Source organism: Lentzea sp. NPDC058436, from assembly GCF_042721515.1.
Taxonomy (GTDB): domain Bacteria; phylum Actinomycetota; class Actinomycetes; order Mycobacteriales; family Pseudonocardiaceae; genus Lentzea.
On sequence record NZ_JBHXLF010000003.1, the window covers coordinates 507,356 to 562,891 of the forward strand.

At 69.1% G+C, this 55,536-nt stretch carries 56 protein-coding genes (2 of these 56 only partly in view); 26 read left to right on the top strand and 30 right to left on the bottom strand.

Annotated elements, in window-relative coordinates; genetic code table 11:
- On the bottom strand, positions 1 to 27 hold the start of the coding sequence (locus tag ACFWN2_RS16135) for a mycoredoxin (RefSeq protein WP_382428221.1). It extends 219 nt beyond the left edge of the window; the window shows 27 of its 246 coding nt (coding positions 1-27); it begins with the start codon at positions 25 to 27; its stop codon lies off the left edge, out of view.
- 295 nt (positions 28 to 322) lie between these two features.
- Between ACFWN2_RS16135 and ACFWN2_RS16140 the strand changes: the two genes are divergently transcribed.
- The 3 genes from ACFWN2_RS16140 (at position 323) to ACFWN2_RS16150 (ending at position 2,981) form a co-directional block, all read left to right on the top strand.
- The gene (locus ACFWN2_RS16140; RefSeq protein WP_382428223.1) at positions 323 to 946 is read left to right on the top strand and encodes a DUF4360 domain-containing protein; all 624 of its coding nucleotides are present in this window, start codon (positions 323 to 325) and stop codon (positions 944 to 946) included.
- A gap of 62 nt (positions 947 to 1,008) precedes the next feature.
- Complete coding sequence (locus ACFWN2_RS16145) at positions 1,009 to 1,653, top strand: DUF4360 domain-containing protein (protein ID WP_382428225.1); 645 nt, start codon at positions 1,009 to 1,011, stop codon at positions 1,651 to 1,653.
- On the top strand, positions 1,623 to 2,981 hold the full coding sequence (locus ACFWN2_RS16150; protein WP_382428227.1) for a hypothetical protein: 1,359 nt from the start codon (positions 1,623 to 1,625) through the stop codon (positions 2,979 to 2,981). The genes ACFWN2_RS16145 and ACFWN2_RS16150 overlap by 31 nt, the downstream gene beginning before the upstream one ends.
- On the opposite strand, the gene ilvA is transcribed toward ACFWN2_RS16150, so the two are convergent.
- On the bottom strand, positions 2,978 to 4,213 hold the full coding sequence (gene ilvA / locus ACFWN2_RS16155; RefSeq protein WP_382428229.1) for a threonine ammonia-lyase IlvA: 1,236 nt from the start codon (positions 4,211 to 4,213) through the stop codon (positions 2,978 to 2,980). The genes ACFWN2_RS16150 and ilvA overlap by 4 nt on opposite strands.
- Before the next feature lie 62 nt (positions 4,214 to 4,275).
- On the opposite strand from ilvA, the gene ACFWN2_RS16160 reads away from it, so the two are divergent.
- Together ACFWN2_RS16160 and ACFWN2_RS16165 are read left to right on the top strand one after the other, a co-directional pair.
- Positions 4,276 to 5,130, top strand: coding sequence for a lytic polysaccharide monooxygenase (locus ACFWN2_RS16160; RefSeq protein WP_382428231.1), 855 nt, complete (start codon positions 4,276 to 4,278; stop codon positions 5,128 to 5,130).
- A gap of 83 nt (positions 5,131 to 5,213) precedes the next feature.
- Positions 5,214 to 6,455, top strand: coding sequence for a ThuA domain-containing protein (locus tag ACFWN2_RS16165; RefSeq protein WP_382428233.1), 1,242 nt, complete (start codon positions 5,214 to 5,216; stop codon positions 6,453 to 6,455).
- On the opposite strand, the gene ACFWN2_RS16170 is transcribed toward ACFWN2_RS16165, so the two are convergent.
- The gene (locus ACFWN2_RS16170) at positions 6,442 to 6,840 is read right to left on the bottom strand and encodes a hypothetical protein (protein ID WP_382428235.1); all 399 of its coding nucleotides are present in this window, start codon (positions 6,838 to 6,840) and stop codon (positions 6,442 to 6,444) included. The two genes, ACFWN2_RS16165 and ACFWN2_RS16170, sit on opposite strands and share 14 nt — an antisense overlap.
- A gap of 146 nt (positions 6,841 to 6,986) precedes the next feature.
- Between ACFWN2_RS16170 and ACFWN2_RS16175 the strand changes: the two genes are divergently transcribed.
- From ACFWN2_RS16175 to ACFWN2_RS16195, 5 genes are all read left to right on the top strand, one after another.
- The gene (locus ACFWN2_RS16175; RefSeq protein ID WP_382428237.1) at positions 6,987 to 7,421 is read left to right on the top strand and encodes an XRE family transcriptional regulator; all 435 of its coding nucleotides are present in this window, start codon (positions 6,987 to 6,989) and stop codon (positions 7,419 to 7,421) included.
- A gap of 3 nt (positions 7,422 to 7,424) precedes the next feature.
- Positions 7,425 to 7,937: an ImmA/IrrE family metallo-endopeptidase gene (locus tag ACFWN2_RS16180; protein WP_089919210.1), complete on the top strand. Its 513-nt coding sequence runs from the start codon at positions 7,425 to 7,427 to the stop codon at positions 7,935 to 7,937.
- Entirely contained in the window at positions 7,938 to 9,047 is a 1,110-nt protein-coding gene (locus ACFWN2_RS16185) for an MAB_1171c family putative transporter (protein ID WP_382428239.1), read from the top strand.
- A 176-nt stretch (positions 9,048 to 9,223) separates the two neighbouring features.
- On the top strand, positions 9,224 to 10,288 hold the full coding sequence (locus ACFWN2_RS16190; RefSeq protein WP_382428241.1) for an ATP-dependent DNA ligase: 1,065 nt from the start codon (positions 9,224 to 9,226) through the stop codon (positions 10,286 to 10,288).
- A complete protein-coding gene (locus ACFWN2_RS16195; RefSeq protein WP_382428243.1) occupies positions 10,285 to 10,884 on the top strand; it encodes a YigZ family protein in 600 nt (199 codons plus the stop codon). Before ACFWN2_RS16190 ends, ACFWN2_RS16195 begins: the two co-directional genes overlap by 4 nt.
- Here ACFWN2_RS16195 and ACFWN2_RS16200 read toward each other — a convergent pair.
- Entirely contained in the window at positions 10,881 to 11,660 is a 780-nt protein-coding gene (locus tag ACFWN2_RS16200; RefSeq protein ID WP_382428244.1) for an alpha/beta hydrolase, read from the bottom strand. The two genes, ACFWN2_RS16195 and ACFWN2_RS16200, sit on opposite strands and share 4 nt — an antisense overlap.
- Positions 11,661 to 11,751: 91 nt before the next feature.
- On the opposite strand from ACFWN2_RS16200, the gene ACFWN2_RS16205 reads away from it, so the two are divergent.
- Positions 11,752 to 12,321, top strand: a complete 570-nt coding sequence (locus ACFWN2_RS16205) for a TetR/AcrR family transcriptional regulator (protein WP_382428246.1) — start codon at positions 11,752 to 11,754, stop codon at positions 12,319 to 12,321.
- Positions 12,322 to 12,348: 27 nt separating this feature from the next.
- Here ACFWN2_RS16205 and ACFWN2_RS16210 read toward each other — a convergent pair whose 3' ends face one another.
- The 3 genes from ACFWN2_RS16210 to ACFWN2_RS16220 all read right to left on the bottom strand — a co-directional run bounded on the left by ACFWN2_RS16210 (position 12,349) and on the right by ACFWN2_RS16220 (position 17,272).
- Positions 12,349 to 14,961, bottom strand: coding sequence for an exo 1,3/1,4-beta-D-glucan glucohydrolase (locus ACFWN2_RS16210; protein ID WP_382428248.1), 2,613 nt, complete (start codon positions 14,959 to 14,961; stop codon positions 12,349 to 12,351).
- Positions 14,962 to 15,525: 564 nt separating this feature from the next.
- Positions 15,526 to 16,185: a YdcF family protein gene (locus ACFWN2_RS16215; protein WP_382428250.1), complete on the bottom strand. Its 660-nt coding sequence runs from the start codon at positions 16,183 to 16,185 to the stop codon at positions 15,526 to 15,528.
- 13 nt (positions 16,186 to 16,198) lie between these two features.
- Positions 16,199 to 17,272 (bottom strand): hypothetical protein, encoded by a 1,074-nt coding sequence (locus ACFWN2_RS16220; protein WP_382428252.1) that lies wholly within the window; start codon positions 17,270 to 17,272, stop codon positions 16,199 to 16,201.
- 154 nt (positions 17,273 to 17,426) lie between these two features.
- On the opposite strand from ACFWN2_RS16220, the gene ACFWN2_RS16225 reads away from it, so the two are divergent.
- Together ACFWN2_RS16225 and ACFWN2_RS16230 are read left to right on the top strand one after the other, a co-directional pair.
- Positions 17,427 to 17,876, top strand: a complete 450-nt coding sequence (locus ACFWN2_RS16225; protein ID WP_382428254.1) for a glycine-rich domain-containing protein — start codon at positions 17,427 to 17,429, stop codon at positions 17,874 to 17,876.
- A 9-nt stretch (positions 17,877 to 17,885) separates the two neighbouring features.
- Positions 17,886 to 18,704, top strand: a complete 819-nt coding sequence (locus tag ACFWN2_RS16230; protein WP_382428256.1) for a hypothetical protein — start codon at positions 17,886 to 17,888, stop codon at positions 18,702 to 18,704.
- Between the two features lie 28 nt (positions 18,705 to 18,732).
- On the opposite strand, the gene ACFWN2_RS16235 is transcribed toward ACFWN2_RS16230, so the two are convergent.
- On the bottom strand, positions 18,733 to 20,379 hold the full coding sequence (locus ACFWN2_RS16235; protein ID WP_382428258.1) for a glutamate--tRNA ligase: 1,647 nt from the start codon (positions 20,377 to 20,379) through the stop codon (positions 18,733 to 18,735).
- A 100-nt stretch (positions 20,380 to 20,479) separates the two neighbouring features.
- Here ACFWN2_RS16235 and ACFWN2_RS16240 point away from each other — a divergent pair, with 100 nt between their 5' ends.
- A complete protein-coding gene (locus ACFWN2_RS16240; protein WP_382428260.1) occupies positions 20,480 to 21,100 on the top strand; it encodes an L-threonylcarbamoyladenylate synthase in 621 nt (206 codons plus the stop codon).
- Here ACFWN2_RS16240 and ACFWN2_RS16245 read toward each other — a convergent pair whose 3' ends face one another.
- Positions 21,101 to 22,924 (bottom strand): S8 family serine peptidase, encoded by a 1,824-nt coding sequence (locus tag ACFWN2_RS16245; protein WP_382428261.1) that lies wholly within the window; start codon positions 22,922 to 22,924, stop codon positions 21,101 to 21,103.
- Between the two features lie 240 nt (positions 22,925 to 23,164).
- Between ACFWN2_RS16245 and ACFWN2_RS16250 the strand changes: the two genes are divergently transcribed.
- Entirely contained in the window at positions 23,165 to 24,124 is a 960-nt protein-coding gene (locus ACFWN2_RS16250; protein WP_382428262.1) for a hypothetical protein, read from the top strand.
- A 328-nt stretch (positions 24,125 to 24,452) separates the two neighbouring features.
- On the opposite strand, the gene ACFWN2_RS16255 is transcribed toward ACFWN2_RS16250, so the two are convergent.
- Complete coding sequence (locus ACFWN2_RS16255) at positions 24,453 to 25,034, bottom strand: NUDIX domain-containing protein (protein WP_382428263.1); 582 nt, start codon at positions 25,032 to 25,034, stop codon at positions 24,453 to 24,455.
- A 121-nt stretch (positions 25,035 to 25,155) separates the two neighbouring features.
- On the opposite strand from ACFWN2_RS16255, the gene ACFWN2_RS16260 reads away from it, so the two are divergent.
- Positions 25,156 to 26,259 carry a helix-turn-helix domain-containing protein gene (locus ACFWN2_RS16260; protein ID WP_382428265.1) on the top strand — a complete coding sequence of 368 codons (1,104 nt, stop codon included), beginning with the start codon at positions 25,156 to 25,158 and terminating at the stop codon, positions 26,257 to 26,259.
- 58 nt (positions 26,260 to 26,317) lie between these two features.
- On the opposite strand, the gene ACFWN2_RS16265 is transcribed toward ACFWN2_RS16260, so the two are convergent.
- Together ACFWN2_RS16265 and ACFWN2_RS16270 are read right to left on the bottom strand one after the other, a co-directional pair.
- Positions 26,318 to 27,214, bottom strand: coding sequence for a ParB/RepB/Spo0J family partition protein (locus ACFWN2_RS16265; RefSeq protein ID WP_382428267.1), 897 nt, complete (start codon positions 27,212 to 27,214; stop codon positions 26,318 to 26,320).
- 76 nt (positions 27,215 to 27,290) lie between these two features.
- On the bottom strand, positions 27,291 to 27,683 hold the full coding sequence (locus ACFWN2_RS16270) for a CoA-binding protein (protein WP_382428269.1): 393 nt from the start codon (positions 27,681 to 27,683) through the stop codon (positions 27,291 to 27,293).
- Positions 27,684 to 27,802: 119 nt separating this feature from the next.
- On the opposite strand from ACFWN2_RS16270, the gene ACFWN2_RS16275 reads away from it, so the two are divergent.
- Positions 27,803 to 28,225 carry a YciI family protein gene (locus ACFWN2_RS16275; protein ID WP_382428271.1) on the top strand — a complete coding sequence of 141 codons (423 nt, stop codon included), beginning with the start codon at positions 27,803 to 27,805 and terminating at the stop codon, positions 28,223 to 28,225.
- A gap of 18 nt (positions 28,226 to 28,243) precedes the next feature.
- Here ACFWN2_RS16275 and ACFWN2_RS16280 read toward each other — a convergent pair whose 3' ends face one another.
- Positions 28,244 to 28,954 carry a LysR family transcriptional regulator substrate-binding protein gene (locus tag ACFWN2_RS16280; RefSeq protein ID WP_382428273.1) on the bottom strand — a complete coding sequence of 237 codons (711 nt, stop codon included), beginning with the start codon at positions 28,952 to 28,954 and terminating at the stop codon, positions 28,244 to 28,246.
- Positions 28,955 to 29,010: 56 nt separating this feature from the next.
- Here ACFWN2_RS16280 and ACFWN2_RS16285 point away from each other — a divergent pair, with 56 nt between their 5' ends.
- Positions 29,011 to 29,373 (top strand): DUF5997 family protein, encoded by a 363-nt coding sequence (locus ACFWN2_RS16285; protein WP_382428737.1) that lies wholly within the window; start codon positions 29,011 to 29,013, stop codon positions 29,371 to 29,373.
- Here ACFWN2_RS16285 and ACFWN2_RS16290 read toward each other — a convergent pair.
- Entirely contained in the window at positions 29,370 to 30,011 is a 642-nt protein-coding gene (locus ACFWN2_RS16290; RefSeq protein ID WP_382428275.1) for a maleylpyruvate isomerase N-terminal domain-containing protein, read from the bottom strand. The genes ACFWN2_RS16285 and ACFWN2_RS16290 overlap by 4 nt on opposite strands.
- 50 nt (positions 30,012 to 30,061) lie before the next feature.
- Here ACFWN2_RS16290 and ligD point away from each other — a divergent pair, with 50 nt between their 5' ends.
- Both ligD and ACFWN2_RS16300 read left to right on the top strand, forming a co-directional pair.
- Positions 30,062 to 31,006: a non-homologous end-joining DNA ligase gene (gene ligD, locus ACFWN2_RS16295; RefSeq protein WP_382428277.1), complete on the top strand. Its 945-nt coding sequence runs from the start codon at positions 30,062 to 30,064 to the stop codon at positions 31,004 to 31,006.
- Entirely contained in the window at positions 30,996 to 31,928 is a 933-nt protein-coding gene (locus ACFWN2_RS16300) for a DNA polymerase domain-containing protein (RefSeq protein WP_382428279.1), read from the top strand. Before ligD ends, ACFWN2_RS16300 begins: the two co-directional genes overlap by 11 nt.
- Here ACFWN2_RS16300 and ACFWN2_RS16305 read toward each other — a convergent pair.
- From ACFWN2_RS16305 to ACFWN2_RS16335, 7 genes are all read right to left on the bottom strand, one after another.
- Complete coding sequence (locus ACFWN2_RS16305) at positions 31,907 to 34,339, bottom strand: caspase family protein (RefSeq protein WP_382428281.1); 2,433 nt, start codon at positions 34,337 to 34,339, stop codon at positions 31,907 to 31,909. The two genes, ACFWN2_RS16300 and ACFWN2_RS16305, sit on opposite strands and share 22 nt — an antisense overlap.
- A gap of 42 nt (positions 34,340 to 34,381) precedes the next feature.
- The gene (locus ACFWN2_RS16310; RefSeq protein ID WP_382428283.1) at positions 34,382 to 35,260 is read right to left on the bottom strand and encodes a hypothetical protein; all 879 of its coding nucleotides are present in this window, start codon (positions 35,258 to 35,260) and stop codon (positions 34,382 to 34,384) included.
- Positions 35,261 to 35,329: 69 nt separating this feature from the next.
- The gene (locus tag ACFWN2_RS16315; RefSeq protein WP_382428285.1) at positions 35,330 to 37,027 is read right to left on the bottom strand and encodes an ABC transporter substrate-binding protein; all 1,698 of its coding nucleotides are present in this window, start codon (positions 37,025 to 37,027) and stop codon (positions 35,330 to 35,332) included.
- 80 nt (positions 37,028 to 37,107) lie between these two features.
- The gene (locus ACFWN2_RS16320; RefSeq protein WP_382428287.1) at positions 37,108 to 39,231 is read right to left on the bottom strand and encodes a dipeptide ABC transporter ATP-binding protein; all 2,124 of its coding nucleotides are present in this window, start codon (positions 39,229 to 39,231) and stop codon (positions 37,108 to 37,110) included.
- Positions 39,231 to 40,208: an ABC transporter permease gene (locus ACFWN2_RS16325; RefSeq protein ID WP_382428289.1), complete on the bottom strand. Its 978-nt coding sequence runs from the start codon at positions 40,206 to 40,208 to the stop codon at positions 39,231 to 39,233. Before ACFWN2_RS16325 ends, ACFWN2_RS16320 begins: the two co-directional genes overlap by 1 nt.
- A 16-nt stretch (positions 40,209 to 40,224) precedes the next feature.
- A complete protein-coding gene (locus ACFWN2_RS16330; RefSeq protein ID WP_382428290.1) occupies positions 40,225 to 41,202 on the bottom strand; it encodes an ABC transporter permease in 978 nt (325 codons plus the stop codon).
- A gap of 486 nt (positions 41,203 to 41,688) precedes the next feature.
- Complete coding sequence (locus ACFWN2_RS16335; protein ID WP_382428291.1) at positions 41,689 to 42,711, bottom strand: hypothetical protein; 1,023 nt, start codon at positions 42,709 to 42,711, stop codon at positions 41,689 to 41,691.
- 164 nt (positions 42,712 to 42,875) lie between these two features.
- Here ACFWN2_RS16335 and ACFWN2_RS16340 point away from each other — a divergent pair, with 164 nt between their 5' ends.
- Together ACFWN2_RS16340 and ACFWN2_RS16345 are read left to right on the top strand one after the other, a co-directional pair.
- On the top strand, positions 42,876 to 43,526 hold the full coding sequence (locus tag ACFWN2_RS16340; protein WP_382428292.1) for a response regulator transcription factor: 651 nt from the start codon (positions 42,876 to 42,878) through the stop codon (positions 43,524 to 43,526).
- Positions 43,523 to 44,791, top strand: coding sequence for an ATP-binding protein (locus ACFWN2_RS16345; RefSeq protein ID WP_382428293.1), 1,269 nt, complete (start codon positions 43,523 to 43,525; stop codon positions 44,789 to 44,791). The genes ACFWN2_RS16340 and ACFWN2_RS16345 overlap by 4 nt, the downstream gene beginning before the upstream one ends.
- On the opposite strand, the gene ACFWN2_RS16350 is transcribed toward ACFWN2_RS16345, so the two are convergent.
- Positions 44,748 to 45,224: an SgcJ/EcaC family oxidoreductase gene (locus ACFWN2_RS16350; RefSeq protein ID WP_382428294.1), complete on the bottom strand. Its 477-nt coding sequence runs from the start codon at positions 45,222 to 45,224 to the stop codon at positions 44,748 to 44,750. The two genes, ACFWN2_RS16345 and ACFWN2_RS16350, sit on opposite strands and share 44 nt — an antisense overlap.
- A gap of 121 nt (positions 45,225 to 45,345) precedes the next feature.
- Here ACFWN2_RS16350 and ACFWN2_RS16355 point away from each other — a divergent pair, with 121 nt between their 5' ends.
- Complete coding sequence (locus ACFWN2_RS16355) at positions 45,346 to 45,720, top strand: PH domain-containing protein (protein ID WP_382428295.1); 375 nt, start codon at positions 45,346 to 45,348, stop codon at positions 45,718 to 45,720.
- A 69-nt stretch (positions 45,721 to 45,789) separates the two neighbouring features.
- Here ACFWN2_RS16355 and ACFWN2_RS16360 read toward each other — a convergent pair whose 3' ends face one another.
- On the bottom strand, positions 45,790 to 46,233 hold the full coding sequence (locus ACFWN2_RS16360) for a DoxX family membrane protein (protein WP_382428296.1): 444 nt from the start codon (positions 46,231 to 46,233) through the stop codon (positions 45,790 to 45,792).
- A 108-nt stretch (positions 46,234 to 46,341) separates the two neighbouring features.
- Complete coding sequence (locus ACFWN2_RS16365; RefSeq protein ID WP_382428297.1) at positions 46,342 to 47,001, bottom strand: winged helix-turn-helix transcriptional regulator; 660 nt, start codon at positions 46,999 to 47,001, stop codon at positions 46,342 to 46,344.
- 94 nt (positions 47,002 to 47,095) lie between these two features.
- On the opposite strand from ACFWN2_RS16365, the gene ACFWN2_RS16370 reads away from it, so the two are divergent.
- The 3 genes from ACFWN2_RS16370 to ACFWN2_RS16380 all read left to right on the top strand — a co-directional run bounded on the left by ACFWN2_RS16370 (position 47,096) and on the right by ACFWN2_RS16380 (position 49,159).
- Positions 47,096 to 48,241 (top strand): acyl-CoA dehydrogenase family protein, encoded by a 1,146-nt coding sequence (locus tag ACFWN2_RS16370; RefSeq protein ID WP_382428298.1) that lies wholly within the window; start codon positions 47,096 to 47,098, stop codon positions 48,239 to 48,241.
- 68 nt (positions 48,242 to 48,309) lie between these two features.
- Positions 48,310 to 48,717 (top strand): VOC family protein, encoded by a 408-nt coding sequence (locus ACFWN2_RS16375; RefSeq protein WP_382428299.1) that lies wholly within the window; start codon positions 48,310 to 48,312, stop codon positions 48,715 to 48,717.
- 61 nt (positions 48,718 to 48,778) lie between these two features.
- On the top strand, positions 48,779 to 49,159 hold the full coding sequence (locus ACFWN2_RS16380; RefSeq protein ID WP_382428300.1) for a class I SAM-dependent methyltransferase: 381 nt from the start codon (positions 48,779 to 48,781) through the stop codon (positions 49,157 to 49,159).
- Here ACFWN2_RS16380 and ACFWN2_RS16385 read toward each other — a convergent pair.
- The 6 genes from ACFWN2_RS16385 to ACFWN2_RS16410 form a co-directional block, all read right to left on the bottom strand.
- Positions 49,156 to 50,868 (bottom strand): DUF2264 domain-containing protein, encoded by a 1,713-nt coding sequence (locus tag ACFWN2_RS16385; RefSeq protein WP_382428301.1) that lies wholly within the window; start codon positions 50,866 to 50,868, stop codon positions 49,156 to 49,158. The genes ACFWN2_RS16380 and ACFWN2_RS16385 overlap by 4 nt on opposite strands.
- A gap of 95 nt (positions 50,869 to 50,963) precedes the next feature.
- Positions 50,964 to 51,914, bottom strand: coding sequence for a hydroxyacid dehydrogenase (locus ACFWN2_RS16390; protein WP_382428302.1), 951 nt, complete (start codon positions 51,912 to 51,914; stop codon positions 50,964 to 50,966).
- Entirely contained in the window at positions 51,911 to 52,738 is an 828-nt protein-coding gene (locus ACFWN2_RS16395; RefSeq protein ID WP_382428303.1) for a carbohydrate ABC transporter permease, read from the bottom strand. Before ACFWN2_RS16395 ends, ACFWN2_RS16390 begins: the two co-directional genes overlap by 4 nt.
- Entirely contained in the window at positions 52,738 to 53,613 is an 876-nt protein-coding gene (locus ACFWN2_RS16400; RefSeq protein ID WP_382428304.1) for a carbohydrate ABC transporter permease, read from the bottom strand. The genes ACFWN2_RS16395 and ACFWN2_RS16400 overlap by 1 nt, the downstream gene beginning before the upstream one ends.
- Positions 53,610 to 54,908 carry an ABC transporter substrate-binding protein gene (locus ACFWN2_RS16405; RefSeq protein WP_382428305.1) on the bottom strand — a complete coding sequence of 433 codons (1,299 nt, stop codon included), beginning with the start codon at positions 54,906 to 54,908 and terminating at the stop codon, positions 53,610 to 53,612. The genes ACFWN2_RS16400 and ACFWN2_RS16405 overlap by 4 nt, the downstream gene beginning before the upstream one ends.
- A 33-nt stretch (positions 54,909 to 54,941) precedes the next feature.
- Positions 54,942 to 55,536: the 3' portion of a substrate-binding domain-containing protein gene (locus ACFWN2_RS16410; RefSeq protein WP_382428306.1), read on the bottom strand. The gene runs 434 nt beyond the window's last position; 595 of the gene's 1,029 nt are visible here — the last part of the coding sequence; the start codon falls outside the window, past its right edge — the gene reads right to left on this strand; it ends in the stop codon at positions 54,942 to 54,944.

Below are 55,536 nucleotides of genomic sequence, written 5' to 3' on the forward strand. Positions count from 1 at the left end.
GTAGACGGTCAGCTGGTCGGGAGCCATCAGGCGCACTCCTCGTCGGGGTCGGACGGTGTCACCGTGGTCAACACCCGGCGGGGTTCGCTTCTTCCCGCACCGGCGGGCCGCGATCGTCAGGCAAACGTCAGGTCAATTCTTCGCGCCGCGGGTGAACATGGTTCACGCGCGTCCGAAAATTCGGACGTGCAATTCGTCGTGGATTTCCGGCGACACCACCGACTATTTCAGTCACCCAATCGGCGGCCCGTCACCACGCAGGGTTTCCGATATCGTCTGAAATCCGCCGCCGCTACCGCAGTCATGATTGGAAAGGCTGACCATGCTGAAAACGGTGGCGGCTGCTGCCCTCGCGCTGTCCGCGGTACTCACCGCGCCTGCCGCCCACGCAGCACCCGATGTTCCCGATTTCGTGACGATCGACGTCGTCACCGTGAACGGTTCCGGCTGCCCCGCCGGCACCGCGGCCGTCGCCGCCGCGGACGACCGCACGGCGTTCACGGTCACGTACAGCCAGTACCTCGCGCAGGCCGGACAGGGCTCTGCCCCCACCGACTTCCGCAAGAACTGCCAGCTCAACATCAGAGTGAGCTACCCGCAGGGCTTCACGTTCGGCATCGCCCAGGCCGACTACCGCGGGTTCGCCAACCTCCAGCAGGGCGCCACCGGCACGGAGAAGGGCAACTACTACTTCCAGGGCATGTCGCAGGGCGCGAGCCGCTCCCACACGTTCACCGGCCCGAAGAGCGACAACTGGCAGGCGACCGACCGCGCCCAGGTCGCGGAAATCATCTACGCGCCCTGCGGAGAAGTCCGGCACCTGAACATCAACACCGAACTCCGCGTCAACGCGGGAACGGCGTCGAAGGCGAACAGCTTCATGACGATGGATTCCACGGACAGCAGCGTGAGCACGAAGTACCAGTTCTCCTGGAAGCGCTGCTGAGCAAGGCACCGATCACCGCCGCCCGTTCATTTCGTTGAACACCCCCGACGGAAAGGTGCCCCATGCTGAACACTCTGGCCGCGGCCGCGCTCGCGATGTCGACGATCGTCTTCCCACCCGGCGGCGCCCCCGGCGACACCCCGCCGCCGGACCACATCACCATCGACGTCGTGACCATCAACGGCTCCGGCTGCAGGGCGGGAACGGCCGCCGTGGCCGTCAGCCCGGACAACAAGGCGTTCACCGTCACCTACAGCGAGTTCATGGCACAGGTCGGCCCCCAGGCCCTGCCCACCGACTTCCGCAAGAACTGCCAGCTGAACCTGCGCGTGAACGTGCCGTCCGGCTTCACCTACGGCATCTCGTCCACCGACTACCGCGGCTTCGCGCACCTCGAACGCGGCGCCACGGCCCTGGAGAAGGCCAACTACTACTTCCAGGGCATGTCGCAGACCGAGTACAAGCAGCACAACTACAAGGGCCCGTTCAGCGACGACTGGCAGGCGACGGACACGACCGACGTGGCCGCCATCGTCTACCACCCGTGCGGTGAGAAGCGGAACTTCAACATCAACACGGAGCTGCGCGTCATGGCGGGCACGTCCGACAAGAAGCTCACGAGCTTCATCGCGATGGACTCGACCGACGGGTCCATCGAGACGACTTATCACTTTGCGTGGAAGGTCTGTCCTCCCCCGAGGCCGTAGTACCGCGCCAGGTGCCGGGCATCCCGCGAACCGGGGTGCCCGGCACGTCCTCCGGTGAGAAGATCGTCCCCGAGACGACGTCCGGGGGGACGATGGAGCTGCGCGCACTGTCCGGGGCGGACCAGGAACCGGCGTTCCACGCGGCCGTGGACGCGATCGCTGCCGTGGTGCCGAAGCCGCGCTACCAGCACGTCCCGGTGTTCCTCGACGACCTGCCGGACACCTCGGCGCGGGTGGACCTGATGCGGCTGGCCGTGCTCGTCGCGCTGGAACGGGCGGGCGGGACCGTCCACCCCGTGCCGGTGACGAACCAGTCCGGGTACCTGCCCGACCACGGGTGGCTGCTGTCGCGGGAGGAGTCGCCTCCCGCCCTCACGTTCCTCAACGACGAGACGATGCCCCGCGAGCGCACCGCGACCGTGGTCGGCGGCCAGGACGGGGCCGTCCGCGTCACGGTCGGCGAAGCGCGGTTCGCGTTCGACCCTCCGGCCGAACAGGAGTGCCGGCGACTGCTGGACGCCGGGGCACGCGGGGCGGCGCTGAGCTTCCCCGTCTTCCCCGCCGCCGGTCCGTTCCTGCTCGCGCGCGGGAACGCGCCGGACGAGATCGTGCTGTGGCGGCTCGGCCTGCCCACCGCCTGGTTCCGGCTGCCCGGCCCGGTGCTGGCCGGGACGTACGTGTCCCAGTCCCACCTGGACGCGCTGATCACGCTGGTCGAGGTCGACGGCGAGCTGCTCGTGCACGTCACCGGCGAGGGCGACACCAGCCTGGTCAAGCTGCGCACCCCGATCGACTTCGGCGTGGCCGGGCAGGACCTGTCGCCGCTCTACCTCCACGCGGTCGAGTTCTGGGACGTCGGCGTCTACTTCCGCCGCGACGGCGAGTGGTGGAACCTGCGCTGGTCGCCCGGCCACGTGCTGCTCGGACCGTCGAGTTCGAAACTCCACCAGCCCGACAGCTTTCCGTTCCACACCAAGCTCGACGGCGCCGGCATCGGGCTGCGCGGGACGGGCAGCGGTTACGGGTGGGACCGCGGTCCGGCGTGGGAGGTGACGGGCACGGACTGGGAGGACACGCTCATCCCCGTCCCGCCCGGCGAGGAGGTGCTGCACCTGACGAAGGCCGGTGGCGGGCCGGTGCTGCTGACCCGCGAAGGCTCCGTCGTCCGAGCTCGGACGCGGGACACCGCGCACACCGTCGTCGAGTTCGACGGCCCCGTGCTCCTGCACCACGGGTTGCCGTGGGTGGCGGTGCAACGGTCACCGCACCTGGTCGAGATCATCGACGTCGCGACCGGTGCGGTGCTGCACCGCCTCGACACCGCCTAGATCAGGAACCGGTACGCCGTGGACCCCGGCTCCACGGGCTGGATCCGCAGCGGCGACTCCTTCATCCGCCCCCACAGCAGGTCGTAGTCCTCCCGCCGCCCCAGCTCGATGCACACCAGCGCGGCGCCGGTCTCCCGGTTGTCCCGCTTCACGTACTCGAAGCGCACGATGTCGTCGTCCCTGCCCAGCACGTCGTCGAGGAACCGCCGCAGCGCGCCGGGCTCCTGCGGGAACTCCACCAGGAACCAGTGCTTCAGGCCGCGGTGGACCATCGACCGCTCGACGATCTCGGCGTAGCGCGACACGTCGTTGTTGCCGCCGGACAACAGGCAGACCACGGTCGAGTCCGGGGCGACGGAGATCTCCTCCAGCAGCGCCGCCGACGCCAGGGCGCCCGCGGGCTCCGCGATGATGCCGTCGATCTGGTACAGCTCCAGCATCTCCGTGCAGACCGCGCCCTCGGCGACGGTCAGCAGTTCGGCACCGGAGTCGCGCACCAGCGGGAACGTCACCTCGCCCGCGCGGCGGACCGCGGCGCCGTCGACGAACGAGTCGACCTCGGGCAGCGTCACCGGGCCACCCGCCTGCAACGCCGCGATCATGCTGGCCGCGCCCGCCGGCTCGACGCCGATGATGCGGGTGCGCGGGAAGCGCTCCTTGAACCACGTGCCGACGCCGGAGAGCAGGCCGCCGCCGCCCACGGGGACGACGACCACGTCGGGGGCGCCGCCGAGCTGCTGCACGATCTCCAGGCCGACGGTGCCCTGGCCCGCGACCGTGCGGGCGTCGTCGAAGGCGGGGACGAGGGTCGCGCCCGTCGCCTCCGCGTACTCCTTGGCGAGCGCGGCCGCGTCGTCGTACGTGTCGCCGTCGACGATCAGCTGCACCATGCCCTGGCCGAGGGCGGAGATGCGGTCGCGCTTCTGGCGCGGGGTGGTCCGCGGCACGTGCACGCGGCCCTCGATGCCCAGGCGGCGGCACGCGTAGGCGACGCCCTGGCCGTGGTTGCCCGCCGACGCGCAGACGGCGCCGCCGAACGCGAACTCGGTCTGGCAGAGCAGGTTGAACGCGCCCCGCAGCTTGTAGGAGCGGCCGACCTGGAGGTCCTCGCGCTTGAACCACACGCGGGCGCCGGTCCGCTCGGACAGCCGCTGGTTCACCTCGAGCGGCGTGGTGCGTGCGACTCCGCCGAGCCGGGCTGCGGCGGCGGACACCTCATCAGCGAAGGACATGTCAGTACATCTTCCGTGAACGACTCGGGTCTGGCACGCGTACCCCTAGAAGGAAGGGGGCGGTGCCCGTGTTTCGCCTGTTGGGCGTGCTGTCGCTGCTCATGGTGCTGTCCGCGGTTCCCGCGCACGCCCACGGAGCGCCGACCGACCCCGCGAGCAGGGCTTTCCTGTGTTCGCCAGGTCAACCCACAGCATCATCCTCGCCCTGCCGCGGCGCCATCGCGGCGGGGTTGCCGTCCAAGGAGTGGGACAACATCCGGCTGGCGAACGTGCGCGGCCAGGACACCACGAAGGTTCCGGACGGCAAGCTGTGCAGCGCGGGGCTCCCGAAGTACGCCGGGCTGGACGTGCCGTCGGCCGCCTGGCCGGTGACGAAGCTCAAGAGCACCGCGTTCACGTACAAGGCCACGATCCCGCACCAGGGCTCGTTCCGGTTCTACGTCACCCGCGACGGCTACGCGCCGGACCGGCCGCTGCGGTGGGCCGACCTCGACCAGTTCCTGAACGTGCCCTCTCCCCCGCTCGTCGGCGGCTCCTACGAGTTCAAGGTGCTGCTGCCGCAGAACCGGACCGGGCGTCATCTGATCTACACGGTCTGGCAGAACACGGACACGCCCGACACCTACTACTCGTGCACCGACGTCGAGATCGCGGCGGCCGTGAAGCCCGCACCGCAACCCGCGCCCGTCGCGGCGCCGCCGGTGAAGGCCGCGCCGCAGACCGCTCCACCGGCCACGGCGTCCTCCACCAAGCCGTCCGCGCCGAAGTCGAGCGTGCCACGACCGGTTCCTGTTGCGTCGAGCGCCGAACAACCTCCTTCCGCCGCAACGAGGTTCGGCATGGCGGCCGTGGTCGCGGCACTGGGCGGTCTCGTCGTGCTGGGCGGGTTCCTGTTGTGGCGCAGAAGAATTCTGTGAACGTACCGGTCCCCAACAGGTCTATACCATCTCTACGATGATCTTCGGGCGCGCAACCCCTGCTACACGAAGGTGTGTACCCGATGGCCCGAAAACTGTTGGCGTTACTGGCATTGCTCGCCGCCACCCTCGTCCCGGTTTCTCTCTCGGCATCCGTCACGGCACAAGCGGCGCCGTTCAAGGTGCTGGCGTTCTACAACGGCACCTGGGACGCGGCGCACATCGCGTTCGTCAAGGAGGCGAACCCCTGGCTCACCCGCGCGGGCCAGGAGAACGGCTTCACCTACGAGTCCACGACGGACTGGAACCGGCTCAACAACCTGACCCCGGCCCAGGCGCAGGTGGTGGTCTTCCTCGACGACGCGCCCACCGGGTCCGCCGCACGCGCGGGCTTCCAGCGCTACGTCGAGGCGGGCGGCGGGTTCTTCGGCTTCCACGTCAGCGCGTTCACGCAGAACGCGAACGAGTGGTCGTGGTACCACAACACGTTCCTGGCCAAGGGGAACTTCGTCAGCAACACGTGGGGCCCGACCACCGCGGTGCTGAAGGTCGAGACCCGCACCCACCCGTCGACGCTGCGCCTGCCGGAGAGGTTCACCTCGGCGGTCAGCGAGTGGTACAGCTGGGACCGCGACCTGCGGCAGAACTCGAACGTGCAGATCCTGGCGAGCGTCGACCCGTCGAGCTTCCCGCTCGGCACCGACCCGAACCAGCAGTGGCGCAGCGGCTACTACCCGATCATGTGGACGAACAAGAACTACAAGATGATCTACGCGAACTTCGGCCACAACGCCATGGACTACGCGGCGAACAAGCCGCTGTCGTCCACGTTCGCGAGCCAGACGCAGAACAACTTCCTCATCGACAGCCTGCTGTGGCTGGGCGGTGGCGGCACCCCGCCGCCGCAGGGTGAGTGGAAGACGGTCGTCAACCGCGGCAACGGCAAGTGCGTGGACGCCGCCGCGGCGGGCGTGAACAACGGCACCGTCATCCAGCAGTACGCGTGCAACGGCACCACGGCGCAGAACTTCCGCGCGGTGGCGACGACCGACGGCTACTCCCGCGTGGAGTACCGCAACGACCCGCTCAAGGTGCTGGACGTGAGCAACGTGTCCAACGCCGACAACGCCGGCATCCACCTGTGGGACTTCGGCGGCGGCACCAACCAGCAGTGGCGGGTCACGACCGGCGCCGACGGCTACTCGACGCTGACCGCGCGCCACTCCGGCAAGTGCCTCAGCGCCCCCGCCGGGAACGCCGACGGCGTGCAACTGGTCCAGGCGACGTGCAACGGCTCCGCGGCGCAGAGCTTCAGGATCGGCTAGCGGGACGTTCGTGAGCGGTTCCGGTCAGGCGGCCGGAACCGCTCACGACCACGCGCTCCCCCGGAACCGGTTCGGTCTCGGGCTGCGCGCCCAGGAACCCGTACATGTCGTTGAGCTGGTGCAGCGTCTGCACCGCGTCCCGCCACACCGGGCACGGCCACGCGCGGTGCTGCCCGTACCAGGTGCGGCACGACTTGCACCGGTGCCGCTCGTTCGGCTCGTGCATCCGCAGCAGACCCCGCCACCACGGCAGGGCGTCACGGAGCTGTTCGCGCAGTTCGAAGACCTCGTGGGGCGAGTCGGACCGCGCGAGCTGGTCCATGGTCTTGTAGACGACGTCGATCACCGACCGGTGAAACGAGTCCTGTCGTTCAGCAAGCGCCATGTCCGGATGTCCTCCGTGAAGTTGAGACAGGCACGGCGTGAGTCTATGTTGGCCAGTGGAGGGCTTTCAACTGGTGAAAATCCACGCACCCGCTCGGCCCTTTCCACGAGTGGAGACGCTCACCGCGCAACCGGGGGGATCAGGCGATGGGGGAACGCTCCCTGGCGGACAGGCTCAACCACCTCTTCGCCAGGTACACGTCCCGTTCCGGCCAGGAGTTCAGCAACGAACAGGTCGCCGCGGCGATCGCCGACACGGGCGTCACCATCTCCCAGAGCTACATCTGGCAGCTGCGCAAGGCCAAGAAGGACAACCCGACGTTCAAGCACCTGCAGGCCCTGGCAGGCTTCTTCGGTGTGCCCGTGAGCTACTTCTTCGACGACGAGGTCACCGACCGGGTCGACGAGCAGCTGAAGTCGTTGCAGGACGAGCAGTCGCGCCTCAACGAGATCGCCGCGGGCAGCGACGCGCAGCTGATGGCCATGCGCGCGGGGGAGCTGTCGCCGGACCGCCGCCGCCTGGTCATGGAACTGCTCGACGTGGTCTACCGACAGGAACAGGCCGAGCGCGGTGAAGGATGACTCGTGGCAGAACGAGATTTGCGCAAGCGGTGCCGCCGCCTGCTGAACGAGCTGGACATCCAGCCCCCGCTCGACGTCTCCGAACTCTGCCGCCGCGTCGGTGACCAGCGCGGCAAGCCCATCCGGCTGATCGCGCACCCGATCCCGGTGCCCGGCCCGTACGGCGTGTGGATCGCCACCGCCAAGGCCGACTACATCCTGTACCAGCAGGAGACGTCGAAGGCGCACCAGAACCACATCATCCTGCACGAGCTGGGCCACCTGCTGGCCGGTCACACCAGCGACGAGCAGGACGACGGCCTGCTCACGGGCCTGTACCCGGATCTCGAACCCGACGCGGTGCGGCGCGCCCTGCGGCGCACGTCCTACGACTCCGAGCACGAGCGCGAGGCCGAGACGGTCGCGACGATCATCCTCGAATGGGCGTCGGTGCTCGACAAGGTCGCGCCACGGGCCTCGGAGGGTCCCGCGCGCCGCATGTCCTCGTCTCTCGCCGACCGGCTGGGGTGGTTGTAGGTGGAGTACCTCAAGGAGACCCAGGGCATCGTCGCGTTCTCGGCGCTGGCGGTCGTGCTGTACCTGCTGGTCCGCAGGCCCCGCGACCCGCGCCTGCGGTCGGTGACGCTCCTGGTGGCGGGCTGGGCGGTCGGCTACCCGTTCGGGCGCGCGGCGTCGGCCGGGCGGTGGTTGTTCGGGCTCGACCCGATGGTCTGCCAGCTGATCCAGCACTCGATGCTGCAGGTCGGCGTGTACGGGCTGATCTGCTTCTTCATCTTCTCCGCGCTGGACGACGCGCGGGCGAAGCGGCAGGCGTTGCTCCAACTGGCGCCGTTGGTGCTGTGCATCAGCGTCATGACGTGGGCGGTGCTTGCGATCCCGGACGACCTTCGCGTGGCGGCGGCGCGCGTGCCGAACTCGCTCGGCGGCGGCCCGACCGGGATCCTCGCGATCACGGTGTTCTACGCGCTGGGCAACGGCTACCTGCTCTACGGCTTCGCGACGATGTTCGTGTGGGCCCGCCGCTACGCCCGCGAGGCCGAACCCCGCCTGCGCCGCGGCCTGCTGATCACCTCGACGGGCCTCGCGCTGCTGGTGCCCGCCGACGCGATCTTCGTGTCCTCGAACATCTCGCGCTACTTCGGCGAGCCGCTCCCCCGCTGGCTGCTGACCACCGCCGTGTGGTTCCTGCTGCCGGGCGTGCTGCTGGCCGTCATCGGCGTGATCTACCCGATCGCGGCGATGCGGTTCGCGGCGAGCGGCCTGTGGCTGCGGCACCTGCGCGCCTACCACCGGCTCGCCCCGCTGTGGACGTTGCTGCACCAGTCGTTCCCCGAGGACGCGCTGCACCGCGTGCCGTCCCGCCGTGACGCGCTCTCGTTGCGGGGCGTGCACCGGCGCTACTACCGGCGGGTGATCGAGTGCCGGGACGGGCTGGTGCGGATCAGCCCGTACGTCGCGGAGACGCCTGAGGAGCTGCCGCTGGCCGAACGGCTGCGGACCGGGCTGGAGACGCGCAGGTCGGGTGCGGTGACGATGCGGTTGCCGATCGCGCTGGCCATCCCCGAGGACGACGGGATGGACGCCGACGTGCGCGAACTCGAAAAGCTCGCGGTGTCCCTGCGCTGAGCTAGGCGGTGTCGGGCCGATCCGTCCGCGATAGCCGCGCCCGAGGGGATCTGTGACGGCACCGCCGCAACTTCCGAATACGCCCGGTATGAGGAAGCTGCGGCGGCACCGTCACAGATCCGCTCGGACGTGACTCTCATCGAACGGATCGGCCCGACACCGCCTATGGTCCATTCGTGGACCTGCCCGTGATGCCGCCGGTGAAGCCGATGCTCGCGAAGTCCGTCCCCTCGTTGCCGCGCGGGGACGGGCTGGCGTACGAGCCCAAGTGGGACGGCTTCCGCTGCATCGTGTTCCGCGACGGCGACGAGGTCGAGCTGGGGTCGCGCAACGACAAGCCGCTCACCCGGTACTTCCCCGAGGTCGTGGAACTGCTGAAGCAGGCGCTGCCGCCGCGGTGCGTCGTGGACGGTGAGATCGTGCTGGTCACGCCGGACGGTCTGAGCTTCGACACCCTGCAGCTCCGCCTGCACCCCGCCGCGTCGCGGGTCAGGAAGCTCTCCGTCGAGACGCCGGCGAGCTTCGTGGCGTTCGACCTGCTGGCGCTGGGCGACTCCGACGTCACCGGGCTGACGCTGGCCGAACGGCGGTCGATGCTGGAGAAGGCCGTCACCGAGGTGCCGGGCATCTACCTGACGCCGTCCACGACGGATCCCGAGGTCGCCCAGGACTGGTTCACGCGGTTCGAGGGCGCGGGCTTCGACGGCGTCGTGGTGAAGGCGCTGGACGGTGTCTACGAGCCCGACAAGCGCGTGATGTGGAAGGTGAAGCACGAGCGGACCGCCGACTGCGTGGTCGCGGGCTACCGGCTGCACAAGGACGGCGAGACCGTCGGGTCGCTGGTGCTCGGGCTCTACCAGGACGGCGAGCTGCACAACGTGGGCGTGGCCAGCAGCTTCACGGCGGCGCGGCGGCGGGAGCTGGTCGACGAGCTCGCGCCGTTGCTCAGTCCCGCCGAACACCCGTGGAGCGCGTGGGCGACGTACTCGGGTCCCGGCATGAACAGCCGGTGGAACCCTGAGAAGCAGCTTCAGATCGTGCTGCTGGAGCCTTCGAGGGTGGCCGAGGTGCGGTACGAGCACGTGCAGGGCGGGCGGTTCCGGCACACCGCGCGGCTGGTGCGGTTCCGTTCCGACAAAGAGCCCTCGGAGTGCACGTACGAGCAACTAGAAGAGGTGCCGCCCGCCGAGCTGGACGCCCTGTTCGGTGAAGCCGAGCGCAGGCGCACAATCGAACAGTGAAGGTGATCAAGCGGGACGGCACGCACGAGATCGAGATCCAGCGGTCGCGGTTCCTGTGCCACGTCGCCCGCGTCGCCTCCGACGCCGAGGCCTCCGAGTTCTTCGCGCGGATCCGCAAGGAGCACTGGCAGGCCTCGCACAACTGCACGGCGTTCCGGACAGCGGACACCCAGCGCTCCTCCGACGACGGCGAACCCGCCGGGACGGCCGGCGTGCCGATGCTGGAGGTTTTGACCAGGCGCGACCTGGTCGACACCGCCGTCGTCGTCACGCGCTACTACGGCGGGATCAAGCTGGGCGCCGGTGGACTGGTCCGCGCCTACGGACGGGCCGTGTCTGAGGCGATCGACGCTCTGGGCACTCTCTCGCGCGAACGGCATGAGAGCGTGCTTCTGGCCGTGGACCACGATCAGGCGGGAAAGCTGGAGAACGCGTTGCGCGCGGCCGGGCACCACGTCGCGGACACCGACTACGGTCATGACGTCACCTTCACCGTTCTCACGAAGGACCCGGAGGCGTTCGAGGTCTGGCTCGCCGCTCAGACGGGCGGCGCTGTCACCGCCATCAGGGGCGAGCCCGTGGACCTCGACAGCTAGAACTTCGTGGCCCAGTTCAGGGCGTAGTCGGCGACCTCTTCCCAGCCCTGCACGCCCAGGACGAAGTGCGGCCGGTTCGGGAACTCCTTGATCTCGGTGAGCGCGGGACCCTTGTAGCGGCGGGCGTTCTCGCGGTTCATCGACGCGGGCACGACGTTGTCGCCCTCGCTCGCGATGAACAGCAGCGGCGCGCGGTCCGGGTTCTTCAGGTCGACCTTGGTCGCGTTGTGCGTGGTGAAGTTCGCGGTCGCGGCCTGCCAGAGCGGGCGTCCGGGCGCGGTGATGGCGAACTGCTGCCGCAGCGCCTCGGCCTCGTCCTTCGGAAGCGTGTTGGTGAAGGCGAAGTGCCACTCCTCCGGCGAGAGCTCGACGTTGCTCTTCACGTTGGCCGGGTTCTTCAGCACCGGGAATGCGGCCTTGAGCGCCGAGAACGGCAGGCCCAGCGTGCCCTTGGCGGGCGCCGAGTGGATCGCGACACCGGCCTTGCCGAGGCCCCTGTCGAGGAGCTTCTGCGTGATCAGGCCGCCGAACGAGTGGCCCATGATGATCGCGTCCTCCGCGTGGTTGTCGCGGATGAACTTCTCGACGTGGTCGGTGATCTCGACGACGCCCAGGCCGTTCGCGACCTCCGGGTGCGCCCGCATCTCGGCGACCTCGCCGTAGCCGGGCCAGGTCGGCGTGAGCACCTCGTGGCCGGCCGCCTCGAACCGCTCGGCGACGTTCTTCCAGCTCGCGGGGGTCAGCCACAGTCCGTGAACCAGCACGATCTTCGACATTTCCGTCTCCCTCTGTCGTGGAGAACGCTCGTTCTCCGGCATGAGTGATAAGGTAGAGAACGAGCGTTCTCCAGCACAAGAGGTGAATCGAGTGACCGCCACCACACAGGGCGACAGTGAGGCCCGCGAGAGGGTTCTGGAAGCCGCCGACCGGCTCTTTTACGCGAAGAGCGCGCATGCGGTCGGCATGGACGAGCTGCGCACCGAGGCGGGCGTCTCGCTGAAGAGGCTCTACTCGCTCTTCGACGGCAAGGACGCGCTGGTCGAGGAGGTGCTGCGCCGGCGGGAGGAGGCCATCACCGCCGCGACCATGACGTACGTGCTGCGCGCGTCGACGCCGGAGGAGCAGATCCTCGCGGTCTTCGACTGGATGGCGGACTCGTCGGGGACGACCGACTTCCGCGGGTGCGCGTTCATCAACTCCTACGCGGAGCTGGGGCCGTCCTCGGAGCGCGTGACGGCGGTGGTGCGCCACCAGAAGTCCGGTGTGCGGGGCGCGATCGCGGCGATGGTCGCGGCGACCGGGCGGCCGGAGTGGGTGGCGGACTCGATCTTCCTGCTGTTCGAGGGGGCGATGACGAACACGGCGATCACGGTGTCGTCCGAACCCGCCCGGCAGGCACAGGTGGCGGCGCGCTTCCTGCTGGAGAAGACAGCCTGAAGCGCGCCGCGTTTTACCCGTTGATGCTTACGTGCAAGGGATTACGTCCGGATCCGCGCCCGCCTTGGGCACCCACCGGATGTTCGCGAACGAGGCCTGGAACGCGCCGTCGGTGTAGACGAGGAACGGCGTGTTGACGCTCTCCAGGTCCAGTCCCTTGTCGGAGAAGCAGGAGACGGGCACCTTGACCGTCGCCTTCTGCCCGACCGGGAGGTTGCGGAACGCCTGCGTGGCATCGATCTCGGCCATGCACGGGTACTGGCAGTGCGCGCTGATGACCGTGCGGTTGGCCGGGGCCTGGTGCACGATCACGTCGAACTGGATGGCCGCGTTGGCGTTGCCGTAGCCGCGGAGGTCGCTGACCGCCGGGCTCTGCAGGTACACCTGGGCGGGGCCGGTTCCGGTCCACGTGGTCTTGAGCGCGTCCTGCTGGACGTTGACGTCGGACTGCACGACGTTGATCTCGGCGTGCGAGGCCTGGCCGTCGGGGCCGATCACGGTGCCGCCCCAGTTCTCCGCCGACCCGATCATGCTCTGGTAGGGAGCGATGTCGGTGCGGTTGAAGACCTCCAGGTCGTCGGTCGCGGTGCCACCGCCACCACCGGAGCACAGGGCGCCGGGGCTGGTCTCGTCGAGCTTGCCGACGCGGCCGGTCTCCCAGTCGCGCAGGCCGTAGCCGAGCTTGAACAGCGGCTTCTTCGCGGCCTCACCGGGCAGCGCCGGGCAGGCCTCGCCGGGCCACGAGTAGGACAGCTTGCCGCTGAACCCGTTGTGGCGTCCCCTGATCAGCAGGTCGGCGATGCCGCCGCCCTCGGAGCCGGGCAGCCAGGCCGCCACGAACGCGTCGGAGCGGTTGATCTCCTTGTTCATGTACAGCGCGCGGCCGCCGACGTAGACGGTGATGACCGGCTTGCCCTTGCCGGACACCTTGTCCAGCACGGCGATGTCCTGCGGCTGCAGGCGAGCGGACTCGAACGAGCGCTTGCCGAGGTCGCCGACGCCCTCCGCGTACGGCGTCTCACCGATGACGGCGATGACGGCGTCGAACTGGCTCGGGTCCACGCCCTCCGCGGTCTCCGCGAACGTGACGTTCGAGGTGCCGAGCGTGTCCTGGATGCCCTTGAGGATGCTGGTGGCGTTGGGGAAGTCGGCGTTGGTGTTGCCGGTGCCCTGCCAGGACAGCGTCCAGCCACCGGTCTGGTTGCCGATGTTGTCGGCGCTCTTGCCGACCACGAGGACCTTGCTGCGCTTGGACAGCGGCAGCACGCGCTTCTCGTTCTTCAGCAGCACGGCGGACTCGCGCACGGCCTCACGCGCCAGTTCCTTGTGCTGCAACGCCTTCGCCTCACCGGCGTGCTCGCGCAGCGACGGCTTCTTGGCCTCGAACACACCGGCGCGCAGCTTCACGCGCAGGATGCGGGTGACCGCGTCGTCGATGCGCGCGATCGGGATCTCACCGGCGTTGACCTGGGCGATCGTGTTGGTGATGAGCGCCTTCCAGTCGTTCGGCACCATGAGGATGTCCAGGCCGGCGTTGATCGCCGCGGCACAGCTGCCGTTCGTGCAACCGGGAACCTGGCCGTGGCCGTTCCAGTCGCCGACGAGCAGGCCGTCGAAGCCCATCTTCTCCTTGAGGATGCCGGTCTGCACGTACTTGGAACCGTGCACCTTGCCCTCGTTGATGACGTCGTTCGTCCAGCTGTTGAACGAGATCATCACCGACTGCGCACCCGCGGCGAGAGCACCGTAGTAGCCCTGGCCGTGGACGTTGATCATGTCCTTCTCGGACGAGGCGTTGACGCCCTGGTCCTTGCCGCCGGTCGTGCCGCCGTCACCGAGGAAGTGCTTGGCGGTGGCGATGACGCCGTCCTCGCCGATGCGCTTCTTCGCGTTGTCCTGCAAGCCCTTCACGGCCTCGTAGCCGTAGGCGCGCGTGATGCGCGGGTCCTCGGAGAAGCCCTCGTACGTGCGGCCCCACCGGTCGTCCTGCACGACGGCGAGCGTCGGCGCGAACGCCCAGTCCTGCCCGGTCGCGCGAATCTGCTCGGCCGTGGCCTCGTTGATGTCGCGGATGAGGCACGGGTCCTGCGTCGCGCCGAGACCGATGTTGTGCGGGAAGACCGTCGCACCGTAGACGTTGTTGTTGCCGTGCACCGCGTCGATGCCCCAGATGACGGGGATCTTGGTGCGCGACTGCTTCGAGGCCTCGAAGTACGTGTCGGCGAGCGCGAGCCACTCCTGCGGCGTCGCGTTCTTCTTGGCGCCGGGCCAGCTGCCGCCACCGTTGAGGACGGACCCGAACCCGTAGTTCGTGACGTCCGCGGCCGTGATCGCGGAGATCTCGGGCTGCGTCATCTGACCGACCTTCTCGGCCAGCGTCATGTCCTTGAGGATCGCCTTGATCCGAGCCTCGTCCTTGCGGTCACCCGTGAGCTGGCTCTCGACCTTCGGCCAGTCCTTGAGCTCCGGCAAGGACTTCTCGATGCGAGCGCAACCGTTCTGCGTCTTCGGCTGCCCGATGACCGTCTGCTTCGGCGGCTTCGGCGGCCAGTGCTGCGCGTCCTGCGCCACGGCCGCCGAGGTCGTGCCGGCGGCGAGCGTCAGCCCCAGCACTGCGGCGAGAGTGCTTCTCCATTGCATGCCGCAGATCCTCAACGGCGTGTTACGTCCACGTCAATGGGAACGCTCTCACGACTTTGTTCCGGAAACTTTCAGGACGAAAGTGGCATACCGGGCTTGTTCGGTCCTGTGCGGTTTTGGGGTGGTCCGGTTGGGTGAGTTCGCTTGGTGGGTCGGGTGGGGCTGACCCGTGTGGCGCAGGGGATTCGGTCGTCTGTGGTTCGCGCGCGGGGCATCGGTTGGTCGGCTTGCGTGAGCCGGTTCCGGTTCCAGCGGGGTGGTCGCCTTGTGTGCGTGTGGTCGCCTTGTGCGAGTGGTCGCGTGGGCATTGACGGGCCGGGTCGGGTCGTCGCCGCTGCGCGACGACAGCGATTGGGGCTTGACTTCGGGGCCCTTGCGAGGCGCTGGTCGGCCGGTAAAAGCCGGGCTGAAAAGCGCCCGGCCGAGTTGGGGAGGGTAGCGCCTCGCACCCAAAGTCAAGCCCCAATCGCCGTCGGGGTTGCTTCACCACCGCTTGCCCCCGCAGGCGAGGTGGGCACGCCTCGCCTTCGCCATTGCGTTGGGTGGCAGGTGCCTCGGCTTCGCCTATCGGCGCAGCATCCTGCTGTCGAAACCTGCTGCCACGAGCCGTTCGTAGGCTGCGGACACGTCGGACGGCACGTCCTGTTCCACCGCGAAGCCCTGCTTCGGGTACTCCACGACCCGCTGCAGGTCCCCGACGAGCATGTCGATGACGAGCTTCTCGTCGCCGATCGACCTGACGTAGTCCGCGAACTTCAGCGGCTCCGAGGCACAGGCGACTTCGGCCTCCGGCCAGAGCTTGCGGCACGTCGCGTAGGCGCGGCGCTCCATGTACGGCTTCGAGATGAGTAGCACCGAGCGCGGCTCATGACCGTTCGCTGCCAGCAGGGCACGCGACAGCGTCACGTTCTGCCCCGTGTTGCCCGCCCGCGGTTCCACCAGCACGGCGCTGTCGGGCACCCCGAGCGACAAGGCGTGCTCGCGGTAGTGCACCGCCTCCCCTCTCGGGAACCGGGTGGCCGTCGTCGGGCTGTTGCCACCGCTGAACACGAGCAGCGGGAACCATCCAGCGTGGTACAGCTCGGCGGCGCAGGTGGCCACGCCGAGGTCGTGGCTGCCCAGGCCGATGGCGACGTCGACATGACGCGGCTCGTGGCCCATCTGGTGGTAGTCCCAGATGGACTCCGCGTCGTGCCGCTGCTCGTCGCTGATCCTCTGGCTCACAGGTGATGCGCTCCTAGTTCACGTGCTCGAAGGCGCTGCGGATGGCCTCGATGCTGGCGAGCTGATGGGACATGCCGAACCTACGTGACGTCCCGGCGGCCTCGTCGAGCAGTTGGAGTCCACCTGCCGAGGTCGCGCGGTCAGAAAGCAGGACGTGGGCCTGCGCTGTCTGCAGACGGACGCGCTGCATCGGCGAGTCCGAGCGGTTCGCGAGTGCGATGTCGATGTAGCGGACCGCATCTCCGAGTTGCCCGGCGCCGCGGTGTGCCAAAGCCATCTTCTGGTGGGCGACCGACCAGTCGTCGGGCTCTTCGAGCTGTTCGAAGCGGCGGATCGCCTCGGCCATGACCGTGATCGCGTGTTCGTTCGCACCCTTCTTGCTCAGGGCTGTTCCCACCCACAGGAGGGCGCGAGTGCGGTCGCGGGGACTCAGCCGCGAGTCGTGGGCCAGCGCCTCGTACCTGCCCACGGCCAGTTCGAGCCGCCCGTTCATCTCCTCCACGACCGCGAGAGACAGCTCGATCTGCGCTGTCCTGCGCGGGATGCCCAGGTCGCGGAACAGCTGGTGCGCGCGGCGGTAGGTGTGCGATGCGGAGAGGGCTCCGTGCACGTCGCCCTGGTCCCGCTGGAGGTCGCCCAGCAACACCAGGGATCGGGCGTGCAGGTGCAGGCCGTGACTGTCGAGCTCCAGGGGTGAGAAGCGCCGCAGCCAGCGGTCGACCAGGCTGCTCGCGAACTTGAAGTCCTGCTGGGTCAGGCATGCCGCGGCACGGCCGAGATCGTCGGTCCAGGTCTCGTAGTCCCATTCCCTCGGTCCACCGCGGTAGTAGTCGCGCACCGGCGTCCCGCCGTCCTGTCGCAGCAGCAGCTCGAAGCGCTGCTTGGCCTCCGGGTCCGCGGTGGACAACGCGGTGTCCAGGATGGACTGCATGAACGGGCGCGGCGTCGTCCGAACGCCGAGCGACTCCCACTTGGTGACGGTGCGGATGCCAATGCCCAGGCGCTCCGCGAAGGCCCGCACGCTCAGCCGCAGAGCGCGGCGGAGCACGCCGGCCTCGCGGCCCGTCCAGTGAGCCAGTGACCCCATGTGGCGACCTCCTCCCGGCTTCACTGAAGCAGGTGCCCGCAGCACGCGCACCGAAAGTGCCACGGAAGGGCCACACCGGTTCATTCCTCGCGCATCCGTTCACGAACACTCTGTTCAGCAGACCGCAAGACCCGGCGAAAACCAGGAGAAGCCGATGTCCGCGACCACCTGTGCCCCGTCCGCAGTGGCGACCGAGGTGCGGCACCGGCTACGCCTCCAACTGACCTCCGAACACTCGATGACCGTGATCGAGGCCGACCGGATCATCACCGACACGATCAGCTTCCTCCTGGTGTGCGCCGCCGATCCGCACAGCCGGTTCCGGCCGAGCAGGCAGGTGGACCTCGGCTGGCACCAGTTCATCCTCAACACGCGCGACTACGCCGACTTCTGCGATCGAGTGGCAGGAAGGTTCATCCACCACGTGCCGGACGAGTTCGACGCGCCGGTCGGTCGCGCGACAGAGGACGTCCTGAGCCCTACCGTGAACGCGATCAAGGCTGCCGGGCTGCCGTTCCACGCCGACCTGTGGCTGGGCGACGATGGCCGCTGCTCGCAGTGCCACGCGGGCTGCACCGACTGCGGCCAGGGCGACGGGAACTGAGGAACGCTGATGAACGGCCGCTTCGAGTGGCATGAGTTGCCGGCTGACGTGCGCAGGGCCGTGCAGGACCGCGCAGGTCTCGTGCGGAACGCGGCAAACGCGTCCGTCGGCCGCAACTCCGCGTTCGCCGCCTCGCTGGACACCACCGACGGGCAGGTGTTCTGCAAAGGCGGCAGAACGGACAGTCCTCAAGCGGTCATGCACCGCAACGAGGCGGAGGTGAACCCGTTTCTCCCGGAGGAACTCGCTCCACGTCTGTTGTGGCAGGTCGAACGAGACGGCTGGCTGTTGCTCGGGTTCGAGCACGTTCCCGGGCGGTATGCCGACCTCTCCCCAGGTTCTCCCGATCTCCCGCTCGTCGCGAAAACCGTCGGGAAGATCAGCTCGATCACGCCACCGGTAGGACGACGAGTGATCGCCGATCACTGGCGTGCGGCACTCTCGAACGAGACGGCCGACGGGTGGGCCATCCGAGCGCCGCAGCACATGCGCGGTTCGACGCTGGTCCATTCCGATCTCAACCCGTTGAACGTCCTCGTCGCCGACACCGCTCGGGTCGTCGACTGGGCGTGGTGGCGCACTGGCGCCGCCTGGATCGATCCGGCGTTCATGGTCGTGCGCCTGGTCGCGGAAGGTCACGAACCCGCTCAGGCCGAGGAGTGGGCGGCGCAGTTCGACGGGTTCCGAAAGGCACCCGGTGAGGCGATCACCGCGTTCGCGGCCTCGCTGGTGTGCCTGTGGGAGCGGAAGTTCGCTGGCACACCTGCCACCGAAGCGGCACGGAGGTGGTTCGAACACCGGAAAGCGAACGGCCCCCGACTCCCGTAGGAGCCAGGGGCCGTCGTTCGTACGTGCGTCAGCCTGCGAGCGCGCGCACCCGGCGCAGCACCTCATCGGTGCCCAGCGTGCGGGCAACGGCGTGCAGGTCCGGGCTCGCCTTGGAACCCGTCAAAGCGACCCGGATCAGCTGCGCCGCCTCGCGGATCGAACCGGGGTACGCGTCCGGGTTCTTCTTGAGCTCCTTGGGGTTCGGCGCGAACCCGTGCTTCGCCGCGAGCTCGCGGATCTGGCCGAACCACTCCTGGCCGTCTTCGAGGTCGGCGTAGCCGTCGGCGAAGTCCGCGGCGAACGCGGAGATCAGCTCGGGCGACAGGCCGCCGAGGCGCTCGTCGGTGCGGTCCGACACCAGCGGGAACAGCGACGGGAAGAAGAACCCGTAGGCGGTGCGGAAGTCCGACCACTTGCGGAGGTCCTTGCGCGGGTTCGCGACCTCGGGCCCGCGCTCGACCTGCAAGGCGGCCAGAGCGGCGTCGCGCTCATCCGAAAGCACCGTGACCAGCTCGGTGTCGTAGGTGGCTGCCCACTCCGACACGCGGGAGATGATCTCCTCGCCGGACAGGGTGGCCACGTAGTCGGCGCAGATGTCGTCGAGCTTCACCAGGTCGACCAGCGGGCCGGCGACGCCGCACTCGGCGAGCGAGATCGGCGACTCCAGGGCCTCGGCCAGCGGCAGCTCTGCCAGGCGGGCGTTCACCAGGCCGCGCAGGTAGTACTGGACGGCCTGGGCCGGGAAGCCCGCCTCGATGAAGAACTCGACGGAGGCCTCGGGGTCCTTGCGCTTCGAGAGCTTGCGGCGGGAGCCGCCCTGCTGCTTCATCAGCGGCGCGATGTGGGCGTACTCGACCCGCTCGAAGCCCAGGGCGTCGAACAGCTGCAGGTGCGTCGGGACGGAGGAGATCCACTCCTCGCCGCGGATCACCAGGTTCACGCGCATCAGGTGGTCGTCGACCGCGTGCGCGAAGTGGTACGTGGGCAGGCGCGGCGACTGGTCGGACGCCTTGAGGATCACCACGTCGTTGCGGTTGGCGTCGTGCTCCAGCGGACCGCGGATGGCGTCGACGAACGACGTGCGCTCCCCCGCCTTGCCCGGCGAGCGGAAGCGGACGACGTACGGGCGACCGGCCTCCAGCGCCTCGGCGACGTCCTCGGCGGTCTTGTCGCGCCAGATCGCCCAGCGGCCGTAGTAGCCGGTGGGGAGCTTGGTGGCCTGCTGGCGCGCGGTGATGTCCGCGAGCTCTTCCTTCGTCGCGAAGCACAGGTAGGCGTGGCCGGAGCGCACGAGCTCGCGCACGTACGTCAGGTAGATCTGCTCGCGCTGCGACTGGTGGTACGGGCCGTACGCGCCCACGGCGTCGGCCTCGTCGGGCTGGATGCCGAAGTACTCGAACGCCTGGTTGAACTGCGCGACGGCGCCCTCGACCTCACGGGCCTGGTCGGTGTCCTCGACGCGCACGATGTACGCGCCACCGGAGTGGGTCGCGACGTCGCGGTCGATCGAGCCGACGTACAGGCCGCCGATGTGCAGGAACCCGGTCGGCGACGGCCCCAGGCGGGTGACCTTCGCGCCTTCCGCCAACCCGCGGGGCGGGTACTGCTCCTCCCAGTGGGACGGCTCGGGCAGGTCCGAGGGGAACAGGGCGTCGACGACGGCACGGTCGAGCATCGCTAGGGGTCTCCAAACCAGGGAAAGAAGTACGCCCAGGTTATCAACGTGCGCGAGCCGAAATGCTGGCCCCTCGGTGATCGGCCTAAGCTGCTCGGCCATGGCCAAGTACCTCGACGTCCACCCGGTCAACCCGCAGAAGCGCGCCATCGACCAGGCCGTGCGGATCCTGCAGGAGGACGGCCTGATCGCATACCCGACCGACTCCTGCTACGCGCTCGGCTGCCGCCTCGGCAACAAGGACGGCATCGACAGAATTCGGGAGATCCGCAAGCTCGACGACAAGCACCACTTCACGCTGATGTGCGAGAACTTCGCGCAGCTCGGCCAGTTCGTGGTGGTGGACAACGCGGTGTTCCGCTCGATCAAGGCCTCCACGCCGGGCAACTACACGTTCATCCTGCCCGCGACGAAGGAGGTGCCGCGCCGCATGATGCACCCGAAGAAGAAGACGGTGGGCGCGCGCATCCCGGACCACGTCGTCACGCAGGCTCTGCTCGAAGCCATGGGCGAGCCGCTGCTCACGAGCACGCTGCTGCTCCCGGACGAGGCCGAGCCGCTGGTGCAGGGCTGGGAGATCAAGGAACGCCTCGACCACGTGGTGGACGCGGTGATCGACTCCGGGGAGTGCGGCACCACGCCCACCACGGTGGTGGACTTCTCCAGCGGCGAGGCCGAGATCATCCGCTACGGCGCGGGCGACCCCGAGCGGTTCGAATAACTAAGAGACGACCAGCGCGTAGTCGGCGTCGGTCGCCGCAGTCTCGACGTGACCGTCCACGTTGACCGAGGTGGCGATGACCTCGACCTTCCAGTCGCCCGCTGTGGGCTTCTCGACGAGGACGTTCTCCACGGTGTCGACGGTGTTCGCGCTGCCGCCGGACGTGGACCAGTTGCCGGCCAGCAGGCCGTTGTTGCCCCAGTAGACGGTGCCGTCGGGGGCGGTGACCTTCAGCGTCAGGTCGTTGACCGTGGCCTTGGCCGCGGTCGGCGAACCGGCAGGGTCGGTGTAGGCGAGCGTCGCGCGCAGCGGCGTCTGGCCGTCGGACGCGACCGTGTACGAACGCGACTGACCGGTCGTGAGCAGGTCGGTCTCGTTCACCAGCACCGGCAGCTTCCAGCCGGCCGCCTGCGCGCGGTCGTACAGGTTGCGGACGGACGCGGTGCCCCAGCCCTGGTGGGTGCGGGTCTGGTCGTGCGTGGTGCCGGAGAACGCGTGCTGGTTGGCGGTGTTGATGAGCAGCGCCTTCGCGGTCGCGGCGTGCGGGCGCGAGGCGAACACGTCACGGCCCTTGCCGGGGCCGCCGTCGAACACGCCGTCCGCCCACATCTGGAACATCAGACCGGCGTTGCCGCAGGTGATCGGCGTGGCGCCGGACGTGCCGCCGAACGACGTCGTGTACGCGGTGTCGTTGGTGGACGTCGTGGTGTCGATGCGGTCGTAGTAGTTCGAGATCTCGGGCTTGATGCGGCCGTCGGCGGCGGGGCCGATCGACGCTCCGCCGTTCCACTTGTCGTCGGCGCGGTCGAGGGTGTTGTAGTGGTAGTGGCCGCCGACCGAGAGCACGTTCTTCGCCCACGCCTGCGGACGTGAGCTCCTGCTGCCCGCGTTGCTCTGCGACTGGCAGATCAGGATGTCGTGGTCGAACACGATCCGGTCCATCTGCTGCGAGATGGAGTTGTACGACGTGGTGAGCGAGTCGCCCCAGCTGTTGCTCTGGAACACGGCCCGGTACTGGCCGGACGGGTCGACGAGCTGCTGGGTGTGCGCGTAGCGGTCGCCGGAGCCGTAGATCGCGAAGATGCCCTGCGCCTCGGGCAGCAGGCCGCGGTGCGCGGACGAGACGCCGGACGCGAAGATCTGCCCGTACGTCGACGTGCCGTGCGAGGTGCTCGACGAGTTGCCGGTGTGCATCAGCGGCGGGCGGGCGCGGAACTCCTGGTGCGTGGTGCGCAGGCCGCCGTCCATCACCTCGCCCCGCACGCCTTGGCCCTTGTAGCCGCCGACGCTCTCGATGTAGTTGGCGCCGGACGACTCCCGGGAGATCGCCATGTCGGTCTGCGGCGCCGACACCGGGTCGATCGCGATCACGGCGGGCAGCTTCGCGAGCTGCGCGGCCTGGCCCGCGTCGAGGGTGGCCATGATGTGCTCACGGCTCGCGGAGATCTCGTTCACCTTGCCGCCGAGGGACCTGATCTTCGCGGCGACGGTCCGCTGGTCGCGCTCGTCCTGCTCGACCAACGTGATCAGGTAGTTCGACGAGCCTCCCAGGGCCATGACCTGCGGCTGAGCCTGGAAGGGTTTCACCTCGCGCACGTAGTTCAGCTTCGAGACGCGCGCGGTGTCGGTCATGCGGGCGAGGTACGTGCCGTCCTGGACGAACGCGCCGAGCCGCACGCCGAGGCCTTCGAGCTGGTCGCGCTGGCCGTCGGACAGGGTGGTGCGGAACTGCAGCAGGTAGGCGCCCTCTGCGGGGGCCGCGACGGCGGGCACACCGCTGAGCAGCGTGAACACCGCGGCGACACTCAATATGGTGCGCAGCACTAAGAAAACCTCCATCGGCAGGGGTGGCGGCGACCGGAGGGAGTCACTGCCCGTGACCAGCACGTTACCGGTTTGGGCCTGGTCAGGACATCAGTCGTTCGGCGGTGATCATCTTGCGGGACGGTGTAGAAGAATCCCCTCGCCCGCCCACAGCCGCGTTCACCCGGATGGTGCATCCGGAGTAACGTCCGATCAGGTAAGCCCGACATGCCCGGCAAAGCATTTCCGCGCGGAGGACGGATGTCTGTCTCACCTGAGCAGCTGATGGAAGAGCTGCGCACCCTGTGTCGTGGGCGCGGTGTCCAGACTCCCGGTATCGACCTGCACGTCGGACCGGCGTTGCGCCAGGTGTGCGGCATCGTCGAGACGGACGGCGCGGAAGCGGTGCGCACGAAACTGCGCGACTGGGTCGCGAACGCGACGCGCGGATTCCCCGTCGAGGTCCGCCACGCCGTTCTGGCGCCGCTCGGACTGCACGACGAGGCTCAGTACCGGTTCCTCAACGAACGCATCGAGTGGCTCGCGCGGCAGCAGGACCGCGGCGCGCGCACCGTGCGCAGGAGGATGGACGCCGGACTGCAGCGCCTGGTGGAAGTGGCGCTGCAGCCGGCCCCCTCGACGACGCACGTGGCGCCGTCGGAACTGTGGCACGTCAAGGAGTTCGACGCGCTGCTGAAGCTGGACGGTCCGACGCCCGCGTGCACGGAACGCCGGACCGTGGTGGCCGACACCGACGGTGTCAACGAGATCGCGTGGTCGATCACGATCCCGTCACCCACGCCCGAAGGTGCTCCAGGTGACCTGGACGTGGAGGTGTTGCACGGGGTCGAGCTCATCGGCCACGAACGTCCGTCCCCTCGACGGTTCCTGATGAAGCTTCGGTTGCCCCGACCCCTCAACGCGGGACAAACGCACCAGTTCGCACTTGAGGTGCGCGTGCCGCGAGGACAGTCGATGCGTCCGACCTACGTGTTCTGGCCGGAGCGGATGTGCGAGTCGTTCCGGTTGCGCGTGCGGTTCGACCAGGACGACCTACCGGAATCGGTGTGGCGCGTCGAGGAAGCCCTCGCGCGCGACACCGATGACCTGACGCCTTGGCCGCAGACGCTGCCGCTGGACGAGATCGGTGAGATCGACGTGCAGTTCCCACACCCTCGTCAGGGCCGCGGCTACGGCGTGCAGTGGACGCCACGCGAGTAGCCGGAGACGTTCAGATCATCTCGATGCAGAAGTGCGGTTCCACGGCTGACACCTCCCTTTGATGGCCAGGGAGAACCGCAGTCCGAAATCGAGTCAGATCACCGTTGCGATGAACACGCTGCCGACCATGAATCCCACGAAAAGGCAGATCGTGGCAACTTTCACAACGGTGGCGAGTGAGCAGATCATTCTCATCGAGAAACTCACCTTCTCATTCTGACTGGCTTTCGGGCTGTTGTTCTCGCCGATGCACCAAGAGTGGCTTTTCGCCAGTCGAATGAGAACGGGTTTCCTGTTGCACACAGAATGAGGAAACCCTGAGGGCACTTTATTTCTGGGTCGTGCGGCGCAGCGCCATGACGAGCAGCGCGTGCGAACTGCCGGCGTGCGGGAGCATGCCCTGGCGGACCAGGTCGAGCGCGTGGCAGAAGGGCATGGTCCGCACGCGCAGGTCGGCCTCACCCGGCTCCAGCGCCGGCTCGCCCTGGGTGAGGTCGGTGGCCAGGAAGATGTGGTCGACGTGGTTGCTCAGGCTGTCCGCGCCGTGGATCTGGCCGAGCCGCTCCCACTTGCCCGCCCGCAGCCCCGTCTCCTCCGCGAGCTCACGACGTGCGGCTGCCAGCGGATCGGCGTCCGTCTCGTCGACGGCGCCACCGGGCAGGCGCCACTCCGTGCCGCCGTGCGTGTAGATCCACTGGCGGGTGAGGACGACCTCGTCGTCGTCCTGGATCGCGAGGACCGTGACGGACCCCGGCGCCACCACGTGGGTGTAGGTGCCGTGCCCGCCATCGGGTCTGACGACGCTGTCGGAGCGCACCTCGAACCAACGTGACCGGTGCACCACGTTGGTCGCCAAGCGCTGCCAGACCATCACCACACCAGCCGCCTCGTCGGAGCGCGTCATCACCATGACTCACATGGAACCATCGCCGACCGCTCCAGTTGCTCCCAGTTGATCGTCAATCACAGGCCAATTAATGGACATTCCGCTTTGGGCTGATTGACGACGTACACACTTCCGGGGGGAGGGGGTGAAGCCGTTGCCGCCCACGTTCGCCCAGGAGGTTCGCCGCCTGCGCAACGAGCGCGGGCTCTCGCTCAGCAAGATGACCGATCTCGTACCGTACAGCAAGGGACACCTCAGCAAGATCGAGAACGGCCAGGTTCACCCGAACCCCGAAATGGCCAGGCTCTTCGACGACGTCCTTCAGGCTGACGGTCGCCTGATCGAACTGGCCGACGCCCCGGCCCGCCCGATCCCGAGCGACCACGCGACGCTCCTGACGTTCGACTCGATGTTCGACCACCACCGCGCGCTGGGCCACCGCCTGAGCCCCGACGTGGTGCTGTCCAGCATGCGTCCGCAGGTGGACGCGCTGAGCTCGATGGCCAGGTCGGCCGACGACCCCGGTCTGGGGCGCGGACTCTGGCTCCTGGCCGCCCGGTACGCGGAGTACGCGGGCTGGATGGAACAGGAGCGCGGCGACGACGCCTCAGCCGCCGAGTTCACCCGGCGCGCCGTGAAGTACGCGGCGAAGGGCGGCGACTCGGAACTGGCGTCCTGGGCGCACGTCCGCATCTCCGAGTTCGCCCTGTACCGAGGTGATGCCCGCGCCACCGTCGGCTACGCGCGGGAAGCCGGCAAGTCCCGTTCGACCGCCGTGCAGGCGGCAGCCGCCCTGCGCGAAGCCCAGGGCTACGCCCTCGCCGGCGCCGCCGACCGCTGCCACGCCGCCCTGGACCGCGCCGCCGAGCTCCAACGCGTGTTGAGCGAATCCCGTTACGGCACAACGAGTGTCATCGACCAGGTGGCCATCACGCGCGCCTGGACGTTCCACGACCTCGGCCGCCACGCCGAGGCAGCCGCCATCCTCGACACCCAGATGCCGCTGATCGCCCCGACGGCCCTGCGCGCCCGCACCCGCTTCGGCCTGCGCAGGGCCCTCGCCCACGCCGCGGCGGGCGATGTCGACCACGCCTGCGAACTGGTCGTCGACCTGCTCGACGACATCCGGCAGGTGCAGTCCGCGACCGTCCACATAGACCTGACCGCGTTCAGCAAGATGTTGTCGCGCCTGCGTCCCGCGGCGGGCCGGGAGGTGGCGGGGGAGATCGGCGAGATCCTGTTCGACTAGAACGTGTCCTGCGACTCCGTCTACGCGTGCGTTCGCTGGTACCTGTCCCTTCGCCGGACTAGACCGCCTTCCGCCGCCCCTCCCCCTCCAACGCCTCGGCCATCTCCACCCAGGACTCCGCGACCCCGCGAGCCATGTCCGCCACCAACTCCCGGCAGTGCGACGGCACCCCGGACACGACGGTCGCCCACTCGCCGGACGACACCGCGTGCGTCTCCAGCCAGCGCAGCACCAGCCGCCCGTGCTCGTTGAACCGCAACGACGGGTCGCGCCGCAGGATGGGCAGGGTGGCGTCGGGGTCGCGCACCTCGGTCCGCGCGGTGGGCAGCACCACCTCCGCCCGTTCCGCCGCACGCATGCGCTCGGGCACCGGGTCCAGGCCCGCGCTCAGGCGGCGGCGCACGTCGCGCACGGTTCCGGGCGACACCCCGGCCGCACGGGCGACGTCGCGCAACGAGGCGTCGGGGCGTTCCTCGACGATCCGGCCCGCGAGCCGGCGGCCGGCGGCGGAGTTGACCGGCCTGACCTTGCCGTCCCTGCCGACCCTGACCGGGGCCTGGCCGCCCACGGCGCGCCGGAGCACGCCGACGGACTTGGCGGCCAGGCCCGTCGAGGCGGCGATGGCCCGGTCCGACCACTGCGGGTGCGAGCGCAGCAGCCTGCGCGCGGCGGCCTCGCGGTCGGCGGTCGACAACGTGGAGAGGTTCAGCGACACCGAGAGCCCGAACAGGTCCTCGGCGGGTCCGTCGACGTACTCGACCTCGACGGAACGGCAGCCGCGCAGCGCCGCGGCCTTCAGGCGGTGGGTGCCGTCGACGACCTTCATCGTCGGGCGGTGCACCACGATCGGTGGCAGGTGGGCGCCGGACGACGCCAGTGAACGGACGAAGTCGTCGCTGCAGCCGCGCAGCCGCGGCGACTCGGCGGACCGCAATGCGGTGATGTCTACGAGCATGCGAAATCAAGCCCCCAGGCTGATCGTCTCCAGGACCCCCAGGTACCCGGATGACGAACCCAGGTTAGCTACTCGTTCAACGGGAGCGCCACTCGATCGCGGGGCAGACGTCCATCACCATGTGCAGGCCGGCGTCCTTCGCACGCGCGTACGCGGCGTCGTCCACCACGCCGAGCTGGAACCAGACGGCCTTCGCGCCGATCGTCACGGCGTCGTCGGCGAACTGGCCGGCGTCCTCCGAGCGGCGGAACACGTCCACGACGTCGACGGGGAACGGGATGTCCGCGAGCGACGCGTAACCCTGCTCGCCGTGCACGGTCTCGGCGGCCGGGTGCACCGGCACGATCTTCTTGCCTCGCTGCTGCAGGAACCGGGCCACGCCGTGGGCCGCACGGGACGGGTTGTCCGAGAGCCCCACGATGGCCCAGACCTGGCAGTTCTCGAGGATCCAGTCGACGTCTTCGCGCATGCCGTCAACACTAACCTTGTGACCCCAGTCACAATTGTCGCGCGCCGGTCGAAAGCCGGGGGTGTCCGATCGACGCCTGGGTAGAAACGCACCGGACGCACCAGGCAGAGGAGATCGACATGCGGTTCATGGTCATCGTCAAGGCCAACGAGGACACCGAGAACGGCGTGATGCCCACGACCGAAGAGCTCACCGAGATGGGCAACTACAACGAGGAGCTCGTCAAGGCCGGCGTGATGCTCGCGGGTGACGGCCTCTACGCGAGCGACAAGGGCGCGCGCGTCCGGTTCGACGGCAAGGGCGCGACGACGGTCATCGACGGCCCGTTCGCCGAGGCCAAGGAGCTGATCGCGGGCTTCTGGATCTGGGAGCTGCCGTCGCTGCAGGACGCCGTGGAGTGGCTGAAGAAGGCGCCGTTCGCCGAGGGCGAGGTCGAGATCCGCCAGATCCACGGCCCCGAGGCCTTCGGCGACGCGCTGACGCCCGAGATCCAGGCGCAGGAGGACCGCATGCGCGAGCAGATCGCCGCCCAGAACCAGTGACGCGGTCCTAAGAGGACCTCAGCGACCGCGGCGGGTCTTCCCGCGCTTGGCAGGCTGCTTCTTCTGCTGGGGCGCGGGACCCCGTCGCTGCTGCTGCGGCCTGGGCGCCTGCTTCTTCGCCGGTTCCGGCGCGGGACCGCGGGTGCTGTTGACCGTGCGGCCGCGGACGATGCCGATCATGTGCTCGATCAGCTCGGGGTTCTCGTCGCGGATCGGGAACGACAGCGCGACGCGGGACTGCGGCGCGTCGGTGAGCGGCACGTACTTCAGGTCCTTGCGGTGGTGCAGCCGCGCGAGCGACTGCGGCACGACCAGCAGGCCGACGCCCGCCGCCACGATCTGCACGGCGTCCGCCGTGGTCTCCGGGCGTTCGACCGGCGCCTGACCGGGGACGGTCTCCCACTCCAGCGCGTCGTCCAGCGGCTGCCACAGGACGTGCTCCGCCAGGTCCCGCAGGGACAGTTCGTCCGCCGCGGCGAACTCGTGGTCCTTGGGGAACACCACGACGCTCGTCTCGGTGTAGAGCGGGATCGCGTGCAGGTCCTCCCGGTCGCCGGGCAGCCTGAGCAGCGCGGCGTCGGCCTCGCCGGAACGCACCTTCGCGGCGGCTTCGGCGACGGGTACCTGCACGAGGGTCAGCTCGGTCTCCGGCAGGCGGTCCTGCCAGACCCGCGCCCACTTGCCCGGCGTCACGCCTGGGACGTACGCGAGCGTGAACGATCCGGTCACGTGCTGAGGCTACCGGACGAGCCCGTTACCCTTTTCGCATGAAGTCGCAGCAGACCATGAAGCCCGCCACCGCCGCCAAGAAGCTCGGCGTGTACCTCGAGGCGACGCCCGAGGAGTTCCAGGCCGGCGTCGTGTCGCGCGACGAGCTGAACGAGCTGCAGGCCAACCCGCCGCAGTGGCTGGCGGACCTGCGCCGCAACGGCCCGCACCCCAAGCAGCTCATCGCGCAGAAGCTCGGCATCTCGTCGTCGGGCCTGGTGCGCGCCGGCATCACCGAGGCGCTCACCACCGAGCAGATCAACGCCCTCAAGGAGGAGAACCCCGACTGGCTGGTGCGCGAACGCGCCACCTACAAGGAGTTCAAGGCCGAAGAGGTGCGACTGGCCGAGAAGGCCCAGCTCGAGGAGCAGGAGAACTAACCGAGCACGAACGGGATCCAGGTCCCGCCCAGCGCGGCGCGCTCCGGCTCGGTCGGGGCGCGCCGTCCTGTTCCCACGAGCAGCACGTCCACGTCGGACCACCCGGCGGGGAACGGCCCGGCGATCTGCTCGAACATCTCCCGGCACCTCGCCAGCGCCTGTGCGAGCGGTCCCGCCAGGTGCGGCAGGTTCGCCACCAGGTCCAGGTGGTGCAGCGTCCACTCCCAGACGTACGCGCCCAGGTACCCGGACGTGCACAGCACCATGTCCTGGGTGGTCACCTTGAGGCTCGGGTCGGCCATCCCCGCCGCGCGCAACGCCGCCCGGCCCACGTCGTCGACGTGGTGCTTCAGCATCCACGGCTCCCCGTAGGCGGCGGCGAGCCTGACCGTGAGCGCGGCCAGCGGGTCGTCGGCGGGTTCGTGCGCGACCTTCCAGTACGTCACCGCGTCGTGCGTGACGGGGCCGGCGGTGGGCGTCACCAGCGTGATCAGCACGTCCTGCGCGTCGATCACGAAGTGGCACACCAGGTCCCGCACCAGCCAGCCCTCACACCCGGACGGACGGGTGAGGTCGTCGTCGGTGAGCTCGCCGACCGCCTTGAGAAGCGCCCCCAGCGCGAGCGAGAACAGGTCCACCACCGCAAACTACAACGATCGAGGGCCGTCGAACGGTTAGGTTGGTGGGCATGGGCAAGTCCCCGGCTGTGGAGCTCGAGGTGGAGGACCGCGTCGTGCGGATCTCCAACCCCGACCGCGTCTACTTCCCCGCGCGCGGCGAGACGAAGCTGGACCTCGCGCACTACTACCTGTCCGTCGCCGACGGGATCGTCCGCGCGTTGCGGGAACGACCGTGCATGCTGCACCGGTTCCCCGAAGGCGTCACGGGCGAGAAGGTGCACCAGAAACGGCTTCCGAACGGCGCGCCGCCGTGGGTGAGGACGGTGCGGGTGCACTTCCCGCGCTACAACCGCCACGCGGACGAACTGTGCGTCACGCACCCCGCCGACGTGATCTGGGCGGTGCAGATGTCCACTGTGGAGTTCCACCCGTGGAACTCGCGCGCCTCCGACACGGAGAAGCCCGACGAGTGGCGCATCGACCTCGACCCGGGACCGACGTGCTCGTTCGACCGGGTGCGCCGGGTCGCGCTGGTGGCGCAGGAGGTGCTGGCGGAACTGGGCGCGACGGGGTTCCCGAAGACGTCCGGTTCGAAAGGACTGCACATCTACGTGCGGATCAGGCCGGACCACGGTTTCGCCGACGTGCGCAAGGCAGCGCTGGCGTTCGCGCGCGAGGTCGAACGCCGCGCGCCCGACGACGTCGAGACCACGTGGTGGCGCAAGGACCGCGACCCGTCGCTCGTCTTCGTGGACTACAACCAGAACGCGCGCGACCACACGATCGCCAGCGCCTACTCGGTGCGCGGCTACCCCGAGGCGACGGTGTCGACGCCGATCCGCTGGGACGAGATCCCCGACGTCGACCCGCGGGAGTTCACCATCGCCACCGTGCCGAAGCGCTACGCCGAACTGGGCGACCTGCACGCCGGGATCGACGACGCGGTGTGGTCGATCGAACCGCTGCTGGAGTGGGCCGCCCGCGACGAACTCGAGGTGCCCGATGAGCAGTAGCCAGATCAAGTTCTCGTCGCTCGACCAGCCGCTGTTCGGCGGCGCCCTGAAGGGCGACCTGGTGGAGTACCTGGAGTTCGTGGCGGACAGGTTCGTGCCGGTGCTCGCGGGCCGGCAGCTGTCGGTGTGGCGGATCCTGCGCGGCCAGGACCCGTTCATGCAGAAGAACGTCCCGAAGTACACGCCGTCGTACGTCCGCACGGTCGAGGTGTGGGCGGAGGCGTCGCACCGCAGGATCAAGTACGCGGTCTGCGACGACGAGCAGACGCTGATGTGGTTCGCGAACCAGCGCGCGGTCGAGTACCACGTGCCGCTCTACCTGGGCGACCACTTCGGCGAGGACCACGTGCAGACCCACATGGTGCTCGACGTCGACCCGCCGGAGGGTTCCGGTTTCGACGTCGTGGTCGGCTCGGCGTTGCTGATCAGGCAGGCGCTGGCCGACGCGGGCCTGGAGGGCCTCGTGAAGACGAGCGGTGCCAAGGGCGTGCACATCTTCGTGCCGCTGGAGCCGCACTCCCCCGACGACGTGGCAGCGGCGACCCGAGCGGTGGCCGCACGCGCGGAGAAGCTCGATCCGACGCTGGCCACCACCGCGTACATCAAGGACGAACGCGAGGGCAAGGTCTTCCTCGACTCGACGCGCGCCTGGGGCGCCACGGTCGTCGCCGCCTACAGCCCCCGCCTGCGCGAGGGCCTGCCGATCTCGTTCCCCGTCCCGTGGGAGTCGCTGCCGGACGTCACGCCCGCGGACTTCACCATCAGGACGAGGTTCGACGGCGACCCGTGGACCTCGCTCATGCCAGCACCGCAACGCCTGCCCGACGACCTCATCGCCGAGGGCCACACCATCCCCGTCGCCCGCGTGGCCGCGATGCACGAGGGCAAGCGCCGCAAGGCTCAGCGCGAACGCGAGAAGTAGGCGACCAGCGCCGCCGCCAGCGGCAACGTCACGTGGGCGACCCCGGTGAACGTCGGCTCGTTGCCCGACACGTAGTCGCTCGCTCTGAACAGCAGCCCGGCCGCGACCGCCGTGTAAGCGGCGAACGCGGCCGTGCCGGTGGTGAGCGTCGCGATCAGCGGGACGACGATGAGACCGGCCAGGCTCGCGTGGGTGACGAACGGCGGAACCTCCGCGGTCAGGGTCAGGACCACGTCCAGCAGGAGGAGGGCCGGGGCGATCGCTGCCGGCCAGTGCTTGTCGCGCCAGAGGCGGTACGCGGCCACGAGGGTGATGGCCGCCGCCGTGGCGAACAGGGTCATCTCCTCGCCGTCGTCGCCGATCGGGGTCAGGTCGTTGGCCTTGGCCGCGACCACGTAGAGGCCCGCGGCACCCAGTGCGCCGCCGGTCAGCGCGAGCCACCACGGGGTTGTGGTGGTGGCGACGGCCAGCGCGGTGGCGGCCAGGGCGTACGGGACCCAGCTGTAGGTCTCGCCTCCGCTGAGCAGGCCTGTCGTGCCGGCGAGGAGGCCCAGTGCGGCGCCTGGGGCCCACGGGTGGTCTCGGCAGGTGATCGTGAACAGAGCTGTCGCCAGTGCCCAGGGCCAGACGGCGACGAACACGAAGGTGGTCAGGCTGGTCTCGCCGAGGACCCTGAGGTTGCTGCCGGGGATGGTCATCAGGGCTATGACGAGGAGGGTGAGGGCGAGGCCCGCGGCGAGGCGGGGCAGCGTGGTGGCGATCTGCGCCAGGGAGGCCGCCGGTGGCTGCGCCGCGGAGGGCGGGCTGCCTGGGTCGGTCGGTAGCTGCGCTGGTTTCGCCACCAGGGGCTTGGGCGCCGCTGGTTTCGCCACCAAGGGCTTCGGTGCCTCAGGCTTGGGCGCCGCGAGCTTCGCGGCCGACGGCGTCGGAATCGATACCGATTCGCCGGCCCCCTGGGGGGATTCGCCCCCTCTTCCAATCGTCTCAGGCGGCACCGACAGTTTTCGGGCGCCGGTCTCGATCCGCAGCTTCGACGTCGGAGCCGGCACGGTGGTGGGCTTCGGCGTCTCCTCCGGCGGTGCGGGCGCCGTGGCCGTCTTCGGCTGCTCCCCCAGCGCCTTGGCGGCCGCGGCCGCCACCATCCGGCTGTCGTCCTCCACCAGCCGCCGCAGGGCCAGCCGGGCCGCCAGCACCCTCCCCTCGTGCGCCACCGACAGCATCCGCCGCAACTCGGGGATCGCCCCCGCCCGCACCCCGGGCAACGAGTGGTCGATGGCCTCCTGCAACTCCGCCGGCAGAGCGGACGGCACCGACACGGGACGGGCCCGGCGGGCGATACGCAGGTCGCCGCGCACGTCGAGCATCCACTTGCCGGAAGTCTGGTGCGGGGTCACACGCCGGACGCGGTCATAGACGTACTCGTACAGCTCGTCGAGCCCAACGTGGCCGTCCTGGTCGCGGTCGGCGTCCCCCGACTCCAGCCCCTCGACGAGCGCCGAGGTGAAAACGGACGGTTCGCTCTCCGAGGTGTCGGCGACCAGCGCGCCCTCGAAGGCGTACTCCATGGCCGACGAGGCGGTGATGACGGCACGGCCGCTTCCGCCGAACTGTTCCTCCAGGTCCACGGCGCCGCCCGCGCGGGCCACCATTCCCCGGCCGAACGCTCCGGAGTAGCAGCAGTCGAGCAGCAGCACGATGCGGCGGGAGCGGGAGCGGTTCATGCGGCGGGCCACGAAGTCCGCGGACACGGCGGTGCCCGCCAGGCGCGCGAGTTTGGTGCTGGAGGTGGCGAAGTGGAGCTCGCCCGCCTCGTCCTTGACGCCGTGGCCGGAGAAGTGGAGGACCAGGAGGTCGTCGGGCTCTCGGTCGGCGAAGAAGTCCTCGACGGCCTCGTTCACCTCGGCGGCCGGGGTGTTGATCAGGGTCCGCACGTGGAAGGCGCCGATGCGCGGGTCCGCCAGCACCTCGCCCAGGCGGGCGGCGTCGTGGGCCGGGGCGCGCAACGACGACAGGCCGGGGTCGGCGAACTCGTGGCTCGCGATGATCAGGGCGTAGCGGTGCAGGTGGCGGCCCAGCCACGCGGAGCGTTGCGCCAGTTCGGACTTCGTGGGGGCGCCGGTGAGTTCGAGCGGCTCGCCGTCGGCCTCGACCGTCACGGACCGGTCGCGGCGCTGGCCCAGCCACGTCGACACGGCGTTGATCACGGCGGCGAGGACCGTGGACGACGAGATCGTGGTCAGGATCGTGCCGAGCTCGGCCACGTCGAGGGCTTTGGCGCCGGCGGGAGCCTCGCCGGGAGCAGTGGCGACCGCGACGAGTTCCCGCAGCTCAGTGCCCAGAAAGGCGGTGAGCTGCTCGATGCGCTCGTCGTCGGCCCCGTCCTCGTGTACGCGCAGTGTGACGTCGGTCATAGCGGCCTCCTGTGGAAAGAGGTCGCTCACCGCGCGGAAACATTACGAGGGGTCTGACCCGCGGAACGCGCCCCACCACAGGCCGAGCACCGCGGCGACCACGGTGGCCGTGATCCAGCCGGTGAAACCGCTGCCGTCGAGGTACGCCCAGAACAGGCCGACGATCGGCGCCGGCACCAGGAACACCGCGTCGACCCTGATCTGGGCACCGAGCCCACGGGGGGCGCGCGTCTCCGGGTCGGGCTGCGCGGGGTTGTCGAGACGGCGGCCGCGCGGGTGCTTCAGCACCGGGCTACCGGACGGGTAGACGGTCACGCCGTCGATCACGGCGACCCGTCCCCCGCGCAGCTCGACGTCCACGGGCGACGGCAGCGTCACGAGCACGGGGTCGTAGTACACGGGCAGCCACCGCTCGACCGGCCCGTCGATCTCCAGCCACGACCGCACCATCAGCCCGGACTGCAACCGGATCCGCCGCACCGACACCGTGACCGCGGAAGCACGCGCCGATCGCACCGCCAGCAGCAGCCGCACCGCACCGGCGAGGACCACCAGCAACGCCACCGCGACGGAGAACGTCACGCCGCCGAGCGCCCGGTCGGTCTCCAGGAACAGATCCGAACCCGGGATCACGGCACGCGACGGGTCGGCGGGGTCGAACGCGATCTGCGTCTGCTTCCCCACGATCCGGTCGCCGTTCTCGTACGCGACACGCGCGTTCCCCGTCGGCCAGCGCACGTCCACCGCACCGTCCGAAAAGGACACGACATCGCCCGTAGCACGAGCCGTCATCGACGCCAGCGCCGCGCGGTCGTCCGAATAGGACAGCCACGAGAACAACGCCACCACGAAGCACACGACCAGCACGACCGCCGTGGCGAACAGACCATGGCGCAACGCACGAACCCGGGAACGCAGCACACCAAGCTCCAAACAGAAAGAAACGGCCCGGCGGAGAGACCCGCCGGGCCGTTCACGAGCCTAACTACATCACTCGGTGAAGCCCATGTGGATGTAGTCGTACGGACGGTTCGCGTACGCGACGGCGCCGAAGTTGGCGACGTTGCTCTTCACCGCGACCGCGCCGGGCAGCTGGTACAGCGGGATCTGGTGGCCCAGCTCCCAGATCTTCTTGTCGGCCTCGTTGGCCAGCTCGAGGCGCTTGGCCTCGTCCAGCTCACCGTTGGCCTGCTCCAGCAGCTTGTTGACCTCTTCGGAGCCGATCCGGCCGTAGTTCTGGTTGGTGCTGGCCGGGTCGAGCGTGTAGATGCCCTTGCTGTCCGAGATCGGCGTGGCCGAGGCCAGCCAGCGGAAGCCGGTCATGTCGAAGTTGCCGACGTTCACGAACTGCTTGAAGAAGTCGGTCGACGGCACGGCCTGGATGTCGATCTTGGCGCCGACCTCCTTCAGCTGCGACTGCACGAGCTTCGCGATCTGGTCGGACGTGGGGTTCGGCGTCGGGATGATGTAGCGGACGACGAGCTCCTTGCCGTCCTTCTTGCGGGTCTCACCCTCGAGCTTCCAGCCCAGCTCGTCGAGCTGCTTCTTCGCGGCTTCCTTGTCGAACGAGGCGACGGCGGAGTTGTCCTTGTAGCCCGCGGAACCCAGCAGGAAGAAGTGGTTACCGGTGACCTGCGCGTCGCCCTTGATCATCTGGCCGAGCAGCGCCTTGGTGATGGTCTTGGTGTCGATGCCGCGCATCAGGGCGACGCGGAGCTTCGGGTCGTTCAGGATCGACGACTCGGCGCCGTTGAACGTGATGTGCGAGTAGTCCGGCGTGATCGCCTGGCGGATCGTCACACCCTGCATCGACTTGGCACGCGTGAAGTTGTCGATGCTGGAGCCGATGTCGAAGAAGTCGATCTGGCCGTTGGCGAGCGCGTCCGCGAGCGCGGGGCGGTCGACCTGGCGGAACGTGATCTTCTCGAGCTTGGGCTTCTCGCCCCACCACGCCGGGTCCTGCACGACCGTCACGAGCTTCGCGGTGCGGTCGATCGTGCCGATCTTGAACGGACCGGCGGTGATCTTCGGGGTGTCGGCCCAGCCCTTGTTGAACTCCTCGGCGGAGGAGGACATGGCCTTCGGGTAGAGCGGCGAGAACAGGCCACCCTGCCACTCGGCGAACTTCTTCTTGAACGTCACCTTGACGTCCTGGTCGGTCGCGCCCTTCTCGACCTTCTCGATGTCCTCGTAGCCGGTGGTGCCGGCGACCTCGAAGGCCTTGTCGGTCCCGTTGAGGGACTTCCACATGGCCTCGAAGTCCTGCCAGGACAGCGCGGAACCGTCAGACCACTTGGCCTTCGAGCTGATCTTGTACTCGACGACCTGCGGGTCGGAGGAAGCCAGCTTCGCGTCGTCGAGGACGTCCTTGTTGACGACGATCTTCGAGTCGGGCTGCTGCTTGAACAGGTTGGGCATGACCGTGTCGATCATGCGCCGGCCGTCGGCGTTGGTACCGTCGAGCTGGTTGTAGTTCCAGTTGTCCGGCAACTGGTCGACCGGCCAGCGGAACTCGCCGCCCGCCTTGACCTTGGCGGCGTCCTGCGGGTTGATGTCCGCCTGGCCGATCGTGTTGTCCGCGCCCTTGAGCCCGGAGTTGGAGTTGTTGTTGCTGGGCCCCCCACACGCCGTGAGCGTGAGGACGACCGCGGCCAGCGCGGACACTCCCACCGTGGTACGTCGACTCACTGTCGTGAACCTCCCTCGTGCCCGGACACCAGTTGCCGGGGACACTGTTCCTTCGTAGGTCTGCTGAGGCGACGGATGCATCAGAGGACCTGACGGACTTGGGCGAAGTGGCAGGCGGCCTCGTGGTCGGCGGCCTGGACCTCGCGCGGTGGTTCCACCTCGATGCACGTGCGCTGCTTCTCGGGCGGCAGCTGCGCGTGCAGGAAGCAGCGGGTGCGGAACCGGCAGCCGGACGGCGGGTTCGCCGGGCTCGGCAGGTCGCCGGTGAGGATGATCCTCTCCCGCTGGCGCTCCTTCACCGGGTCGGGAATCGGGATCGCCGACAGCAACGCCTGCGTGTACGGGTGGCGCGGCTGTTCGAACACCGAGTCCACCTCACCGATCTCGATGATCTTCCCGAGGTACATGACGGCCACCCTGTCCGCGATGTGGCGCACCACCGAGAGGTCGTGCGCCACGAACAGGTAGGCCAGGCCCAACTTGGACTTGAGCTCCTCCAGCAGGTTGATGACACCCGCCTGGATGGAGACGTCCAGCGCCGACACCGGCTCGTCGAGCACGACGAGCTTGGGTTCGAGCGCGAGCGCCCGCGCGATGCCGATGCGCTGGCGCTGACCGCCGGAGAACTCACCGGGGTAGCGCGACAGCTGCTCGGGACGCAGGCCGACGAGACGCATCAGCTCCGGCACGCGCCGGTTGATCTCGTCCTTGGCGTAGCCGTGGACCTGCATCGGCTCGGCGATGCAGTCGTGGATCGTGAGGCGCGGGTCGAGCGACGCCATCGGGTCCTGGAAGACCACGGACATGTCGCGGCGGATCGCGAAGCGGCGCTTGGCGTCCACTTCGGACGACTTCGTGCCGAGCACGGAGATCTCGCCGCCCATGGGCTTCTGGAGGTTGAGGATCTCCATCAGCGTCGTGGTCTTGCCGCAGCCCGACTCGCCGACGAGGCCCAGGGTCTCGCCCTCGCGGACGTCGAACGAGATGCCCGCGACCGCGTGCACGGTGCCGACGCGGCGCTTGAACACCACGCCCTTGTTGACCGGGTACTCCTTGACGAGGTTGTCCAGGCCCAGCACGACGTCTCGCTGCTCGCGCGGGATCTTCGCGACCTCGGGCTCGTCGGCCACCTCGGCACCGAAGATCTCGACGGCGGCCTCGGCGCCCTCGGCGTCGGTCGCGGCGATCTCGTTGGTGCGGATGCACGCGGCGGCGTGCTCCATCGAGCCGTCGACGTCCACCAGCGGCGGTTCGGCGGTGTGGCAGGCGTCGACGACCATCGGGCAGCGCGGCGCGAACGGGCAGCCGTCCGGCAGGTCCGTGAGCGACGGCGGCTGGCCCTTGATCGGCACCAGCGCCTGCTTCTCGCTGACGTCGAGGCGCGGGATCGAGCCGAGCAGGCCGAGCGTGTACGGCATGCGCGGCTGCTGGTAGATGTCGTCGACCTTGCCCTTTTCGACGGCACGGCCCGCGTACATGACCATCAGGCGGTCCGCGAACCCGGCGACGACGCCGAGGTCGTGGGTGATGATCACGATGCCCGCGCCGGTGACCTCCTGCGCGGTCTCGAGCAGCTGCAGCACCTGCGCCTGCACCGTCACGTCGAGCGCGGTGGTCGGCTCGTCGGCGATGATCAGGTCGGGGTCGTTGGCGATCGCCATCGCGATCACCGCGCGCTGCCGCATGCCGCCGGAGAACTCGTGCGGGAACGCCTTGGCGCGCTCGGCGGCGTTCGGGATGCCGACGAGGTCGAGCAGCTCGACCGCGCGCTTCGCCGCCGCCGACTTGGACACCTTGCGGTGCACCAGGATCGCCTCGGCGATCTGGTCGCCGACGGTGTAGACCGGCGTCAGCGCGGACAGCGGGTCCTGGAACACCATCGAGATGCGGCGGCCGCGGATCCGCGACAGCTCGGTGTCGCTCTGGCCGATCAGCTCACGGCCCTGGAACTTGATGGAACCGGTGATGCGCGCCGAGTTCGGCAGCAGGCCCATGACGGCGAGCGACGACACGGACTTGCCGGAACCGGACTCGCCGACGATGCCGAGGACCTCGCCGGGCGAGACGTGGTAGCTCAGGCCGCGCACGGCCCGCACGCGGCCCGCCTCGCTGGGGAAGGACACGTGGAGGTCGTCGACCTGCAGGACCGGGCCGTCCGCGACCGGGTCCGCCGGTGCGTCGAACTGGATCTCCGAGGTGGTCATCAGGCGGCCTTCTCCTTGGTGTCCTTCTTCTCCTTGCGGCGCACGCGCGTGGAGGTGGGGTCGAGCGCGTCGCGAAGCCCGTCGCCGACCCAGTTCACCGCCAGCACGAACACGACGAGGAAGCCCGCCGGGAACAGGAACAGCCAGGGGAAGGTCGTCGCGGACTCGGCGTTGAGTCCGATCAGGGTGCCGAGCGAGACGTCGGGCGACTGCACGCCGAACCCGAAGTAGCTCAGGCCCGTCTCGGCGAGCACGGCGGAGCCGACGTTGATGGTCGCGTCGATGATGAGCAGCGACGCCATGTTCGGCACGATGTGCTTGGCGATGATCTTGCGCGCCGGCTGGCCCATGAACTTGGCCGCCTTCACGAACTCGCGTTCCTTCAGCGTCAGCGTCATGCCGCGCACGATGCGGGCGGTGATCATCCATTGGAACGCCGCGAGCATCAGCACCAGCAGGAACCACGACTTGCCGCGGAACCAGGGGCTCAGGATCGCGATGATCAGGAACGACGGCAGCACCAGCAGCAGGTCGACGACCCACATGAGCGCCTTGTCGGCGACACCGAGGAAGTAGCCGGCCGCCGCGCCGACGATCGCGGCCACGGTGGTCGAGATCAGCGCCACGAGCAGGCCGATGATCAGCGACTTCTGCAGTCCGCGCATGGTGAGCGCGAACATGTCGGTACCGATCTTGTCGGTGCCGAAGATGTGCTCGGAGTAGGGCGGTTCGAGGAACGCCGAGTAGTCCTGGGTGTCGTAGGTCCACTTCGACAGAAGCGGGCCGACGAACGCCATCAGGTACATCCCGACGATCAGCAGCAGGCCGACCAGCGCGAGCTTGTTGCGCATGAAGCGGATCAGCACGAGCCTGCCGCGCGTCATCGCCTTGCCCGGTTCGGGCGCCGCGTCGACGGGGCTGCCGGAGGCGGCGCCGGTGGTTCCCGCGGAGTCGCCCTCGTTGAGGATCACGGTCACGTCGTCGTCACCTTGCCTAGTTCACGCGGATTCGGGGGTCGAGCGCGGCGTACAGCACGTCGGCGAGCCAGCCGGAGAACAGCACGCACACCGCGACGAAGAGCGTCACCGTGGCGGTGATGTTCGTGTCCTGCGCCGAGATGCCGGTGACGAGCCAGTCACCCATGCCGAACCAGCCGAAGATCCGCTCGGTGAACGTGCCACCGACGACGAGCAGGCCGAAACCGAACGCGAACAGGGTCGCCATCGGGATGAGCGCGGTGCGCAGGCCGTGCTTGAACAACGCCTTGCGGCGCGTCAGCCCCTTGGCCTGGGCGGTGCGCAGGAAGTCGCTGCCGAGCACGTCGAGCATCGACGAGCGCTGGTAGCGGCTGTAGTAGGCGATCTGGCCGAGCGCGATCGCGAGCGTCGGCACGATGAGGTGCTGCAGCCGGTCGCCGAGGTGCTCGAACCAGTTGCCCTGGAAGCCGGGTGTGGTCTCACCGACGAAGATCAGCACGTTGGTGCCGATCGAGTCGTTGATCCCCTGCGCTCCCATCTTGAGCAGTGTGCCCAGCACGAACACGGGTGTGGACAGCAACACGAAGCTGAACAAAGTCGCGAAGTAGTCGCTGAACTTGTACTGCCTGATCGCGCTCACCACTCCGAGCAGCACGCCGAACAGGATGCCGATGGTGATGCCGATCAGGAACAGCCTCAAGCTCACGCCGATGCGCCTGCCGAGTTCGTCCGTGATCGGGCGGTCGGTGATCGTGCGACCGAAGTCGCCCTGGACCACTCCCCCCATCCACGTGACGAACCGCTGCGGGATCGGCTGGTCGAGGTGCAGGTCTCGTTTCTTCGCCTCGATCGATGCCGCTGGAGGCGGTGGGTTGCGTTGTTGCAACACCCCGATCGGGTCAAAGGTGGCGGAGGCCAACGTGAACGCGAGGAACGTCGCCACGAGGGCGAGCACCACGTAGTTGACCAACCGCCGCAACAGAAATCCGGCCACCCGTGTTCAGTCCTCTCCCCGGTGGTTGCGACTTCGGCTCACTGGATTGCAGTGGACGAGTTGCAAGAGGTTAACCGCCGATCCGGCGGACCGCTGCCCGCCCCCACCAATGCGGTGGAGGCCCACTGACCGGGCCATAGTCACCCATGCGTGAACGAAAGGACGGCGGAACAGCCACATCAACAGTTGACGCTCGTGAATTGTGTGCTCAAGCGTGACCATTGTGCGGCCGTATCGCTGTATTCACCGTGAAGTTCTGTCTCACCACGGATGGATGTGACGCATCTGGGTGAATGCATTGACCAGAAGACGTGAGACAAGCAGCGCAATGTGATCGGAATCGGTCATCACGCTGCGAAGTGCTTCAGACGTGCACAGTCACTGCACCGATGCGGAGCAGGTCAGACGTCCGAGCAGCGCACTGACCGCTGGTCCGAACGGCGTGAACCGCGTCACAACCGACACCTCCAGATGGCTTAGGCGACCCTAAGAAAGGCGCCACAACCGGCTCCCGGCGATCACGAAGACCTCACCCCCGGCCTTCTCCACCGCGGTGACCGTTCCGGACGGCCCGTCCGCCGCGCGTTCGTCCTTTTCGGACACGAGCTTCACGCCGCCATGATCGACGAACAACGTCGGCGTGCCGTTGACGTCCACCGGTGCCGCGAGCGTCTGGTCGTCGCTGACCGGTACGTCCGGCGTGGTCAGCTTCTTCCAGTCAGGGCCGCTCCACCAGGCGAGCTTGCCCTTGCTCCGCCCCACGACGTGGCAGGTGCCGCCCCAGCAGCGGGCGGCCAGCGCGGCGTCGCCGTCCGGCAGGGTCGCGGTGGTCCAGGCGGTGCCGTCGAACCGCCAGACCGCGGCGCTCACCACGCCTTTCGCGATCTGCCACCCGACGACGAGAGCACCGTCGCCGTCCGGCGTCACCGCGAGCGGGAAGCGCAGCAGCTCCTGCGAGCTCTCCAGCACCGTGCCGGCGGAGGGCTGCCGGGTCCAGGTGTCGGCGGTGTAGGTCCAGGCGGCGATGTCCAGCCCCGCCTTGTCGCTCTGCCAGGTGCCGATGATCAACGGACCCTGTTTGGTGCGCACCGGCCCGATCAACTCACCCGCGCCGTAACCGCCGAACGTGCTGAAGGCCTGCGGCTTCTCGTTGATCGCACGGGTGTCACCGGTCCAGGCGCTCCACCGGACGTTGCCGTGCGCGCCACCCCGTTCGCCGCCGACACCGGTGATCGTGGTGCCGTCGGAGGTGATGCCGTACCAGTGCGCTTCCTTGCCGTACGGGGTCGCCGGGGTCAGGCGGGAGTTGGCGATCGTGCCGTCCTTCGCGCGTGTCACGAGTTCCGGGTGATCGGACGGCCGCGTGCCGATGACCAGCATCTCGCCGTGCGTCGCCAACGCCTCCGGCGTGGCCGTGAGGTCGACCGCGGTGAAGCGGGCCGAGTTGTCCGCACCGCCTGAGGAGCAGCCGGTGAGGAGCAGCAGAACCGCGAGCGTCAGCCTCCGCATGGGGGCCAGTATCGACCACATGCGTCCCGAACCCGATCAGGTCATGCACTTCTCGGAAGACCCGTCGAACAGCTGACCGCCGGCGTCCCCCGCGACCGAACCCGTGCCGCGGCGGCATCCGGCTCCGCAACGCCCTCCCCCGATCACTGGAATGATCGGCGCCCATGCGGGTGCTGCTGGTGGAGGACGACGAGCCGATCGCGGAATCGCTCACGAGAGGCCTGTCCCGCTACGGGTTCGAGGTCCGGTGGGTGCGCACCGGTGCGGAGGCGCTGGCGGCGGAGGACTTCGCGCTGGCGCTCGTGGATCTCGGGCTGCCCGACGTGGACGGGCTCGACGTCTGCCGTGAGCTGCGGGCGCGCGGGGACGTGCCGATCATCGTCATCAGCGCTCGGTCCGACGAGGTGGACCGGGTGGTGGGGCTGGAGATCGGCGCGGACGACTACGTGACCAAGCCGTTCGGGGTGCGGGAGGTCGTCGCGCGGGTGCGTGCGGTGCTTCGGCGGGTGCAGCCCGCTCAGCGTGAGCCGGAGGCGCACGGGCGGGTTCGCATCGACCGGCGCGGGCGGCGGGTGCACCTTGACGGCGGTGAGGTGGAGCTGACGCCGAAGGAGTTCGACCTGCTGGCGTTCCTCGCCGAGGATCCCGGGGCGGTGTTCACCCGCGAGCAGATCATGGAGGCGGTGTGGGACGAGAACTGGTTCGGGCCCACCAAGACGCTCGACGTGCACGTCGGGGTGCTGCGCCGCAAGCTCGGTGACGCGGCGTCGCTGGAGACCGTGCGGGGAGTGGGATTCCGGCTGGTGCTCCCGTGATCCGCCGGCTCGTCTGGAGCTACGTGCTGCTGGTCGCGGTGGCCATCGCGGCGTTCACTGTGCCGGTGGCGTTCACGCTCAACCAGCAGCTCTACGGCGACGCCGAGAACACCGCTCGCCGGGAGGCCGACACCGCCGCGTTGCTGCTCGCTTCCGGTGACACGCGGTCGTTGAACGCGCTGGTCGACGCCTACGAACGCCAGACGCCCGGCCAGATCGACGTCCTCAGGGCCCAGGCCGAGTCGAAGGTCTGGGACTCCGAGGGACTGAAGCTCACGGTGCCGGCAAAAGCACCGGACGGCACGGTCGTCGGCGCGATCCGGCTGTCCTATCCGGACGGTCAGATCACCCAGAGGCTCTGGCAGATCTGGGGTTTCCGCGCCGCGCTCGCCGTGGGCGTGCTGATCGTGGCGGCGTTCCTCGGGCTGTGGCTCGCGCGCAGGCTCACCCGTCCGTTGCGCGCGTTGAACGCGATGGCGGGCCGGCTGCGCGACGGCGACCTGACCGCGCGCGCCGAGGAGACCGGGCCGCCGGAGACCCGCACGCTCGCCCGCACCCTCAACACCGCCACCGAGACCATCGGCACGCTGGTCGGCTCGCAGCGCGCGTTCATCGGCGACGCGTCGCACCAGCTGCGCACGCCGCTGACCGCGCTGCGGCTGAGCCTCGACAACGTGGCCGACGGCGTCGACGACCCGCTGGTCCGCGAGGACGTCGAGATGGCGACGGCCGAGGTCGTGCGGATGTCCAGGCTGGTCAACGGGTTGCTCGCGCTGGCCCGCGCCGAGGCCGACGTGGCCCACCCCGAACCGGTGCAGGTGCTCGACGTCGTCGCGGAACGGTTCACCGCGTGGCGCGCCGCCGCCGACGAGCGCTCGGTCTCGCTGGTGAGCGAAGGGTTCGACATCCGCGTCCTCGCGACGCCGGGACACCTCGAACAGGTGCTGGACAACGTGCTGTCCAACGCGCTGGAGGTGTCCCCGGACGGCGCCGCGGTCCTCGTCCGCACCACGCGGCCGGGCCTGGTGGAGGTCATCGACGCCGGTCCCGGCCTGCCGGAGGCCGATCGGGCGCGGGCGTTCGACCGGTTCTGGCGCGGTCAGGGCCTCACCGGACGGGGCGGGTCGGGCCTCGGCCTCGCGATCGTGAAGCAGCTCGTCACCGACGACGGCGGCACCGTGACGCTGGAGGAGGCGTCGAGCGGCGGGCTGTGCGTGCGGATCAGGCTGGCTCCGGCATCGCCGACGAGTGGTGGTTCACGATGAGCCACCGCCCGTCGATCTTCTCGTAGACGAACGTGTAGCGGGCGTCGACCGTGGCCGGCCTGCCGTCCTTGGTGAGCGCGAACCGGTAGGTGCCCGCGTCGATGGCGTCGTCGGCGTCGAGGACGGCGACGTGCGAGTCGAGGATGCTGCCGCTCGGCCTGCCCTGCAGGAAGTGCTCGAAGTAGTCGACGATCTCGGCGCGCGTGGAGCGCACCTGGTTCGACACAGTGGGCAGCAGGACCGCGTTCGGTGCGTAGCGGTCGGCCACCTTCTGGGCGTCACCCGTCGCGAGGGACGCGTTCCAGTCGGCGAACAGCGCCTTGATCTGGTCCGGTGTCGGGGCGGGAGCGGTACTCGCTGGAGCGCTGGAGCATCCGACGAGCAGGGCGGTGGCGCCCGCCAGTCCGGCGGCCGCGGTGAGGTGCTTGCGCATCGTGTCGTTCTCCCCGATCGAGTGGCTGTGAGATCCACTTTCGAGATACGAGAGGAAACGCACGGACAGGAGACGCCCAGTACCGGGACAAGCTTTCGGAAAGCCTGGTAAACGTGGACGTATGGGACTTCTCAGCGGAATGATGGGGAACGCTTCGAAGCTCGACCCGCGGGACGCCGCGAAGGAGTTCGGGCGGCTCCTGGGGCACGGCGAGCAGATCCACGCGGCGTACCAGCTGCTGCGCGACTCGTTCCTGTTCACCGACCGGAGGCTGATCCTGGTCGACAAGCAGGGCATGACGGGCAAGAAGGTCGAGTACCACTCGGTGCCGTACAAGGCGATCACGCAGTTCTCGGTCGAGACGGCCGGCACCTTCGACCTCGACGCGGAACTCAAGATCTGGGTCTCCAGCCACGACGCGCCGATCTCCAAGCAGTTCGGCAAGGGCGTGGACGTCTACGAGGTGCAGGCCCTGCTGGCCTCGTTCGTCCGGTAGGGAACCTCTGTCGCACAAAGGAAAATCCCCCGCAGGCGCCGAGCCCGCGGGGGATTTCGCTTGCGGCGTCTAGCGTGCCTGCAGCATCGGGCGGAACTTGTCGCGGTACGCCCACGCCAGACCGATCTCGGCGGCGACCACCAGCAGCCCCAGCACGAGACCGCTGCTCTCCAGGAACACGTGGTACAGGAAGATGTTCACCACCATCGGGGCCAGCAGCGCCAGTGCCAGCGGCACGAACCGGCCGGCGAGCAGCAGGACGCCCGCGACGACCTGCACACCGGACGCGAGGTGCAGCATGTAGCCGGTCGCGGACAGCGCCAGCGTGAACGCCACCCCGGCGGGCGCCATCGTGCTCGGATCCGGCGCCGGCATGAAGTTCAGCCACCCGTTCAGGCCCGTCACGGTGAACATCAGGCCGGTCAGCACGCGGGTCACGAGCGTGGCGTGACGGGCGGCGGCCGACTTGCGGACGACGCGGGTGGCGGCGGGGGCGGTGATCGTGGCGGTCATGTCAGGTTCCTCCTGGGCTGTCGTGTCCTTCCACTGATGCGTCGAACGGGCACCACCCCGGATCGACACGACCGCCCGGAAAATCTTGAGAAACCGCGAAGAAGCTGGTCAGACGCGTGCCGCTCGCACGTACTCCGCGACGGGGCTGAGCTTGAGCCAGTCCGGCAGGCCGCGCACCACCCAGCGCTGACCGGTCAGTTCGATCGTGCCCGCGCGCACCGCGTCGAGCAGGTCGAACTCGCCCTCCCACATCCGGTAGAGCGTGGCGATGTCGGACGCCAGCACGGCGTCGACCTCCAGGCCGGGGTCGGTGTAGCAGATCGAGGCGTCACCGGGTTCGACGACGAGCCAGAACGTGCGGCGCCGGTCGTTGATCCGGACCTCGATGTTCGCGCGCCTGGTCAGCGTCCCCGTCTCGATGCGGCCGTGCATCCACCACATCAGCACCTCGGGGTCGAGCTCCTCGGCACGCGGGTCGCCGAACGCGTACCGGGCGCCCCAGTCGGCGAGGCTGAACACCAGCGGGCGCAACGCCTCCCCTGCCGGCGTGAGCGTGTAGCCGTCACCGGTGCGCTGCACCAGACCGGCGTTCCCCAGTTGCCTCAGGCGCCGCGACAGCAAAGCCCTGGAGAGCCCCGGCAGGCCGCGGGAGAGCTCGTTGAAGCGCGAGGCACCGACGAGCATGTCCCGCACGATCAGCAACGTCCACCGGTCGCCCAGCACCTCGACGGCGCGGACGATCGGGCAGTACTGCGCATAGGTCCTCACAGGGGAAGTCTCCGCCCGGACGAGGCGTTCGTTACCGCCGTCCGGTTCACTTTCAGAACTACCCGCGGGGCTTGCTCGTTCTTACTTTCGTCTCATGACAACACTCGACACACCCCGCGTGACCGGCACGTTCCCGACCGTCACGAGGGAGGACGACGCGAAGTTCACCGACGTGGCAGCACGCATCGGGGCGATCGCCGCGGCCCACGCGTCCGAGCACGACCGCGACGCCACGTTCGTGAGCGAGGCCTACGAGGCCATGCGCGAGGAGGGCTACCTGGCGTTGGCCGTACCCGAGGAACTGGGCGGGCTCGGCGCCACGATGCGCCAGGTCTGTTACGCGCAGGCGGAGCTCGCGCGGCACGACGGCGCCACCGCGCTGGCCGTCACGATGCACCTCTACCTGACGCTCATGCAGGCGTACCGCAGACGCAAGGGCGCGCCGGACGCGGAGGGCGTGCTGCGGCGCGTGGCCGCGGAAGGCCTGGTCATCGCCACCAGCGGCGGGTCGGACTGGCTGTGGCCGACGACGACCGCGACACCGGTGGACGGCGGGTTCCTGGTCAACGGGCGCAAGGCGTTCTGCAGCCAGTCGCCGCGCGCGAACGTCGTGGCCACGTCCGCCGTGCTCGGTGAGGAGGTGCTGCACTTCAGCGCGCCGCTGAACGCCGACGGCGTGCGCATCGAGGAAACGTGGGACACGCTCGGCATGCGCGGCACGGCCAGCCACGACGTGGTGATGGAGGACGTGTTCGTCCCCGCCGAGAAGATCGCGGCCCGGCGGCCGTACGGCGAGTTCGGCGCGCCCCTGTTCGCCGCGGTCGTCCACTTCGCGCCGGTGTGCGGGGCGACGTACTTCGGCATCGCGTCGGGCGCGCGGGACGTGGCCGTCCGTGCGACCACGAAGAACGCCACCCGGCAGATCGGGCTGATGGACTACAAGCTGCGCACGGCGTGGTGGTCGCTGATGGGATCGGTCGAGGAGCTCGGCTCGGACTACACGGCGGGCCCGGAGGCCCTGACGACGGTGATGCTGGCCAAGCGGCAGGCCGTCGTGGAGGCGATCGAGGTCGTCGACCTCGCGATGGAGGTCCTGGGTGGACGGTCGTTCTTCAGGCGCTCACCTCTGGAACGCGCCTACCGCGACGTGCGGGCTGGAACGTTCCACCCGCTCACACCCGAAGCCACACTCATGTACGCGGGCAAGGTCGCTCAGGGTGACCCCGGAGTCACGGAATAAGTTCAAGTTGTAGGTGTGCCAAGGGTTTGCGAGTATGCGGATCCATCCTCGGAGAAGGAGCGATTCCGGTGGCCACTCGCCTCAACCCGTACATCAGCTTCGACGGCCAGGCCCGCGAGGCGATGGAGTTCTACCAGTCGGTCTTCGGCGGCGAGCTGAAGATGAACACCTTCGGTGAGTTCGGCATGCAGGACACCCCGCAGGCGGACCAGATCATGCACGCGCAGCTGGAGACCGACGCCGGCTACACGATCATGGCCTCCGACACGCCGCCCGGCATGGAGTACCGGTCCGGCTCCAGCATCACCGTGTCGCTGTCGGGCGACGAAGAGGTGCTGCGCCAGTACTTCAACGCCCTCGCCGAGGGCGGCAAGGTCGGCACGCCGCTCGAGAAGCAGATGTGGGGCGACGAGTACGGCGACGTCGTCGACAAGTTCGGCGTCAACTGGATGGTCAACCTCGGCGGTCTGGGCTGATCACGCTCCGGCGGGGCTGCGGGAGTAGCCCCGCCCGCCGCGCTGACGCATCATGGAGATCATGAGCGAGCGTCTGAGAGGTGTGGTCGACCAACTCGCGCTCCGGCCGGGCGACCGCGTGCTGGAGATCGGCTGCGGGCAGGGCGTGGCCGCCACGATGGTGTGCCAGCTGTTGTCCACCGGCACGCTCACCGCGATCGACCGCTCGGTCAAGATGGTCGAGGCCGCGACCCGCCGCAACGCCCCGTACGTGGCGTCGGGCAAGGCCGAGTTCCTCATCGCGTCGCTGGAGGACATGAACCTCGGCGACCGGCGGTTCGACCTGGTGTTCGCCGTGCGGGTCGGGCTGTTCCACCGCGATCCCGGCCGCGCCCGCGCGCTGGTGGAGCCGTGGCTCGCGCCGGGCGCGCGGGTGCTGCCGTTCTTCGACGTGCCGGTCTAGGTGTCGAGGGTGCTGGCCAGGACCTCGTCCACGCGAGCGTTCCAGTCGACGTCCTCGACGGTGCCGTTCAGGACGGCGACGGCCGCGAGGGTGACCGTTCCCTCGACGTCCGCGGTCAGCTTGCGGATGTGCGCGACGCTGGTGAAAGCAGTGCCCTGAGGTGCGGTCTGTAGCGCCTCACCGGTCCAGCCCCGCACCCCGACCAGCTGGGACGGCAGGTCCGTCGCCCAGCCCGTGAGCTCGGCGGTCGTGCCGGGCGGGGCCCCGACGACGCGGTGGACGCGCAGCTCCTGGTCACCCCACACGGCCGTGATGCTCTCGACCCGCAGCCCCGGCACCATCACCTGGTTCGCGTCGAACACCGGGCGGTGCCAGGACGCGGCCCAGTTGTCCCGCGCGCCCAGCGGGTGGATCCGTCGGCGCACGCTGCGATCGCCCCGGTACAGCAGGCTGATGTGGTTGTCGGCGACGTTGTGCCTCGCCGTCGGGCCGGTGGACGTCGAGTAGGCGAACCGGCTGTAGAGCGGGTCGTCCTCGGTCGCGTACTCGCCCTCGAACGGCCGGACGTGGTCGCTGCCGTGGTTGTGCAGCCTGGTGACGCCTCGGTGGCGCTGGACGAGGAGGTTCGGCCCCGGCAGCGCGAGCGTCCGGTCGTCGTCCTGGACCTCTTCGCTCGCGGTCCACAGTGGATGATCGGCGTCGGCGAGCAGGCAGACGAACGCCTTCGACGCCCAGTACGGCGAGGCCGGGCCGGAGTAGGGCTGCAGGCTCGCCTCGTGCGGGCCGTGCCAGCCGAGGCTGAGCAGGCCGTCGGTGAGCGAGCCGCGGTCGAGGAAGTACTGGAGCGAGTTGCTGATGAGGTGCCGGGAGTGGCCGGGGCTCAGCGGCGTCTCGCCGGTCACCGCGCCCAGCGCGACGGCCGACGCGGCGGCGAACCGGTAGGTCAGCGACCGCCCGAAGTAGAGCGGCGCCCCGTCCGCGCCGAACAGCAGGTGGAAGCTCTCCAGGTGCTCTCGCAGGTGCGTGGTGACCGGCCGGCCGTCCAGGTGCGCGTCCAGCGCGGGGTAGAGGTGCAGCGCCCAGCCGTTGTAGTGGTCGAACGCGCGGCCGTCCCCGTCCGAGTACCAGCCGTCCCCCACGTACCAGCCTTGGAGCAACTCCATCGCACGCTGCCGCGCCTGACGCGTCTCGTCGTCGCCGCGGCCCGCGCTCTCCAGGAAGGACGCCACGGTGTACGGGAAGAAGTACCAGTTGTTGGCGGCGGGAACGTGCCGCAGCGACTCCCGCAGCCAGGCCTCGGCGCGGTCCTGGACGGGTTCGGGGAGCTTGTCCCACAACCAGGGCTTGGTGAGCCGCAGCCCCAGCGCCACCGAGGCCGACTCGACCATGGGCTGGCCGACGTCGAAGATCGCGGGCCACTCCCCCGCGGTGCCCGCCGTGAGACCGGCCGCGTACCGCTCCAGCCAGTTGTGCGGGTCGTCGCCGTGGGCGGTGCGGAAGGCGGCGGCGAGGAACGTGCGGGCGTAGCCTTCCAGGCCGTCGGACCGGACACCGCTGCGGGACGGCCTGCCGGGCAGGTCGAGGAAGGCCTGGTCAGGAGAGGCGTGGCGCCAGGCGGCGTCGAGCAGGCCGTCGGCGGCGGCGACCCAGTGGGCGCGGGTGAGGCCGGTGTGGGGGCTGAGGGTGTGGTCGGGGTCTGGCAGCTTCACGCGATGGGGTCCCTTCGCTCGACCGGTGGCTGGCTCGGGTCTGACAGGTTCACGCGCTCATGCGGCGACGTCACCCCCGCACTTCTCCGCTCCCCTCACGCGATCCGCTCCCTCAACGCCGCCGGCACCGGGGTCGCGAACCCCTCCCCCGCGGCCCACCGCCGCACCTCGTCCACCGCGTGCCGCCCGAGCCGCCCCCACTCGTTGCCCTGCGACCCTGCCAGGTGCGGCGTGATCAGCACGTGGTCGCTGTGCCACAACGGGTGGTCCGCCGGCAGCACCTCGGGATCGGTCACGTCCAGCACCGCCCTGATCCGCCCGACCTCCGCCACGAGCGCGTCCTGGTCCACCACGGCGCCACGGGCCGTGTTGATCAGCACGGCGTCGTCGCGCAGCAACGCGAGCAGCTCAGCGCTCACCAGGCCGACGGTCTCCGGCAGCAGCGGCGTGTGCACGCTTACCACGTCGCTGCGTTCGAACAACTCGGTCAGCCCCACGGACTCCGCACCGTCCACTTCGGTCACGAACGGGTCGTGCACCAGCACCTGGAAATCGTAGGGCGCGAGCAGCTCGATCACCCGGCGACCGATCAGCGACGCGGACAGGACGCCGACGACGGCGCCGAAGTTGCCCACCGAAGGAGCCACCTCGTACACCGACATCCGTTTGCTCTCGCGGTACGAGCGGGCGCGTTCGAGCACTCGTTTGCCGCTCAGCAGGATCATCGCGAGGGTGTACTCGGCGACCGGCAGCGCGTTGGCCTGCGCGGCCGACGACACCTGGACGCCGCGGTCCCAGCACGCGTCGGTGACGAAGCCCTTGACCGACCCGGCCGTGTGCACGATCGCCTTCAGACCGGGCAGGCGGCCGAGCACCGGGGCCGTGATCGGCGGGCAGCCCCAGCCCGTCACGAGCAGGTCGACGTCGGGCACGTCCGCGAAGTCCGGGAAAACTCCCTGGAAGTCGCAGACGGCTTCCAGCGAGCCGAGCACGGGCGTGAGGACAGCGGCGGCGGCCTCCGCCGACATCACGCCCGCGGCCCTCACTTGACGGCTCCCGCGGTCATGCCGGCCTTCCAGAACCGTTGCAGCAACATGAACGCGAGGATCAGCGGCAGCACCGCGAAGAGAGATCCCATGATCACCACCGGGTAGTACTCGGGAGACACCGTGGCCGAACTGTTCCACTGGTACAGGCCAAGGCTGACGGGGTAGAGCTTCTGGTCGGACAACATCACCATCGGGAGGAAGAAGTTGTTCCAGATCGTGGTGAGCTGGAACAGGAACAGCGTGACGACACCGGGCCCGAGCATGCGCAACGCGACCTTGAAGTACGTGGCGAGGTCGCCGGCGCCGTCGATGCGCGCGGCCTCCAGCACCTCGTCCGGCACGTAGCCCTGCGCGAAGATCCGGCCGAGGTAGACGCCGAACGGGTTGAACAGCGCCGGGATGAACACCGCCCAGAACGTGTTCACCAGGCCCGCCTCGGACGCCATCAGGTACAGCGGCAGCGCGAGCACGGTCTGCGGCACCATGACCGCCGCCAGCACGAGCCCGAAGAGCTTCTCCTTGTGGCGGAAGGCGTACTTGTCGAACGCGTAGCCCGCGGCAATCGAGATGAACGCGCTGACGGCCGCGCCGAACACCGCGTACAGCAGGCTGTTGAGGTACCAGCGCCCGTAGAGGCCCTTGTCCATCGCGAACAGGTTCTTGACGTTCTCCACCAGGGAGAAGCCGCCGAACAGGTCGCTGTTGAACAGCGCGTCGACGTTCTTCGTGGCGGCGAGCACCAGCCACATCACCGGCAGCAGCGTGTAGAGCACCGAGATGCCCACGACCACGTTCACCGTGGTCCGGCCGAGGAGGGTCATCAGATGGCCTTCCTGTTCGTCCAGCGGGTGACGCCGTAGGACAGCGCGATGGTGAAGGCCAGCAGGATCACCGACGCGGCCGCGGCGAGGCCGTAGTTGTTGCGGGTGAAGGCGGCGTCGTAGATGTACATGCTCGGCGAGAACCGGGCGCTGATCATGGGCGTCGACTGCGAGAGCAGCACCGGTTCGGTGAACAGCTGCAGCGCCCAGATCAGCGTGAAGATGCCGACCGTGACGATCGCGCCGCGCACCAGCGGTGCCTTGATCCGGACCGCCTGCTTGACCGGTCCGGCACCGTCCACGACGGACGCCTCCAGCACCTCGCGCGGCACGGCCTGCAACGCGGCGTAGAAGATCACCATGTTGTAGCCGAGGTTGCTCCACAGGGCGATGTTCACGATCGACGGCAGCACGGTGTTGATGCCGAGGAAGTTGATCTGGACGTCCGCCTTCGCGAACAGGTCGATGATCGGGCTCAGCCCCGGCGTGTAGAGGTAGAGCCAGATCAGCGCGGCGATGATGCCCGGCACGGCGTGCGGCAGGTAGAGGCTCATCTGCGCCCAGCTGCGCAGCTTCGCCACGCCGGAGTCCAGCAGCAACGCGAGGGTCAAGGCGCCGACGACCATCAACGGGATGTAGAGCAGGCAGTACAGCACCACGGTCAGCAACCCGTTGAGGAACGTCGGGTCGCTCAGCACCGCGAAATAGCTGCGCAGCCCGACGAACACCGTGCTCTCCGGGCCGAACCCGAGACCGGGCTGGTCGGCGGCGAAGAAGCTGAGCCAGATCGCCGTGCCGGTCGGCACGAGGAAGACCACCACGAGCAGCACGAAGAACGGCGCCATCAGCAGGGCGCAGGCGAGCTTGCCCTTCACCGCGCACCCTCCTCAGTGGACAGACCGAGCGCCTTCAGGTCCGGCATCGTGCCGCTCTGGGCCTCGCGCACCGCGTCGATCACCGTGCCGACACCGGCGCCGGCCCGCGCGAACCCGTCCTGCATCACCTTCTGCGTGGCGGTCATCCGCGGCCCCCACACCCAGCCGTCGCGGATCTTGTCCGCCTCCCGCTGGAACAACCGGTAGATGTCCTGACCGCCGTAGTACTCGCCGGGGAACGCCTTCGCGCCCGCCTCGACCAGGCCGGGCGCGACCGGGTACTGGCTGCTGGTGCCGCTCTTGAGCCGGGCCGTCAGCGCGTCCGGGTGCGTGCACTGCCACTCGATGAACTCCATCGCGGCCTCGGGCTCCTGCGAGTCCTTGGTGACGGCGAACGTCGAACCGCCGTGCGTGCCGACGACCTGCTCCTCCCAGATCGGCATGGGCGCGATGCGCCACTTGCCCTTCTGCGCCGGGCGGGCCCGCATCTGCGCGCCCGCGTCCCACGCGCCGCTGAGCCTCGTGATCACGCGGTCCTGACCGAGCTGGGCGTCGTGCTGCTTGCTGTCGGCGGCGTTGCGGAACACCAGGTCCTCGTCGATCAGCTGCTGCCAGTAGTCCGCGACCCTGCGCGTGGGCTCGTCGGCGAGCGAGACGCGCCACTTGCCGCCGCTGGTGTCGAACCACTGCGCGCCGGCCTGCCAGGCGTAGCAGGCGAACTGCATGGCGCCGTCGGTCGGGAAGATCGCGAGCCGCCGGTCGGGGAACTTGTCGCGGACCGTGCGGGCGAGTGCGGCGAACTCGTCCCACGTCGTCGGGATCTCGTAACCGCCTGCCTCGAACAGGTCCGCCCGGTAGTGCAGGACCATCGGCTCGACGTCGAGCGGGACGCTGAACACGCGGTTGTCGAACGTCGTGAGCTTCAGGGCCTGCGGGAGGATCTTCTGCTTCACGCGGTCGGTCACGAGGTCGGTGATGTCTCTCGCGACGCCGTCGATCGCGTACCCCGGCACCTGCGGGTACTCGATCGTGGCGACGTCGGGCGCGTTGCCCGCACGAGCCGCGTTGCTGAGCTTGGCGTACCCGCCCTGCCCACCGGAGGGGATCTGCTGGAAGACCACCCTGATGCGGTTCTGCGAGGAGTTGAACGCGTCGACGACCTGCTGGCTACCTCGCAGGGCCGACCAGAACGTGATCTCTACCGGACCTCCGGCACCGCGGCGTTGCGGAGTGGAGCAGGCCGCCAGTGGTGCCGTGAGGCCCGCCGCGAGAAGTGTGCGACGACTCAGGCGCATGGATCGCATCCTGATCGCCTGATCGGTTTTTCGTCAAGAAACGGTCAAACGCTCAGTCGACGAGCGGATCTTCAACGTGGGCAGCAGCTCGATCCGTTCGGCGGCCGTCACCTCGCCTTTCAGCTTCCGGAGCAGCAGCTCGGCGGCCACCCTGCCGACCTCGGTCTTCGGCGGCGCGACGGCCGTGAGCGGGATGCTGCCGAGCGACGCGACCACGTCGTCGTACGACACGACCGAGCACATGCCCGGCACGTCCATCCCGGCGTGGATCATCTGCTGAACCAGCATCAACGCGTCCTCGTCGCCGTGCAGCACCGCCGCCGTGGCGCGATGCGCGCGCAGCACGTCCACGAGCCCGGTGTCCGGCGAGCTCCGCACCGTGACCGCGTCCTCCAGGCCCGCGGAGATCTCCTCGAACGCCCTGCGCAACACGCGTGCGGTCGGGCTGTCGTCGCGTGCGGCCAGCACGATCCGGCGATGCCCCAGGTCCGTCAGGTGCTTCACGGCCAGATGCATGCCGTACCAGTGGTCGGAGCACACGGAGTTCATCGCGCGCAGCCCACCGCTCGGGCGGCGCTCCATGAGAACGGTCGGCACACCCGTGTCGGCGAGCCAGTCGTCCTCGGCC

Bases quoted from the DNA above. Each gene is read 5' to 3' on its own strand.
- ACFWN2_RS16140 (WP_382428223.1), top strand. From the start codon at position 323: ATGCTGAAAACGGTGGCGGCTGCTGCCCTCGCGCTGTCCGCGGTACTC.
- ACFWN2_RS16145 (WP_382428225.1), top strand. From the start codon at position 1,009: ATGCTGAACACTCTGGCCGCGGCCGCGCTCGCGATGTCGACGATCGTC.
- ilvA (WP_382428229.1), bottom strand. From the start codon at position 4,213: ATGTCCTTCGCTGATGAGGTGTCCGCCGCCGCAGCCCGGCTCGGCGGA.
- ACFWN2_RS16165 (WP_382428233.1), top strand. From the start codon at position 5,214: ATGGCCCGAAAACTGTTGGCGTTACTGGCATTGCTCGCCGCCACCCTC.
- ACFWN2_RS16170 (WP_382428235.1), bottom strand. From the start codon at position 6,840: ATGGCGCTTGCTGAACGACAGGACTCGTTTCACCGGTCGGTGATCGAC.
- ACFWN2_RS16175 (WP_382428237.1), top strand. From the start codon at position 6,987: ATGGGGGAACGCTCCCTGGCGGACAGGCTCAACCACCTCTTCGCCAGG.
- ACFWN2_RS16200 (WP_382428244.1), bottom strand. From the start codon at position 11,660: ATGTCGAAGATCGTGCTGGTTCACGGACTGTGGCTGACCCCCGCGAGC.
- ACFWN2_RS16210 (WP_382428248.1), bottom strand. From the start codon at position 14,961: ATGCAATGGAGAAGCACTCTCGCCGCAGTGCTGGGGCTGACGCTCGCC.
- ACFWN2_RS16220 (WP_382428252.1), bottom strand. From the start codon at position 17,272: ATGGGGTCACTGGCTCACTGGACGGGCCGCGAGGCCGGCGTGCTCCGC.
- ACFWN2_RS16225 (WP_382428254.1), top strand. From the start codon at position 17,427: ATGTCCGCGACCACCTGTGCCCCGTCCGCAGTGGCGACCGAGGTGCGG.
- ACFWN2_RS16230 (WP_382428256.1), top strand. From the start codon at position 17,886: ATGAACGGCCGCTTCGAGTGGCATGAGTTGCCGGCTGACGTGCGCAGG.
- ACFWN2_RS16235 (WP_382428258.1), bottom strand. From the start codon at position 20,379: ATGCTCGACCGTGCCGTCGTCGACGCCCTGTTCCCCTCGGACCTGCCC.
- ACFWN2_RS16240 (WP_382428260.1), top strand. From the start codon at position 20,480: ATGGCCAAGTACCTCGACGTCCACCCGGTCAACCCGCAGAAGCGCGCC.
- ACFWN2_RS16250 (WP_382428262.1), top strand. From the start codon at position 23,165: ATGTCTGTCTCACCTGAGCAGCTGATGGAAGAGCTGCGCACCCTGTGT.
- ACFWN2_RS16255 (WP_382428263.1), bottom strand. From the start codon at position 25,034: ATGGTGATGACGCGCTCCGACGAGGCGGCTGGTGTGGTGATGGTCTGG.
- ACFWN2_RS16265 (WP_382428267.1), bottom strand. From the start codon at position 27,214: ATGCTCGTAGACATCACCGCATTGCGGTCCGCCGAGTCGCCGCGGCTG.
- ACFWN2_RS16270 (WP_382428269.1), bottom strand. From the start codon at position 27,683: ATGCGCGAAGACGTCGACTGGATCCTCGAGAACTGCCAGGTCTGGGCC.
- ACFWN2_RS16275 (WP_382428271.1), top strand. From the start codon at position 27,803: ATGCGGTTCATGGTCATCGTCAAGGCCAACGAGGACACCGAGAACGGC.
- ACFWN2_RS16285 (WP_382428737.1), top strand. From the start codon at position 29,011: ATGAAGCCCGCCACCGCCGCCAAGAAGCTCGGCGTGTACCTCGAGGCG.
- ligD (WP_382428277.1), top strand. From the start codon at position 30,062: ATGGGCAAGTCCCCGGCTGTGGAGCTCGAGGTGGAGGACCGCGTCGTG.
- ACFWN2_RS16300 (WP_382428279.1), top strand. From the start codon at position 30,996: ATGAGCAGTAGCCAGATCAAGTTCTCGTCGCTCGACCAGCCGCTGTTC.
- ACFWN2_RS16305 (WP_382428281.1), bottom strand. From the start codon at position 34,339: ATGACCGACGTCACACTGCGCGTACACGAGGACGGGGCCGACGACGAG.
- ACFWN2_RS16320 (WP_382428287.1), bottom strand. From the start codon at position 39,231: ATGACCACCTCGGAGATCCAGTTCGACGCACCGGCGGACCCGGTCGCG.
- ACFWN2_RS16335 (WP_382428291.1), bottom strand. From the start codon at position 42,711: ATGCGGAGGCTGACGCTCGCGGTTCTGCTGCTCCTCACCGGCTGCTCC.
- ACFWN2_RS16340 (WP_382428292.1), top strand. From the start codon at position 42,876: ATGCGGGTGCTGCTGGTGGAGGACGACGAGCCGATCGCGGAATCGCTC.
- ACFWN2_RS16350 (WP_382428294.1), bottom strand. From the start codon at position 45,224: ATGCGCAAGCACCTCACCGCGGCCGCCGGACTGGCGGGCGCCACCGCC.
- ACFWN2_RS16355 (WP_382428295.1), top strand. From the start codon at position 45,346: ATGGGACTTCTCAGCGGAATGATGGGGAACGCTTCGAAGCTCGACCCG.
- ACFWN2_RS16360 (WP_382428296.1), bottom strand. From the start codon at position 46,233: ATGACCGCCACGATCACCGCCCCCGCCGCCACCCGCGTCGTCCGCAAG.
- ACFWN2_RS16370 (WP_382428298.1), top strand. From the start codon at position 47,096: ATGACAACACTCGACACACCCCGCGTGACCGGCACGTTCCCGACCGTC.
- ACFWN2_RS16380 (WP_382428300.1), top strand. From the start codon at position 48,779: ATGAGCGAGCGTCTGAGAGGTGTGGTCGACCAACTCGCGCTCCGGCCG.
- ACFWN2_RS16395 (WP_382428303.1), bottom strand. From the start codon at position 52,738: ATGACCCTCCTCGGCCGGACCACGGTGAACGTGGTCGTGGGCATCTCG.
- ACFWN2_RS16405 (WP_382428305.1), bottom strand. From the start codon at position 54,908: ATGCGCCTGAGTCGTCGCACACTTCTCGCGGCGGGCCTCACGGCACCA.